The organism is Bacillus pumilus (genome assembly GCF_009937765.1).
In the GTDB taxonomy this organism is placed as follows: Bacteria; Bacillota; Bacilli; order Bacillales; family Bacillaceae; genus Bacillus; species Bacillus pumilus_O.
In genome coordinates, this window is the sequence record NZ_CP047089.1 from 3,341,601 (window position 1) to 3,397,960 (window position 56,360).

Consider the following 56,360-nt stretch of genomic DNA (forward strand, 5'->3'; position numbering starts at 1 on the left):
AGGTGACCTTCGTCGTGAAGTTTCACTTAACATTAAGCGTCTAATTGAAATCGGAAGCTACCGCGGAATCCGTCATCGTAGAGGACTTCCTGTTCGTGGACAAAACACAAAAAACAACGCGCGTACTCGTAAAGGTCCGCGTCGTACTGTAGCTAACAAGAAAAAATAAGTAAAGGAGGTAGTTAAAGAATGGCTGCTGCTCGTAAACAAAATACGCGTAAACGTCGCGTGAAAAAGAATATTGAAGCTGGAATCGCTCATATCCGTTCCACTTTCAACAACACGATTGTAACGATTACTGATGTTCATGGAAACGCAATTTCTTGGTCAAGTGCTGGTGCATTAGGATTCAGAGGTTCTCGTAAATCTACTCCTTTCGCTGCACAAATGGCTGCTGAAACTGCTGCTAAAGGTTCTATCGAACATGGTCTTAAAACACTTGAAGTAACTGTTAAAGGTCCTGGTTCTGGTCGTGAAGCTGCAATTCGTGCACTTCAAGCTGCAGGTCTTGAAGTTACTGCAATCAGAGACGTAACTCCAGTTCCTCATAACGGATGCCGTCCACCAAAACGTCGCCGCGTGTAATTTGTTTGTATAGATTTTGTGTCCCTGTCAATAATGGGTTATGATACAGTTATTTATGAGACGAATACACGACTCGTTGCCTGAGCACATACGGGACTAAACAATGAGGAATTTCGGATGGAATCTCATATGATTCTATTCGAGGTTTCGACGTTTTGAAGGAGGGTTTTATTAGATGATCGAAATTGAAAAACCAAAAATCGAAACGGTTGAAATCAGCGACGATGCCAAGTATGGCAAGTTTGTCGTAGAGCCACTTGAGCGTGGATATGGTACCACTTTAGGGAACTCCCTTCGTCGTATCCTTTTATCCTCACTTCCTGGTGCAGCTGTAACATCGATCCAGATAGATGGTGTCTTACACGAATTCTCAACGATCGAAGGCGTGGTTGAAGATGTTACAACGATTATCTTAAACATTAAAAAGCTTGCACTCAAAATCTACTCTGAAGAAGAGAAGACGCTTGAAATTGATGTACAAGATGAAGGTACTGTAACAGCTGCTGATATTACACACGACAGCGATATTGAAATCTTAAATCCAGATCTTCACATCGCAACTCTTGGCAAGAATGCGAGCTTCCGTGTTCGCTTAACTGCACAAAGAGGTCGCGGGTATAATCCTGCTGATGCAAACAAAAGAGACGATCAGCCAATCGGTGTGATTCCGATCGACTCAATCTATACACCTGTATCTCGTGTGACTTATCAAGTGGAGAACACCCGTGTTGGGCAAATCACTAACTATGATAAATTAACACTAGATGTATGGACTGATGGAAGCACAGGACCGAAAGAAGCGATCGCTCTAGGTTCTAAGATTTTAACTGAACACCTGAACATTTTCGTTGGGTTAACTGACGAAGCTCAGCATGCTGAAATTATGGTTGAGAAAGAAGAAGACCAAAAAGAAAAAGTGCTTGAAATGACAATTGAAGAGCTTGATCTTTCTGTTCGTTCTTACAACTGTTTGAAGCGTGCGGGTATTAATACTGTTCAAGAGCTTGCTAACAAGACAGAAGAGGATATGATGAAAGTTCGTAACCTTGGACGTAAATCTCTTGAAGAAGTGAAAGCGAAACTAGAAGAACTTGGACTGGGTCTTCGTAAAGACGATTGACTAGTTTCATTGTGAACTAGGATTTTCGTGTGTTTTTTATTCATACAGCATTCTCTAACTAAGGAGGGGACATCACATGGCATACAGAAAGCTAGGACGCACTAGTGCACAACGTAAAGCAATGCTTCGTGACCTAACGACTGATTTGATCATCAACGAACGCATCGAAACAACTGAAACACGTGCGAAAGAACTTCGCTCTGTAGTTGAAAAAATGATCACTCTTGGCAAACGCGGAGATCTTCATGCTCGCCGTCAAGCTGCAGCTTACATTCGTAATGAAGTAGCTAACGCTGAAACAAACCAAGATGCACTTCAAAAATTATTCGCTGACGTTGCAACTCGCTACGAAGATCGCCAAGGTGGATACACTCGTATCATGAAGCTTGGACCTCGTCGCGGCGATGGCGCACCAATGGCTGTCATTGAATTAGTTTAATCACATAGCGTGTATCTAAGAAAGGGCGGGACAGTTCATAACTGGATCTATGCCCTTTTTTAGATACTACGGCTTTTTAGCAAGAAGCAAAGAAGAGGTTGAGCTGAGAGGAGGTCCGGTAGAGATGGGGAAGACATTAATTGACGTAAAGGACATTGTATTTCGTTATCACAAGGATGCGGAGAAGCCCGCTTTAGATCAAGTGTCATTGCATGTGAATCAAAATGAATGGCTCGCCATTGTTGGTCATAACGGTTCAGGTAAATCCACACTTGCCCGTGTACTGAATGGGCTCATTTTACCGGATGCTGGAACGGTCAAGGTTGGAGAGATTGAGCTAAAAGAAGAGAGTGTCTGGGATATTCGCAAAAAAGTCGGAATGGTCTTTCAAAACCCAGATAACCAATTCGTTGGCTCAACGGTTCGTGATGATGTGGCTTTTGGTTTAGAAAATAATGGGGTTGAGCGGGAACTGATGATAGAACGTGTAGATTGGGCTGTGAAACAGGTCAATATGCAGGAGTTTCTTGATCAAGAGCCGCACCATCTATCAGGCGGGCAAAAGCAGAGAGTCGCCATTGCAGGTGTACTTGCCGCAAGCCCTGACATCATGATCTTGGATGAAGCAACATCAATGCTTGATCCGATTGGCCGTGAAGAAGTGTTAGAGACTGTTAGACTACTGAAGGAACAAGGAACGGTCACAGTCATTTCCATCACACATGATTTAGACGAAGCCGCCAAGGCAGACCGGGTCATTGTCATGAATGGCGGGAAAAAATTTGCCGAGGGAACCCCAGAGGAAGTTTTTGAATTAGACGAGCAGCTAGTTCAAATTGGACTTGATCTGCCATTCTCCTATCGGTTGAGCAAACAATTGAAGCAGCAAGGCGTACCGCTTGCAAATGCCCATTTGACACAAGAAGGATTGGTGAAAGAGCTATGGACATTACGATCAAAGAATTAGAGCATCGTTATCAAATGAAAACGCCGTTTGAGCGTCTCGCTTTGTATGATGTCAATGCTTCCATCCAAGAGGGCAGCTATGTCGCTGTCATTGGTCATACAGGCTCTGGCAAGTCCACGTTGCTGCAGCATTTAAATGGCTTGCTCAAACCAACGAAGGGGAGCATTGCGCTTGGGGATACCGTCTTACAAGCCAATAAAAAGCAGAAGGATTTAAAGTCCCTTCGGAAAAAAGTAGGCATCGTGTTTCAGTTTCCTGAGCATCAGCTTTTTGAAGAAACGATCCTTAAGGATATCTGCTTTGGTCCGATGAATTTCGGTGTTCCTCAGCAGAAGGCAGAAGCAAAGGCGAAAGAAATGCTGAAACTAGTTGGTCTTCCTGAATCCTTATTATCTCGATCTCCTTTTGAACTAAGTGGCGGTCAAATGAGACGTGTGGCGATTGCAGGTGTTCTAGCGATGGAGCCAGAAGTGCTTGTGCTGGATGAGCCGACTGCAGGGTTAGATCCACGCGGACGGAAGGAAATCATGGACATGTTCTATGAGCTTCATCAAAAGGCTAATCTCACCACGATTCTGGTTACACACAGTATGGAGGATGCCGCTCATTATGCAGATCAAATGATTGTGATGCATAAAGGAACGGTGAAGGCGACAGGCACGCCGAGAGAATTGTTTGCCAATCGTACAGACATGTCTTCATTTGGTCTCGACCTCCCAGAAACGATTAAATTCCAGCAGACTGTAGAAGAAAAACTGGGTATTACGTTTCCGAGGCCGCTTCTGACCATGGATGAAATGGCAGAAGCCTTAACAGCTCTTTATCAGGAGGACACGACATCATGATGGATAGTATGATTATCGGCAAATATGTGCCAGGTACATCCTTTGTCCATCGTCTTGATCCAAGGACAAAGCTGTTATCAATTTTCTTTTTTGTCTTTATTGTCTTTTTTGCTAATAATTACATCACCTACGGACTTTTAGGGATCTTTACCCTTCTTGTGGTGATGGTGTCTCAGGTGCCGCTATACTTTATTCTTAAAGGAATGAAGCCGATCCTATGGATTGTCCTGTTTACCTTCATTCTGCATATTTTTATGACAAAGGATGGCGCCTTGCTATTTCACTTTGGTTTTTTAAATATTTATGAAGAAGGTCTAAAGCAGGGGATTTTCATTTCACTCCGTTTTGTCTATCTCATCATGATGACGACACTTCTGACGTTAACCACAACGCCTATAGAAGTGACAGACGGTATGGAAAAGTTGCTTCACCCATTCCGTAAAATCAAACTGCCCGTTCATGAGCTTGCTCTCATGATGTCCATCTCTCTTCGGTTTATTCCAACCTTACTAGAAGAGACAGACAAAATCATGAAGGCACAAATGGCAAGAGGTGTTGATTTTACAAGCGGACCTCTTAAAGATCGCATGAAAGCCATCGTTCCCTTACTTGTCCCGCTTTTCGTCAGTGCGTTTAAGCGTGCAGAGGAACTAGCGACTGCTATGGAAGCGAGAGGCTATCGCGGAGGAGAAGGACGGACGAAATACCGTCAGCTTGTCTGGGGCATGAAAGACACGTTCACATTGCTCCTGTTCATCCTGTTAACAGCACTCCTTGTGCTTCTGAGAAATTAGGTGATTCCTAGATGAAGGTCAAATGTACCGTATCCTATGATGGGACACATTTTAAAGGCTATCAGGTGCAGCCTGGGCAGCGGACAGTTCAGACGGAGATCGAGTCTGCTCTTGCAAAAATGCACAAACAGGATGAACTGGTTCCGATTGTGGCTTCTGGCCGGACGGACAGCGGCGTCCATGCGAAGGGGCAGGTCATCCATTTCGACACGCCGCTCTCGATTCCGATGGAAAGATGGCCTTTTGCCCTCAATAGTCTCCTGCCGGATGACATCAGAGTTCTAAAGGCTGAGGAAGTGGATGAGTCGTTTCATGCACGTTTTAGTGTCGTTTCGAAGGAGTACCGTTATAAGGTCTCAACGGAAACGCACCAAAATGTGTTCACGAGACAGTATGCCTGCCACTTTCCTTACCGGTTGGATGCAGACAAAATGAGAGAAGCTGCTGGATACCTTATTGGCACACACGATTTCACAAGCTTTTGTGCAGCCAATACAGAGGTTCAGGACAAGGTGAGGGAGATTTACACCCTTGAGTGGAAAAACGTCTCAGACGGGCTTGAAATGCGCGTGAGAGGAAATGGCTTTTTATACAACATGGTGCGAATTATCGCTGGAACGTTACTTGAAGTCGGATCTGGTAAATTCCACCCTGATGAGATAAAAGCCATGCTTGCCGCCCGAAATCGCGAAGCGGCAGGCAAGACTGCGCCTAGTCACGGACTGTATTTATGGGAAGTTTTCTATGACAACTAAACCAGGTGTAACATGTTCTTGACACAGGAAGCAGAAAGTTATAAGATATCATATGGTATGTATTTCAACCCCACAAATAAGCCCCGGAAGACTTATCTTGTGTTTTGAAATAGAACGTAGCATTTGATTCAAGGAAAAATCATTGATTTATTTAGGAGGGAAACTCATGCGTACAACACCAATGGCGAACGCAAGCACAATTGAGCGCAAATGGCTAGTTGTTGATGCGGCAGGCAAGACTCTAGGTCGTCTATCTACTGAAGTAGCATCACTTTTGCGCGGTAAGCACAAACCAACTTATACACCACACGTTGATACAGGTGATCATGTAATCATCATCAATGCTGAGAAAATCGAATTAACAGGTAAGAAATTGACGGACAAAATTTACTACCGTCACACAATGCACCCAGGTGGTTTGAAACAAAGAACTGCTCTTGAGATGCGTACAAACTACCCTGAAAAAATGTTGGAGCTTGCTATCAAAGGTATGCTTCCAAAGGGTCCATTAGGCCGTCAAATGTTCAAAAAATTAAATGTGTACCGTGGTTCTGAGCATCCACATCAAGCACAACAACCTGAAGTTTACGAACTTCGCGGTTAATTATAAGGGAGGTTAACAATTTGGCACAGGTTCAATATTACGGTACAGGTCGTCGTAAAAGTTCTGTAGCGCGCGTTCGCTTAGTTCCAGGTGAAGGCCGTATCGTCGTTAATAATCGTGAAATTACTGAATACATTCCATTCGCTGCTTTAATCGAAGACGTGAAACAACCTTTGAACATCACAGAAACAGCTAACAGCTACGATGTTCTTGTAACTGTTCACGGTGGTGGATTCTCTGGTCAAGCTGGAGCAATTCGTCACGGTATCTCTCGTGCTCTTCTAGAAGTAGATCCTGAGTACCGTACATCACTTAAACGTGCTGGACTTCTTACTCGTGACCCACGTATGAAAGAGCGTAAGAAATACGGTCTTAAAGGCGCACGTCGCGCACCTCAGTTCTCAAAACGTTAATCAATTTTATATTGTATGGACGTTTTACAAAGGTTTGTTACAAACAAACCTTATAAAAAAAGCATCAGCTTCGTGCTGGTGCTTTTTTTTTGTGCCTTTTTATGTAGATAAATCATGACTGGTCTCTTCCTCTTGAATACGTATAAAATATGAGTATAGAAGTTTTCTGTTAAAAAAGATGGAGGTTGTCCTATGAATCTAACGACAGAAAGATGTCTCATTCGACCATTTACAGATGATGATTGGCAGGATGTCTATGCCTATACATCTGATCCGGTCGTGATGAAGTATATTCCGGAAGATGTATTTTCTAAAGAAGATGCGAAGGATTTTGTCAAAAATAATCGTCATGAAGATGCTAAGTATGTCGCTGTCCTATTAAAAGAAGATCAAACATGCATTGGGCATATCTCATTTCATCCTTACTTTGGTGATCACACGTATGAAATTGGCTGGGTCTTCAATCCTGCATATCAAAACAAGGGCTATGCATCTGAAGCGGCTTATGCTGTCCTACATCATGGTTTTCGCACAATGAATTTGCATCGAATCATTGCCACTTGTCAGCCTGAAAATGTGCCATCGTGGAGATTGATGGAGAAAATGGGGATGAGAAGAGAGGGTTATTTTAAAAAGTGTATACCACAGGAAAACGAGTGGTGGGATGAGTTTTACTATGCCATCTTACGAGAGGAATGGAAAGCTTGATAAGTATTCATGATATGAAGTAATTCGTCATTCCAAATTTCCCTCGACTTTCTCTATTGATATAATCAGATCAAATAAGCAGAAGAGGGGCGCGCGCATGAGGATCTTTGATGCACATTTTCATATCATTGATTTTAATTTTCCCATTCAAGAAAACCAAGGGTATATACCGCCTAGTTATGATGTGAATGATTATAAGAGAGAGACGGCTGATCTAGGGATTGTAGGTGGAGCCATCGTCTCTGGATCATTTCAAGGCTTTGATCAAGGCTATTTGTTGAAAGCGCTGGATGAACTGGGTCCAGGTTTTTGCGGGGTGACTCAATTGCCTTTTACAGCAACTGATGATGAAATTGTTCATTTGGATCAACATGGGGTAAAGGCTTTACGTTTTAATGTGAAGCGGGGCGGTTCGGAGGATATTTCGAAGCTCGATTATTTTGCGAGAAGAGTGTATGAGCTGGCTGGGTGGCATAGTGAGCTTTACATAGATGCTAAGCACCTCCCTGAAATATCATCAATGCTTGAAAAACTGCCTGCTATTTCAATTGATCATTTAGGCTTATCGGAAGAAGGCTTGCCGCATTTGCTCAAGCTGGTTGATAAAGGGGTTCGAGTGAAAGCAACAGGTTTTGGACGCGTTGATTTAAACGTTGAACATGCATTGACGTCCATTTATCAAACGAATCCTGATGCATTGATGTTTGGTACAGACCTTCCATCCACAAGAGCAAAGCGTCCATTTGAATACGGTGATGTTGAGTTGGTTCAACAGCTCTTTGATGAAAAAGCAGCTGATCACATCTTATATAAGAACGCACATCAATGGTATTTTGGTCAATAATTCATAGGAGGTGTGTTCAATGGGATTCAGTCAACTGACGTTCAGAGAAGCCAAGCTGGATGATCTCGACAAAATCGTCTTCATGCTCGCGGATGACATGTTAGGTCAAAAAAGAGAGCGTTACACGCAACCTCTATTAGAAAGCTATATCGAAGCCTTTCAATCAATAGATGCTGATCCAAATATTGAACTCATTGTTGCGTGTGATCAGGAAGAAGCTGTCGGTGTTCTCCAATTGACCATGACGCCATTTCTTACACATCAAGGAGGATGGAGAGCTTTAATAGAAGGAGTTCGTACGGCCTTGACTCATAGAGGAAAAGGAATTGGCACGATGTTGATAAAAAGGGCTATTCAACATGCAAGCGACCGCGGCTGTCATATGATTCAGCTAACAACAGACAAACAGAGACCAGATGCACGTCGTTTTTACGAAAAGTTGGGCTTTGAAGCTACGCATGATGGGATGAAGCTGCAACTGCCTCATGAATAAAATCATCAAACGGAGGGGATTCACAAACCCCTTCTTTTTTGTTTCTTTATTTCAAATATTTGTTATATTGAAGATGAGAATCTATAGTGGTTGGGAAAGGAAATATATTTGAATAAAACAAAAGAAGATCTTTTGACATTTGTCATGAAAAACAAAAAGGACATATCAGCGACAATGATTGAAAATGAAGATGTAGTATTAGATTGGAATGGTGATCAAGAAACACCACTTGCAAGTACGGTGAAATTAATGGTTTTGTTTCATTTTGTTAAAACCGTCTCTAGCGGTGACACCAAGCTAGATGAAAAAGTGGCATTGTCTGATATAGAGCGGTTTTATATTGATAGAACAGACGGTGGTGCTCACACATACTGGCTGGAGGTCAATGATTTTTCTGAACATGCAACTTTATTAGATGTTGCCAAAGGGATGATGCAATTCAGTTCGAATGCTTGTACTGATTATTTGATTGACCGGCTGGGCTTAGATAAGATCAATAATCAGATGAAACAAGAAGGTCTTACAGAACATGATGAAGTCATGCCACTGACACCCAAGCTGTTGTGGCCAGCCTATATATCTGATCATGAGCGGGATGCATTCAAGCAAATGAGCGATGTAACTGATGAACAATACAAATCTCTGATAATTGATATTTTTAATATCATGAAAAATGACCCAGAGCATAAAAAGGCGTTAGAAGAAAAATTGATGAAAAAAGACTTGTTAAGCTTGCGGATTCAATCATTACTGACGCAAAAAATGACAAGGTCTACAACGAATCAATATGCACATTTTATGAAACGTCTACAGGATGAGCTGTTAACAACAGAAGAAAAGAGTCTTTTTAGCCAAATTGTGCTGGGAGAAACATTGAAGACGGAAAAAGATCAATATATTTGGTATAAAAGCGGAGCGACGTTGTTTGTTTTCACAGCTGCTTTATATCGAAAAACAGATACATCCTCTATATCCATTTCTCTTTTTATCAATGATCCAAAAGCGAACAATTCTCACTGGATTGAGGAAGTATTCAACGAATTTATGCTTACTGCAGCAGGGGATCAAAACTTTCGACAACGATTGATTCAGGCTTTTACTAAATAACCATCAAAAAACAGAGGGAGACACCCCTCTGTTTTATTATTTCTGCATGGGAAACACTCTATATACATCTTGCCGTTTCTCTTTTGACTTCACAACTCCATCAACCAGTTCCTTCTGCCAAAGTTCTACATTGTCTTGGTATTCTTTAAAGGAGTGAGGGAGCTTTTTTTCTAGTTGCTGTCTATTAAACGTGACAGCTGGTTCATTGTTTGAGCTCATCTTGAGGGTTACCTGCTCAACATTATCGACAAGGATAAAAAATGCGAATGCGTTGTATAAATACGTTTTCTCAATCGTGTTCTTTTGATCAAACCAGTATGCGTCAAATTGTTCTTCTGTGTCATTGGCATTTTCTTTCACGCCATACGTCACTTTTAGCTCTTTTTCATCTACGATTTCATATTCACGAATCACGTTACCTGGAAGATCTGATAAAATAGCGCCAATTGCTCCGTTGTCTCCAATATAAGAACTTTTGTGTTTGGAGAGCTGTTTTAATGATATGTCTTCTATTCCTTTTATGTCGCTTTTCTGCTCGGTCGCTTGACTGCCGCATCCAGATAAGACGACTGTTAGTAGCAATAGGATATATATCCACTTCTTCATGAATTTTGCCCCTTTTCTATTCTTTCTATATATAAATGTTCATTTTATCACAATTTTCCAATCCGTTAGCTCATTGATTTCCATTTACTGAACTGCATGTTTTGTTCAAACCAACGAACAATACAAAGAAAAAAGGAGTTCAGTCTATGGCAGAGGTTCTTTCATTTTATCAATTGAAAACAAAACGAGATGTCACGCTTGAAAAGAAGCTGTTGCGTACATTGTCTCTTCAACAGGTGACGGATGCTTCTGAGAAATTCACGAAGAAGCTGTTCCCTTTTGCAGATGATCCAGCTGGGATTATGAGTGATGGCTGTATTGATTTCGCCATTGAGGCCTTTTTAGCAGGTGGGAGATACGGTGAGTCGAGTAAGTACGGTGAATCATTCGATGATATAAAGAAGCGGTCAGTTCATGAAGAAAATGAGCTGGTTGAGGAGCTAGCGGGGTGTTTGCAATCGTGGGGGAATATGTTCCGAATGGAGCGGAAGATGTCGTGTCTATATCCATTTGCGAAGGATTTTTTAAGCATGTGGTGGCAGGAAGGCTTTCGAGAATCAGAAAAAAGGCATAAGCTTCGGCTGCACTAAGCATATTTCCAGCCCTTGTCCCATATCTATAAAATAATGGTGTATGGGAGGGACAGGGATGAAAAGAAAGCTGAAATGGACAGGTTTTTTAATCGGGTTTATCGTCCTCTTATTCTTATTCAGGTTTCAGTTTCTAAATGATGATTCGTGGAAATCGTGGAACTTGCCTTTGAGCGGCAAGATCATCTATTTAGATCCGGGTCATGGCGGTCCAGATGGCGGGGCTGTTGGAGGAGAGTTGCTTGAAAAAGAGATTGCACTAGATGTATCCATGAAGATACGTGACTATTTACAGGAGCAGGGTGCCCTTGTTCTTATGACCCGCGAAGATGATTCTGATTTATCATCAAAGAACACAAAGGGATATGCTCGGAAGAAAGCGGAGGATTTAAGAAACCGTGTAAAAGCCATCAATGAGTCTGAAGCGGATTTCTATTTAAGTATTCATTTAAATGCGATCCCATCAAACAAATGGAGCGGCGCACAGACGTTTTTTTACGGGAAATATGAAGAGAATGAAAAGGCAGCGAAGTTCATTCAAGATGAATTACGCAATAATCTTGAAAACACAGATCGAAAGGCGAAGCGGATCAATGGCATTTATTTAATGCAAAATGTGACGAAGCCAGGAGCTCTTGTGGAGATTGGATTTCTCTCCAATCCGAAAGAGGCCAGTCAGCTGGCAACACCTAAATATCAAGATCAAATTGCTGCCTCCATTTATAAAGGCATTTTAAGATATTTGACAGAGCAAAAAGAGCCGCCTGAATAAGGGGCTTTTTCCTTTTGAACGAAGGCAAACAGGACAGACATTGTAAGGATATGTATGATATACTTGGATTGTAAACGAATTCAATAAAGGGTGAGGTTCTGCTATGATCGGACAAGATGATGTGAGAAAACTAGTTGGGAAGATGGACGAACCTTTCCTACATATACCGCTTGGTGAGCTGGATGCCATCAAGGAAATCAGCCTAAAGCCTGAAAAAGAACATGTGAGTTTAAAGGTGGCTATTGCTAAAACGGGTACTGCTGAGCAAATGAAACTGCAGCAAGACATCGTACAAGCCTTGAAAGCAGAGGGTGCTAACACAGTAGGACTTCGTTTTGAAGAACTGCCTCAGGAAACTCTTGAAAGGTTTATGCCGTCACAAGATGAGGAAGAAAACCTACTCAATTCTAAAAATCCTCCTGAATTCCTTGCGATTGCGAGTGGAAAGGGAGGCGTTGGGAAATCCACCGTGTCTGTCAACCTTGCTGTAGCACTGGCTCGTCTAGGAAAAAAAGTTGGACTGATTGATGCAGATATTTATGGCTTTAGTGTACCGGATATGATGGGAATCACCGTCAGACCAACGGTTAAAGGGGAAAAAATTATTCCTGTGGAACGCTTTGGTGTCAAAGTGATTTCAATGGGCTTTTTTGTTGAAGAAAATGCACCGGTCATTTGGAGAGGACCGATGCTTGGTAAAATGCTAAATAACTTCTTCCACGAAGTAGAGTGGGGAGAATTAGATTACTTACTATTAGACCTTCCGCCTGGAACTGGAGATGTGGCGCTTGATATTCATACAATGCTTCCAAGCTGTAAAGAAATCATTGTCACAACACCGCATCCTACAGCTGCCTTCGTTGCTGCTAGAGCAGGCGCAATGGCACTTCAAACAGATCACGATGTGCTAGGGGTCGTTGAGAATATGAGCTATTATGAAAGCAAAAAAACAGGTGAAAAAGAATATGTCTTTGGAAAAGGGGGCGGGGACAAGCTAGCGGAAGAACTACGAGTATCGGTCCTTGGTCAAATACCTTTAAGACAGCCTGACTGGAATGAAGATGATTTTGCTCCATCTGTCTATGATGCGAGTCATCCGACCGGAGAAGTGTATCAACACATTGCGAATAAAGTCATTGAACAATTAGCAGTAAAAGCATAATGAAAGCCCGAGTGGATGTAAGTCCACTCGGGTGATGTTTAACTGCCGCTTTCTTTTGATCCAGAATCACTACTTTCAGATGCTGCTTTTTTAAGCTCATCTTCGAATTTCTTCTTATAGAGAGGACTGCTTAATGTTTCCGTAATCACTTTTTCTAAATGCTTTCTGAACTCTTTGCTTTTTACCAGTTCACCGTATTTCTTTTCCATTTCAGGATCCTTGAGAATATCCATCATCAATTGCTGATAGTCAGGGTCTTTCATTAACTGTTTTAACATCTTTTCATGCTGTTGCTGCATGGATTTTGCGAAAGTCTCGGCAAATTTAGAATCCTCAAAGACCTTCTTCCAGAACTCTTTGCCTTTATCAGAAGTCAGTGTTTTCTCTATCGTTTGTTTCACAGTTTGTTCATCCATTACCAAAGCTTCATTCATTGCCTCGTCATTTAATAACTGTTGAATGGCCTTTTTACCGTCATCTGTCTTCAATATATCGACGACCATTTTCTTTGTTTCGTCATAGTCCATATTAGATGAGGATTGGGTTTTGGGAGCACAAGCTGTTAGAGATAAAAGGAGAAAACAGCTCATTATACGCAAGATGCCTTTTGACATACTGTGGCTCCTTTCGTTACATGTCTTACTTTTAATATGAATGTTTCACGTAAATTTATACATAACAAAAATAGGGGTTGGATCAATTCAATGAAAAGTCGGGATTTAGTTCGTTTTTTCTTCTCTGTGCTAGCTGTTGGAGCGGTCATTACAAGCGTGGTAGGCTTTGCGCTGGAGTGGGGGAAATATCAGAAGCTTTTTATATCATTTGAAATACTAGAAATCGCATCTGTGTTGTTTTGGTTCATTGGTGTGGGGATGATTTTTAGTGTCATTAGCCAGATGGGGTTTGTTGTCTTTTTAACGGTGCACCGATTTGCCCTAGAGATATTCCGATCACATTCATTATGGAATACCATTCAGCTGTTTCTGGTGATCTTTGTGCTGTTTGATTTAGCTTACTTGCGATTTTTGTTTTTCGGGGAGAACGAATCATTTCTTCCATACCTATGGCTGCCTGTCTTTATCGGTGTGTTCGCATTGATCGTGTCTTACTTTAAACAGCAGCAGTCCTCTAAGAAAACATTTGTTTCCGCAATGTTTCTCATGGTTGTCATCACCGCGCTAGAATGGTTCCCGGCGCTCAGAGTCAATGAAGAGGACTGGCTGTATCTAATGCTATTCCCGCTATTAGGCTGTAATGCGTTTCAGTTATTAGCTATGCCGCGGTTTTCAAAGGCGAAAGCTACTTAACTTCAGATGATCTAGTTTTGGTATTGGAGATCAGTTCGCCAACCGTCACGTTTTTAAGGTTTTTCTCTTTGATTTGTTTCAAAATAGCTGGTAAGGCTTGAGCGGTTTGGGTTGCTGAATCTGAGGCATGTAGGAGAACAATGTCTCCGTTTTTCATTCGATCATTTACATTTTGAACAATCTGATCGACGCCTGGATTCAGCCAATCCTGTGAATTGACGCTGTAATGGACAACGGTATAACCGTACTGTGTGGCAATTTTTAATGCTTTTTCGTTAAATTGCCCAGTTGGCGGTCTTAATAGTTGAATGTCATCTAGTCCAAGCTTTTGAAATGAATTTTGTGCCCGGACAAGATCTTGCTTGATTTCACTATCTTCAAGCTGGCTATAATTTTTATAAGCATAGCCAAGGCTGCCAATTTGGTGGCCGTCCTCTCTAATTTGTTTGACGATATCCGGATGACGCTCAGCCCAAGAAGCAGACAGAAAAAAAGTAGCGTTCTTTATATCGTACTCTCGAAGGACATTTAAAATAGGCACAGCCTTCTCATCTCCCCAGCCGATATTAAAAGTGAGGGAGACATGTTTTGAGGAAGTCTCGCCTTTATAAATAGCTCGGGGTCCGTGTTCTGTTTTAAATACCGACAGCGGCGGCGCCTTTTGTACATAAAAAAAGGTTGCAGCTGCAAGGGCTGCTACAAGAATAATGACAACTTGCTTCAGCCGTTTAATAGGCAACACATATAATCGACTCAATTCAAACACTCCTGCCTTGTCCGAGATTGTTACTTGATTGTATGCAGGACAAGGGTTTGAGATGCACAATAAAACTATTTCAAAAAAAATTTTGAAAAGGCGTTGACCAATAGAATATTTTCGTGATATATTATTAATCGTCGCTGACACACAGTGGCAAACACAAAAACGCTTCGGGAAATAAACTTGAAAAAAGTTGTTGACATAAGATGAAGCGAAATGTTATATTATTAAAGCCGCTAAGAACGGCGAAGATGATCTTTGAAAACTAAACAAGACAAAACGTACCTGTTAATTCGAGTTTTTATAAAAAATCCTATGATGTTTCATAGGTAGTCAGTCAAACGCTGACGAGGCAGGATGTGATCACATGCTAAGTTCGCTACATCGTGTAGCAACGCATGTGTGATATGCATCCTGCATACCTCGGAGAGTTTGATCCTGGCTCAGGACGAACGCTGGCGGCGTGCCTAATACATGCAAGTCGAGCGAAGAAGGTCCATCAGGTTTGGTGGCGATAGCGAAGAGGTCACACCCGTTCCCATACCGAACACGGAAGTTAAGCTCTTCAGCGCCGATGGTAGTTGGGGGTCTCCCCCTGTGAGAGTAGGACGCCGCCAAGCTTCTATAAGGATCAGTTCCATTTGGAACTGGTCTTTTTTGTTTTTTAAGAAAAGGAACAAACACCCGATCTGACATGGATACATATACTAAACTACCATCTAAAACATTCTTAATTTTGTATACAATTGAAAGCGCTAGGGCATACTGAAGCTATAAGTGGAGGTGTCACAATGGACAAAAAAGAGCGAGAAGCGATTTGTTTGATTTGTGAAGAGAAAAAGACAAAAGGAATTTATTTATATCATCAGTTTTTGTGCCGAGACTGTGAGCGAAAGTTAATATCTACATCGACCTCGGATCCTAGCTATTCCGACTATGTGAGAAAGCTTAAAAATCTTCATACGCCGCCTTTGTATTCATAGACCACTAGATGGTCTTTTTTTATGAGCTATGAAGGATTGGGCCTGTTTTTTTGGAACTTAGTTTGGACATCATCCGTAATTCATAATAAGATAAACAGAGAGCCGTAATTCATAATAAGATAAACAGAGAGCCTGATTATTCATAGGAGTCGATAAACATGAAATCAATCTTTTATACTTTTATATGGTCCATCCTCTCTACTTTTTTTTCGCTTGTGATTTTAACCGTCAGTATAGGGGTCTTCCATCATCATGCTGGATTATCGATACTGTATGCGATGATTGGGTGGGGTGTGTTGTTTGTAGGGAGCAGATGGACTGCTTTCCAATTGTTTTTAAAGAAACACGGACTGTCTCGTAGTGATTATGTATATATCAAACAGCATTTAAAAGAAGCAGGGCAAAAGCTTGTGCGTTTAAAAAAAGCTTTATTTGCTGTGAAAAACGTACAAACGATCAAACATAATTATGAAGTTTTTCGGCTTGCACGACGAATCTATACAATAACAAAAAAAGAGCCAAATCGATTTTATGATGCACAGCGCTTTTATTTTGAAAGTTTGGATTCCGTCGTTGAACTAACTGAGAAATATGCACTGTTGTATAATCAGCCTAATCGTAGCCATGAGCTGGAAATGACATTAAGCCAAACCCGAGTGACATTGACAGAGCTGCAAAAGCAATTGACGAATGATTTGCAACAAGTGTTAGGAAGAGATATAGAAGCTCTTCATATTGAGCTTGAAGTAGCAGATAAAATGATGAAGAAATAGATGAAAGGAGTCAAACACGATGAAATCGGAAGATCGCGCCACAACATCACCTGCCTCCACTACTGATCTCCAGTTTCGGTTGTTTGATACCTTATCTGATGAAGAGAAAAGGGAAGCCGTTCAGCGTGCTAAGCAGATCCCTGACAATCCGCAAAAGCTCCTTTTCTATGGTACACGTGTGCAGGAACGATTATTGGAACAATCACAACAGATGATGAAATATGTTGAGAAAAAAGATATCGATCAAATAGGAGACGTGCTTGAGGCCTTTTTGCAGCAGTTACATGTAGTGGAGCCAGAGGATTTGGTGCCGAAGAAACAGGGCTTTTTTTTGAAATGGTTTCAACGCGATAAGCGATCTACTCAGGAGACCATATCACGTTTTCGACATGCAAAATCACAGATCGAGAGATTGTCAGCAAGGCTTCAATATGCAAGAGGCGTATTAATCTCGGACCATATGTTATTAGAGCGTTTATTTGAAGAAAATCAAACGTATTTCCAAGAGATGACGCTGCAGGTTGCAGCAGTTGAAGAGAAAATAACCATGTTAGAGCAGCAGCCTCTTTCAGAAACGCAAATTTCTGTTGAACGGACGTTAGAGGAGCAATTGATGAGTCAAGAAGTCAATGTAGAAGAGTATATGGAGAGACTAAAGGAACGAAAGTATGATTTGCTGTTAAGCCGGCAGATTGCATTGCAATGTAATGCTCAAATTCGGATGATCCAGCATACGAATCATACATTGGCTAATCACATTCAATCAACAGTTTCAGCCTCTATTCCTCTATGGATCAACCAAATGTCGATTGCATTAACGCATATACAGCAGCGGGCCAATTCAGCTCTAGAGAGCCGAATTCAAAAAACATATGAAAATGTATCAAAGCAGCAGGGGCAGATTCTTGAAGAGGCATCTTTATCCCCTGTAGATACATTGAAACAGGTTCAACGTCAATTAGCTGAAACATTACAGGAAACGTTACAGGTGAAAGAGCATGGAAGCCAAGAACGGGCTCAATTGAAAAACAGTATGTATGAGGCAGAGCAGCAGTTGGCAAATCCAATAAAGGAATGAGAAACCATCTTTCGGTTCACTTATTTGAACGTTATAATAGACATAAGATATCGTTAAAGTGAAAAGGGTCGATTTGTTTGAAAACACCTTTATATACAGCATTAGCACAGCATGCGGAAAAGAAGCCTTATTCTTTTCACGTTCCAGGACATCACAATGGAGATGTCTTTTTTGATGAGGCACGGTCTCACTATGCTTCAATTCTTCAGCTGGATGTGACAGAGCTTGAAGGTCTTGATGATCTTCATCACCCGACTGGGGTCATCCAAGAGGCAGAACATTTATTAACTAAGCTATATGATTCAGATCAAAGCTTCTTCCTTGTGAATGGCACAACAGTCGGAAACTTGGCGATGGTGATGACAGCATGCCGCACGGGAGACGAAATTTTCGTCCAGCGAAATTGCCATAAGTCTGTCTTTCATGCGATCGAACTTGCAGGGGCAACGCCTATTTTGATAGACGCTGAGATAGACCCACACTTGCACGTTCCAACACATGTGGCGGAAGATACAGTGAGAAAAGCCATAGCAAAACATCCTCATTGCAGGGCAATCATTTTGACTTATCCGAACTACTACGGACATGCAGCTGATTTATTAAAGCTGATTCACATGTGTCATGAAGCAGGTATGATTGTGTTGGTTGATGAGGCACATGGTGCGCATTTTGTATTAGGCGGGGGCTTCCCCCCATCGGCTCTTTCCTATGGAGCGGACGTGGTGGTACAATCAGCACATAAAACCCTTCCGGCAATGACAATGGGTTCCTATCTTCATCTTCAAGGGGACCGAATCGATGCGAAGAGATTGAAAATCTTGCTGACGATGCTTCAAAGTAGTTCGCCCTCTTATCCCATTATGGCCTCATTAGATGTAGCAAGAGCTTATGTCGAGGAGATCAAAGAAAAAGGGACATTGGATGTAATCATGAAAGAACTGACAGAGCTGAAAGATCAGTTCAACCGTCTGACTCACCTTGAAGTGGTTGAGCCAGAATCATTGCATTCCGATCCATTAAAATGCGTCATTCGATCAACAAAAGGACTGACAGGTTACGAACTAAAGCAGGTACTTGAATCAGTGGATGTTCATCCAGAGCTTGCGGACGAACATCAGGTTTTACTTGTACTTAGCCTAGAACAGAGGAAGGACGTCCCTTTCAAGCAGATCGATCAGGCTCTTAAGCAAAGTGATTCATTGCTCAAAGGGAAAAAATATATCCGAAATGAAACGGTATCTCTTGAGACTGATATATTAAATCAAGACATAGAGGCTGTCCCATTTGAACAAGCAACAGGCAGGGTGAGTGCAGAATCCATTATTCCCTATCCACCTGGAATTCCTTTGATGATTAAGGGAGAGCGTATTGAAAAAGAACAAATTGAGGCGTTAAGCCGTTTGCTTGGTCACGAGGTTCATATTCAAGCAAGTCAGGTCATTCATCAGAGAAAATTATATGTTTATATAGAAGAGGAGACACTATGAGCGGTATGTTTATTACGTTTGAAGGGCCAGAGGGTGCCGGAAAAACGACAGTGATACGAAAAGTGTACGAAGAAATGGAACGTCAAGGATATGCAGTGATGGCAACACGCGAGCCGGGCGGTATTGACATTGCTGAGCAGATCCGTGAAGTCATTTTAAATGAAAAAAATACAAAAATGGATGCGAAAACAGAGGCATTGTTGTATGCAGCAGCAAGAAGGCAGCATTTGGCTGAAAAAGTAGAACCGGCATTGCAGCGAGGAGAGACTGTCTTATGTGATCGTTTTGTTGATAGCTCTCTTGCTTATCAAGGCTATGCGAGAGGGCTTGGAATTGACCAAGTCAGATCAATAAACGACTTTGCTATTGATGGCACGATGCCGCAAATGACGATTTACTTTTCTATTACACCTGAGGAAGGGCTAAAGCGAATTCACGCCAATCAAGGAAGAGAAAAGAACCGATTAGATATGGAGACACTGAATTTTCACCAGTTGGTTAGAGAAGGCTATGAACTTCTTATTGCGCAATCACCAGAACGATTCCACGTTGTGGATGCTTCTAAGCCGATGCAGGATGTCTATGAAGAAGTACTTCGAGTGATTCAGGACACATTAAAGAAAAATCAAATATGACCTCATTCCCAATCGTTGTTATAATATAGAGGAAGACATCGGCATGTCACCTGTGCCTAAAACAAAGGAGGCCAATCAAATGAAATTAATTGTTGCCGTTGTACAGGACCAAGATAGTAGCAAGTTGTTGAAAATATTGACTGAACATCAATTCGGCGTGACAAAATTAGCTTCAACTGGTGGGTTTTTAAAGTCTGGGAATACGACTTTTATCATTGGTTGTGATGATGTCCGAGTGGATAAAGCGTTGCAGCTTATAAAAGAAAATTGCCGCAAACGTGATCAAATGATTGCACCTGTATCTCCAATGGGTGGTAACGCAGATTCATATGTACCATACCCTGTTGAGGTTGAAGTTGGTGGAGCTACTGTCTTTATTCTGCCAGTTGAACAATTTCATCAATTCTAAGGATGGGTTGCTGTGAAAATTAATCAAGATATGCGGCTGCTTTTAGAAAAGCGTGAACTCCAAGGCATTAAGGGAAGCCAAACATCTGCCTCCTTTAAAGCTTCGATGGAGACGCAAAGTGGTAAAATGCGCTTAGAGCAGCTGACGGTTATGCTGAGTGATATCGAAGTGTTCGGTAAAAAGCTGGCAAAGTCACGAAATTTAAAGGACTTGGCTAGGTTTAAAGGACTTGTGAAGCGCTTTGTGAAAGAGACAGTCGATAATGGATTAAATTTAGAAACATCAAGAAGCTTTGATATTTATGGCAACACACGTACACTCGCTTTAGTCAAAGCATTAGATGAAAAGCTGATCGAATTAACAGAGGATATGATGGATCAAGAGAAACCATCTATCGATTTGCTTGAACGTATTGGAGAAATAAAAGGTTTATTAATTAACCTTTACACATAGAGAGTGATAACATGGCAATTAGCTGGGATGACATGAATGATTTGCAGCCGCGCGTCATGCGGCTGATTTTTAATAGTATTGATAAAGACCGACTTGCGCATGCCTACTTATTTGAAGGAAAAAAAGGGACCGGTAAGCAGGATGCTGCGATGCTACTAGCAAAGAGCTTTTTTTGCTTGGAATCAGGAGTGAAACCGTGTGAATCCTGCCAAAATTGTAAGAGGATTGAGTCAGGAAACCATCCCGATTTACATCTCATGCAGCCTGATGGTCAGTCAATTAAGAAAGCGCAAGTACAGGCATTGCAAGAGGAGTTTACAAAAGCAGGTGTGGAATCTCACCGAAAAATGTATATCATTCTTCATGCGGACAAAATGACGGTCAACGCTGCGAACAGTTTATTGAAGTTCCTAGAGGAGCCTAACCGGGAAACGATGGCAATTTTAATTACTGAGCAATCGCATAAAATGCTGGATACGATTATTTCAAGATGTCAGATGCTTAGCTTTCAGCCACTGCAGCCTCAATCCTTGGAGCAGCAGCTATTACAAGAAGGCGTATCTCAGCATCTTGCAAGGCTTTTGTCGAATTTAACCAACAATTTAGCAGAAGCACTCGAATTAAGTCGAAATGATCAGTTTGCAGAGTCTAGAGCGAAAGTGATAAAATTGTATGAAGTCTTACACCAGCGAAAAGAACATGCATTTTTTTATATACAGGATCAATGGATGCCTTTTTTCAAAGAGAAAGACCTTCAAGAAACAGGTCTGGATATGCTTTTATTTATATATCGTGATGTATTGTCGATTCAAATAGGAAATGAAGATAAAGTCATTTATCAAGACTTATTCCAGACAATGAAGCAGCATGCGCTGCATTCCACACAGCAGATGGTGACGAACCAGATCCTTGCTGTATTAGAAGCGAAAAAGAGACTTCAATCCAACGTGAATGCCCAAGGGCTGATGGAGCAATTGGTGTTGATGTTGCAGGAGGGATAAGCTTGTACAACGTAATTGGTGTTCGCTTTAAAAAAGCGGGCAAAATCTATTATTTCGATCCTAATGGATTTCATATAGAAAATGATAGTTGTGTCATTGTAGAGACGGTCAGAGGAGTTGAGTACGGGCAAGTGGTCATCGCTAATAAAAAAGTAGATGAACACGATGTCGTTCTTCCTCTGCGTAAGGTGATTCGTGTAGCAGATGAAAGAGATCGGCTCATCGTTGAGGAAAACAAAGAAGCAGCGATGACAGCCTTTGATACATGTCTTCAGAAGGTAAGTGAACATGGTCTTGAAATGAAGCTGGTTGATGTTGAATTTACATTTGACCGAAACAAGGTCATCTTCTACTTCACAGCGGATGGCAGAGTGGATTTCCGTGAGCTAGTGAAGGATCTTGCATCGATTTTCAAAACAAGAATTGAACTTCGCCAGATTGGTGTAAGGGACGAGGCAAAAATGCTGGGGGGCATAGGACCTTGCGGGCGAATGCTTTGCTGTTCGACATTCTTAGGAGACTTTGAACCAGTATCCATTAAGATGGCAAAAGATCAAAACCTGTCGCTAAATCCCACAAAAATTTCAGGGCTTTGCGGTCGTTTGATGTGTTGCTTGAAATATGAGAACGATGAGTATGAAACGGCGAAAGAACAATTGCCGGATATCGGTGAAACGATTCAAACATCTAGTGGCTCTGCAAAGGTAGTAGGGCTCAACATTTTAGAACGAATTTTGCAAGTTGAATTAACCGGACAAGAAAAAGTGATAGAATATACTTGGGAAGAATTATTACAAGAAGGCGTTGTATCTGCACAAACAACTGAGTAACGAGGTGTGCCACCTTGGATAAAAAGGAACTATTTGATACGGTAATCAATTTAGAAGAACAAATCGGTTCTCTTTATCGCCAGTTAGGTGATTTGAAAAATCATATCGGTGAAGTGATTGAAGAAAATCATCAGCTGCAGATGGAGAATCAGCACTTGCGTGAACGTCTGGATCAGTCCGATCGGGACAAATCGTCTGAGACAGAGAATGATTCTGCTCAGAAGCCAGGTCATTCTGATATAGGAGAAGGTCATGATAACCTAGCTCGGTTATATCAGGAGGGCTTCCATATTTGCAATGTACATTATGGGAGCATACGTAAAGAGGGAGACTGTTTGTTCTGTCTGTCATTTTTAAATAAAAAATGAGAAAAGGCTTCCGCTGAATCGGAAGCCTTTTTCACAGGAAAAGAAAGGATACATCATGGTTTCGTTAAGAGAAGATGAACGATTAGATTATTTGCTCGCCGAAGATATGAAGATTATTCAAAGTAAAACGGTTTTCGCCTTTTCATTGGACGCAGTCTTATTAGCAAAATTTGCGTATGTGCCCATCCAAAAAGGAGAGATCATTGATCTTTGTACAGGAAATGGCATTGTGCCATTGCTGCTTTCGACTCGATCTAAGGCTTCCATTACGGGAGTTGAAATTCAAGATCGGCTTTTTGATATGGCAAAAAGAAGTGTGGCGTATAATCAACTTGAAAAGCAGATAGAACTGATTCATGGTGATCTGAATGATATGCCAGCACGCTACGGCAATCACAAAGTAGATGTCATCACATGTAATCCGCCATATTTTAAGACACCTTCTAAGGAAGAGATTAATGAGAATGAATACTTGGCCATTGCTCGGCATGAAATCCATTGTACATTAGAAGATGTTATCCGCGTTTCTTCTACGCTTCTGAAGCAAGGAGGGAAACTGGCAATGGTCCATCGGCCGGGACGGCTGCTTGAGATTGTGGAATTAATGAAGAAGTACCGAATTGAGCCAAAACGAATTCAATTTGTTTATCCCAAACAGGGCAAAGAGGCCAATACCATCTTAGTAGAGGGGATAAAAGATGGAAAACCAGATCTGAAAATTCTCCCGCCTCTTTTTGTTTATGGAGATGATCAAGAGTATACAGAGGAAATCAGGACGATACTGTATGGAGAAGCATAATCATTATTTCTATGTATTGAAATGTGCTGACGGCAGCCTATATGCAGGTTATACAAATGATTTACAAAAAAGACTGATGACCCACAATAGTGGGAAGGGAGCAAAGTATACAAGAGCCAGACGGCCAGTTGAGCTGTATTATCATGAATGTTTTGCAACCAAAAGAGAAGCGATGCAGCAAGAATATCGTTTCAAAACGTGGACACGAAAAAAGAAAGATCTTTATATAGAAGAAATGCGTATTGAAAAGGAGGCGACACATGAACACACAAAAAAGCTTTGATGGTCAATCAGATATGGGGATTCTATATCTCGTCCCAACCCCAATTGGCAATTTAGAAGATATGACGTTTCGAGCCATACAAACATTAAAAGATGTAGACTATATTGCCGCAGAGGATACAAGACAAACGAAAAAGCTTTGCCATGTCTATGAAATTGATACGCCATTGACGAGTTATCATGAGCATAACAAAGACAGTAGCGGTCACAAGTTGATCGAATGGTTAAAAGAAGGAAAAAACATCGCACTTGTGAGCGATGCTGGTTTACCGACGATTTCTGATCCAGGTGCTGAAGTGGTCCGAGACTTTACTAATATCGGCGGTTATGTCGTTCCATTACCTGGAGCAAATGCTGCACTTACAGCACTCATTGCATCAGGGATTACGCCGCAGCCATTTTTCTTTTATGGATTTCTCGACCGACAAAAAAAGGAAAAGAAAAAACAGCTCGAAGCTTTGAAGAAGCGTCAAGAAACCATCATTTTCTATGAAGCGCCTCATCGGTTAAAAGAAACGCTGACTTTGATGAAAGAAGTGTGGGGTAACCGGAATATCGCCATTACGAGAGAACTAACGAAAAAATTTGAAGAGTTTATTCGTGGAGATTTAGAGTCTGTGCTGACATGGGCGACAGAAAATCAAATCCGAGGTGAATTCTGTCTTGTCGTACAAGGGAACGATCAAGATGAAGAAGAGCTAAATGAAGAAGTTTGGTGGAAGTCCTTATCAGAAAAAGAACACGTGATCCATTACATAGAAGAAGGATTAACGTCAAAGGAAGCCATTAAGCGTACAGCCGTCGAACGTGGAGTACCAAAACGCACCATATACGATGCTTATCATATTGAACAATAAAGAAAGGTTCTTGCAAACGGTGCAAGAACCTTTTTTATATCAAACTTATTTTTGTGATTGAAGTTGGTTTTGGATTTCGTTAATGATTTGCTCTGCACCTTCACGGCTAAGAACTAATTTACCATTAGCAAGTTTAAGGTTATCGTCTGATACTTCACCTGTAACTTGGCAAGTCATGTTTGGTTTATATTTTTTTAGGATAATTTTTTCATCATCAACATAAATTTCCAAAGCGTCTTTTTCAGCGATTCCTAGAGTACGGCGAAGTTCGATTGGAATCACCACGCGCCCTAATTCGTCAACTTTACGTACAATACCTGTAGATTTCATCTTCATTCTCCTCCCAAAGAGTTCTTATTCTTAATATAATATTATCTTCGTCATTATTCGACAAATTCCTTACATTCATAGCATAACAAGGTTTCCATAAATCGTCAATCATTTTGTTTACTATTGTTTGTAAAATATGACTCTTAAAGTCAAAAGACCTTGAAACTACTGATTTATAAGGATTTTGAGGCTTTTTTCTATGAAAAAATAAGAAATGACGAACTCAGATTAACAAGACTTTTGCCCTAAATTAGACAATTGTAAATCTGGAAATAGATTTCATACGACAATATTCGACAAAATGTCGACAGGTTTGTCGTTTTTTTCGAAAAACTCATCTTTTTCGATCATTTCATCTTGTTCTATGTATATATGCTTGATCTTAAAGGCTAAGATGGTATCATAGAGAAAGCACAAGTGCAAAATTTAATAAATGGATCTAACACATTTTCATGTAATGATAATAACCGCTCTCGTCCATTGGGCGGGAGTTTTTGACATTTACACACACGCAGGAGGTTCCAACATGCCGGAAAAGAAAAAAACGTTCTATCTGACAACACCTATTTACTATCCGAGCGGAAAATTACATATTGGACATGCTTATACGACAGTAGCAGGGGATGCTATGGCTCGTTATAAACGTCTTCAAGGCTATGATGTGATGTATTTAACGGGTACAGATGAGCACGGACAAAAAATTCAGCAAAAAGCTGAAGAACAAAACATCACACCGATCGAGTATTTAGATCCGGTCGTAGCAGACATTCAATCACTATGGAAGAAACTCGACATTTCCAATGATGATTTCATCCGTACAACAGAAAAAAGACATACGATAATCATTGAGCAAGTGTTTCAAAAGCTACTTGATCAAGGTGATATTTATTTAGATCAATATGAAGGCTGGTACAGTATTCCAGATGAGACATTCTATACGGAAACACAGCTTGTGGATGTGGAGCACAATGAAAAAGGAGAAGTCACTGGTGGGAAAAGCCCTGACAGCGGACATCCTGTCGAATTAATTAAAGAGGAATCATATTTCTTCCGTATGAGTAAGTATGCAGATCGTTTACTAGACTATTACGAAAAGAATCCAACGTTCATTCAGCCTGAATCAAGAAAGAATGAAATGATTAATAACTTCATCAAACCAGGTTTAGAGGATTTGGCTGTATCAAGAACAACCTTTGATTGGGGAATTAAAGTTCCAAACAATCCAAAGCACGTTATCTACGTATGGATTGATGCGTTGTTCAACTATTTAACTGCGATTGGTTACGGAACAGATCAGGATGAAAAATATAAAAAATATTGGCCTGCTAACGTGCATCTCGTAGGGAAAGAAATTGTGCGTTTCCATACGATTTATTGGCCAATTATGCTGATGGCACTCGATCTGCCGCTGCCAAAACAAATATTCGCACACGGATGGCTACTGATGAAAGATGGCAAGATGTCTAAATCAAAAGGGAACGTAGTCGATCCGGTCACATTAATAGATCGCTACGGTCTTGATGCCCTTCGTTATTATCTCCTTCGTGAAGTACCTTTTGGTGCGGATGGTGTGTTTACACCAGAAGGATTCGTGGAACGTGTAAACTATGACCTTGCCAATGATTTAGGTAACTTGCTTAACCGTACAGTGGCAATGGTTCAAAAATATTTTGACGGTACATTAAGTAGCTATAAGGGTCCAGTTAATGAGTTTGATGAGGAGCTTAAAGCAGTAGCAGAGCAAACAGTCAAAGCCTATGAAGAAGCGATGGAAAACCTTGAATTCTCGGTGGCTCTTTCAAATGTTTGGACATTAATCAGCAGAACGAATAAATATATTGATCAGACAGCTCCTTGGGTGCTGGCAAAGGACGAATCAAAACGAAAAGAGCTGCATTCTGTCATGTATCATTTAGCAGAATCATTGCGCATCACAGCAGTGCTCTTAACGCCTTTCCTAACGAAAACACCTGAGAAAATCTTCTTCCAGCTTGGCATTGAAGAAGAAAAGCTTAAAAGCTGGGATAGCATTCTATCTTTCGGTGCGATTCAACAAGCGACGGTACAAAAGGGAGAGCCTTTGTTCCCGCGTTTAGAGGTTGAAGAAGAAGTAGCATATATTAAAGAGAAAATGCAGGGAAGTGCACCAAAGGTAGAAGAAGAGAAAATAGAAATAGAAGAAACAGAATTACCTGAGCTGGGAGAAGAAATTGCTTTTGATGATTTCTCAAAAGTTGATCTTCGAGTCGCACAGGTGCTGGAAGCAGCCCCAGTGAAAAAAGCAGATCGTCTCTTAAAGCTGCAGCTTGATTTTGGATTTGAAAAGAGACAAATTGTTTCAGGGATAGCCAAGCATTATCAACCTGAGGAGTTAGTAGGGAAGAAGCTCGTCTGTGTAGCGAATCTCACACCAGTTAAACTCAGAGGGGAAATTTCCCAGGGAATGATTTTAACTGGAGAGACTGGTGGGAAATTGAAAGTTCTTGAAGTGGATCAATCTCTAGCAAATGGAACAAAAATTTTATAAATCAACAAAGGTGTTCCACGTGTAACATTTCGTCGAACACCTTTTGTTTTTTAGAAGAATTGTCGAAAGGAGAAATCAACGATGTTATTTGATACACATGCCCACTTAAATGCAGAACAATATAATGAAGACTTAGAGCAGGTGATTGAAAGAGCGAAGAGTGAAAAAGTCGAAAAAATCGTGGTGGTAGGGTTTGACCGCCCGACAATTACGAGAGCGATGGAATTAATTGAAGCGTATGATTTCATCTATGCAGCCATTGGCTGGCACCCAGTCGACGCCATTGATATGACAGATGAAGATTTGCTATGGATCAAAGAATTATCTCAACATGAAAAAGTCGTTGCGATCGGAGAAATGGGTCTCGATTACTATTGGGACAAGTCGCCAAAAGATGTGCAAAAAGAAGTCTTTAGACGCCAAATTGCTCTTGCGAAGGAAGTGAATCTTCCGATCGTTATTCATAATCGTGACGCAACGGAAGATGTTGTGACGATCTTAAAAGAAGAGGGAGCGGCTGAAGTTGGAGGGATTATGCATTGCTTTACTGGTAGCCTAGAAATCGCAAAAGTGTGTATGGATATGAACTTTTATATTTCATTCGGTGGACCTGTGACATTTAAAAATGCCAAAAAACCGAAAGAAGTGGTCAAGGACATACCAAGTGACCGGCTTTTGATTGAAACAGACTGCCCATACTTAACGCCAACGCCATTTAGAGGAAAACGTAATGAGCCGAGTTATGTGAAATATATTGCAGAACAGATCGCGGAGTTACGAGAAATAAGCTTTGAAGAGCTTGCTGAATTGACCACAAAAAATGCAAAAAAAGTTTTCGGTATAAACTGACAGTATATGATGTCAATCCTTGTTTAAGCTTGTCCATTTGTGAAACATAACGAAAATGTTCTACACGTTTACGCCTCTTCATAGGATAAGTTGTCGATAAGTCTTTCTTCCCTTCCTCCCATTAAACTCCCATAATAGGGGTACAATCGAGCATTTTTGTACAGTGGGTGGAAGGGTTGACAGGTTTTGAGATACTCTATATAATCTCTCCGAGGAGAAGGAGGCGTTTTTCATCGTACAAAAAATGAAAAATCTGTTTTCTGTAAAGCTAGGAAAAGGCAAGGTTTTATTACTAGTTGTTTGCTTGCTTTTAGCTGGAACTGGGACGGCTTACGGTGCGCATGAGCTCACTAAGCAGTCTATTACCATTTCAATCAATGGTAAAGAGAAGACAATTCGTACACATGAAGAGACAGTAGCACAGCTGCTTTCAGACCTTGGAATAAAAACCAAGGCGGAGGATCATATCTCTCCAAGTCTAAATACAAAGATTGAAGACAACATGAACATTGTGTATGATGCGGCTATACCGGTTCATCTAACCCTAGATGGGAAAGAGAAAACGATATGGACAACAGATCAGACGGTTGGAGCATTATTGAAGAATGAGAAGATAGATATTGGGAAGCACGATCAAGTAACTCCAGGAAAAAATGACAAGATTAAAAAAGATATGGATCTTGTGGTTGAGCAGGCCTTCGAGGTCAGCGTAAATGATGGAGGAAAAGAGAAAAAAGTGTGGACCACTTCGACTACGGTCGCTGACTTTTTAAAGCAACAAGAGCTGAAGCTCAAGAAGCACGATAAGATCAAACCTGCGTTACATAGTCATATAACTAAAAAAAGCGCAGATATTCAGATCACTCGGGTGGAAAAAGTCACCGATGTAGTGGAAGAGAAAATTGCTTTTGATACCAAACATAAAAAGGATCGTTCTCTTGAAAAAGGAAAAGAGAAGGTGCTTAAAAAAGGTGAAGAAGGTAAATTGAAGAAGCACTATGCCATTGTGAAAGAAAACGGCAAAGTGGTGTCTAAAGAATTGATTAAAGAAGTGACTGAAAAAGATAGCAAGGATCGTTTAGTGGCCGTTGGTACACAAGAGTCCCAAGAAGAGCCTAAAGCGACACCTGCCGTTTCAAGAAGCAATGAATCGTCAGGAAAAGAATTTTATGTGACGTCGACAGCTTATACAGCGAGCTGTGCTGGATGTACCGGGAGAACGTCAACAGGATATAATTTAAAATCAAATCCAGGTGCAAAGGTCATAGCAGTTGATCCGAGTGTCATTCCGCTAGGCTCTAAAGTGTATGTGGAAGGCTATGGATATGCCGTTGCATCAGACACTGGATCTGCTATAAAAGGGAATAAAATTGATGTGTTCGTCCCAAATAAGTCGGCAGCTTATCAATGGGGAAATAAACGAGTTAAAATTAGAGTGCTCAAATAAACACATCAAATCATTTATATGAACAGAGGGCTTTGCGCACCCTCTGTTTTTTTGGTTATAATAGAAGCACTGTTTTCTAATTAATTAGACGCAAAAACAGCATAAAAGGTTTCGTTTTTTAACCAAAAATTGTTTATTGTTTTTGCAAGCGGAGGAATACATGAAAATCAAAGAAATCATTGTGGTGGAAGGTCGTGACGACACTGCGAGAGTGAAGATGGCAGTTGATGCAGATACGATCGAAACAAACGGATCAGCCATTGGCGATACAGTTATTCAACAAGTGCGTCTTGCTCAGGAGACGAGAGGGGTCATTATTTTAACTGATCCTGATTTCCCTGGGGAGAAGATCCGGAAAACCATCGCAGAAGCGGTTCCTGGCTGTAAGCACGCATTTTTGCCAAAACATCTTGCGAAGGCGAAGCGGGACAAAGGAATTGGTGTCGAGCATGCTTCTTTGGACAGTATTCGGGAATGCCTTGCCCATGTCCATGAGGAAATGGAAGTAACGGAAAGTGATATTACATTAGATGACTTATTTGACGCAGGCCTTATCGGAGGCGAATCATCGAAACGTCGCCGCGAAAGACTAGGTGTGCTTTTAAATATAGGATATACCAATGCGAAGCAGCTGCATAAGCGCCTTCACATGTTCCAAATAACCAAACATGATTTTATTGCGGCCTTAAAGACCGTCATGCAGGAGGAAGCCGATGAATAAAGATATAGCGACACCCATCAGAACGAAGGAAATACTGAAGAAATACGGTTTCTCTTTTAAAAAGAGCTTGGGCCAGAACTTTTTAATTGATACAAATATACTCGATCGTATTGTCGATCACGCAGAGGTGACAGATGAGACTGGCGTAATTGAGATTGGGCCTGGTATCGGTGCATTGACCGAGCAGCTCGCTAAGCGTGCAAAGAAGGTCACCGCTTTTGAAATCGATCAGCGTTTACTGCCTATTTTAAACGATACGCTTTCTCCATATGATAATGTGACGATCATTCATCAAGATGTATTAAAGGCAGATGTGGGAAAAGTCATCGAGGAAAATTTTGCTGATTGTAAAGAAGTGATGGTGGTCGCCAACCTTCCATATTACGTGACGACACCGATTATTATGAAGCTGCTTGAAGAAAACCTTCCATTGAAAGGGATTGTGGTCATGCTGCAAAAAGAAGTAGCAGATCGTATGGCCGCTATTCCTTCATCAAAGGAATACAATTCGCTTTCTATCGCAGTTCAATACTATACAGAAGCGAAAACAGTGATGGTTGTGCCTAAAACGGTTTTCGTTCCACAGCCAAATGTCGATTCGGCTGTGATCAAGTTGACCGTTCGTGAAACGCCTGCCGTATCAGTAGAAAATGATGAATTTTTCTTTCAATTGATTCGTGCGAGCTTTGGTCAGCGCCGGAAAACATTGATGAATAACCTCATGAACAACTTACCTGATGGAAAGCAACATAAAGCGATCATTGAAGAAGCACTTCAAACAGCAGACATTGATGGTAAGCGCCGCGGCGAGTCATTATCCATTGAAGAATTTGCCCGTTTGTCGAATGTTTTACAAAAAGCCCTGTTTTAAGGGCTTTTTTTGTTTTTCACCACTTCGCTTGTTCGGGCATAGGCTAGAAAGAACAGCACATATGAAAGACGAACATATTTAGTGCAAGACGATACCAACAGGATATGAGCCTGATTGTGGAGTGAAAAGCATGCAATTTCAAATAGGAGATATGGTGACAAGGGCATCCTATCAAATGGATATTTTGTTTCGAATCATTCGAATTGATGAGACCGATCAGCACGAAGCCACCGCCATATTGCATGGGAATGAAGTGAGGTTAATTGCTGATGCCAAGTTGTCAGATCTCGTCAAGGTTCAAAAAGAGGAACAGCTGACTAGAGAGAAAAATGACGAACGAAAAATCAATGAATCGCTCGATTTACTAAGACAGGATTATCAGCTGCTGCGGGAAAAACAAGAGTATTATACGTCAGGGCAATATCAGCATCAGGAGCAGTATTTTCACATGCCTGGAAAGGTCCTTCATTTAGATGGAGATGCTTCATACTTAAAGAAATGCTTAGATGTATATGAACGAATTGGTGTACCTGTGTATGGGGTGCATTGCCATGAGAAGAAAATGCCAAGCATGATTGACTCATTAATTGATCAGTATCGACCAGATATATTGGTTATCACAGGACATGATGCGTATTCAAAGCAAAAGGGCGGTGTACATGATATCGGTGCATATCGCCATTCTCGGCATTTCGTTGAAACGGTTCAAAAAGCCAGACGAAAAATCCCTCATTTAGATCAGCTTGTGATCTTTGCCGGTGCCTGTCAATCTCATTTCGAATCATTGATCCAAGCAGGTGCCAATTTTGCGAGCTCGCCTTCCCGTGTGAATATCCATGCGCTCGACCCCGTTTATATCGTTGCGAAGATCAGCTTCACTCCATTTGTAGATCGAATCAACGTGTGGGATGTGCTCCGTAATACATTAACAAGAGAAAAAGGGCTCGGAGGCATCGAGACGAAGGGTGTTCTAAGGGTAGGTATGCCATATAAAAGAGACCATGAATCGACATAACCCGACTGATTTCAGTCTGGTTTTTTTTATGTTCAAAAAGAAATTGCAAAAGGATACATAATTCACCGGAATTTGAGAAAAATAGGGAGAAGAAAAGGTAGAAGTTTGTCAAAATTATTTTGTTGACAATGGCTCGTGTTGGTTGATATAATTTAATTTTTATTTGACAAAAACGGGCCGTTGTTGTATAATTATCTCAGTGAGGTGGATGCAATGGCGAAGACTTTGTCCGACATCAAAAGATCGCTTGATGGTAACTTAGGTAAACGTTTGACGTTAAAGGCTAACGGGGGCCGCCGTAAAACAATTGAGCGTTCGGGCATTTTAGCTGAAACGTACCCTTCTGTATTTGTGATTCAATTAGATCAAGATGAGAATTCGTTTGAAAGAGTTTCTTATAGTTATGCAGATATACTGACTGAGACGGTCGAATTAACGTTCGATGATACCGCTAGCTCAGTCGCCTATTAATGGGCAGTGAACTTTTTGTTTACTGCTTTTTGTTTTGCCTTTTTTTCTGATTGGGAGCCTGTCCATTTTTTGAAAGGGGTAAAAGAAAGGATTCGATACAAAATAAGAAAGCCACCCAAGCGGTGGCACTGATTCGAATTCTCGACTAAAGGGGCTGTTTCGTTTGGGTAGACGCCGAGGGATTATGTCAGATGAGTTCAAATACGAGCTGGCGAAGGATCTTGGATTTTATGATACCGTCAAAAATGGAGGCTGGGGAGAAATTCGAGCGCGTGACGCAGGTAATATGGTCAAACGTGCCATTGAATTAGCTCAACAGCACATGGCTCAGGATGAGAATCAACGATAGAAAAACGGTCAGGGATACCTCAGGTGTCTCTGGCTTTTTTTGATGAAAAAGTCAGTGTGCTCGGCGTAAAAGCCTATATTCATCAGATCCATCAAATGTGATACAATATTGATAATTATGTTTAGATGGAGAAGTAGGTGAAATGTTTGCGTATTTTAGAAAAAGCACCGGCAAAAATTAATCTCTCACTTGATGTTCATGGAAAAAGACCGGATGGATATCACGAAGTGGAGATGGTGATGACAACAATAGACCTTGCAGATCGACTAGAGCTGACGGAGCTGGACAAGGATGAAATCCGTGTATCATCTCATAATCGATTCGTGCCAGATGATCAGCGTAATTTGGCATATCAGGCGGCTAAATTACTCAAAACAAGGTTCGGTATTCAAAAAGGTGTATCCATTGTCATCACAAAAACAATTCCAGTAGCAGCAGGTTTGGCTGGAGGCAGCAGTGATGCAGCAGCAGCACTTCGCGGCTTAAATCGTTTGTGGAAGTTGAACCTCACGTTAGATGAACTAGCTGAGCTTGGGGCGGAGATCGGCTCAGATGTGTCTTTTTGTGTACATGGAGGCACAGCACTAGCGACAGGACGTGGAGAAAAGCTGAAGCATATTGCGACACCGCCACATTGCTGGGTGATTTTAGCGAAGCCGGTGATTGGGGTATCTACAGCAGAAGTCTATAGACAATATGACGCAAGCAAAGTAGAACACCCGAATGTAGAGCGTATGATTGAAGCGATTGAAGCGAAAGATTATAAAGAGATGTGCGGCTCGCTCGGAAACGTTCTTGAGTCTGTGACATTAAAGATGTATCCAGAAGTAGATATGATCAAAAGACAGATGAAGCGTTTCGGTGCTGACGCTGTTTTAATGAGTGGTAGCGGCCCTACAGTATTTGGTTTGATTCAATATGAATCGAAGGTACAAAGAATATATAACGGACTGAGAGGGTTTTGTGATCAAGTATACGCTGTCCGCATGATCGGCGAACAAAATGCCCTTGATTAAATCCGTATATTAAGTTATATTTATCATAAATTATTCGGGTTCTGGGGGTAAGTTCATGAAGTTTCGTCGAAGCGGCAGATTGGTGGACTTAACAAATTACTTGTTAGCCCACCCGCACGTACTAGTACCGTTAACCTTTTTTGCAGAAAGATATCAATCTGCGAAGTCCTCCATTAGTGAAGACTTAACGATTATCAAACAGACCTTCGAACAGCAGGGAATAGGCACATTGCTTACTGTACCTGGTGCTGCTGGCGGAGTGAAATATATTCCGAAGATTCACCTAAAAGAAGCAGACGACGTAGTAAACGATATCGGAGAAGCTCTATCGACTCCTGAACGTGTACTTCCTGGCGGTTATTTATATTTAACCGATGTTTTAGGTAATCCATCAATCCTTGCGAAAATCGGTAAGCTATTTGCGACCATCTTTGCAGACCGTGCGATTGACGTCGTCATGACTGTTGCGACAAAGGGTATTCCAATTGCTTATTCTGTTGCGGGTTATTTAAATGTGCCGGTTGTGATCGTTAGAAAAGATAATAAAGTAACTGAAGGATCAACTGTAAGTATTAACTACGCGTCAGGTTCGTCTAATCGAATTCAAACCATGTCACTTGCAAAGCGGAGCTTAGATAAAGGGTCCAATGTCCTGATCATTGATGACTTTATGAAAGCTGGCGGAACCATTAACGGCATGGTGAATTTACTTGAGGAATTTAATGCAAATGTTGCAGGGATCGGTGTTCTTTTAGAAGACGAAGGCGTAGATGAACGTCTCGTTGATGAATATGTATCGCTTTTAAAGCTTTCAACCATTGATATGAAGCAGAAGATCATTGAGATTAATGAAGGCAATTTCCACGAGTTTTTTCATTCGAAAGCTTAAGAATTGAAAACATGTAGTTGAATGGGAGAGATTGATATGACAAAAGTTGTTCAAACCAAACATGCACCAGCAGCCATTGGACCTTACTCTCAAGGGATTATAGTCAATAACATGTTTTACAGCTCCGGGCAGATTCCATTAACGGCAGCTGGAGACTTTGTAAATGGAGATATTAAAGAACAAACTCATCAAGTGTTCCGTAATCTTAATGCCGTACTTGAAGCGGCAGGTGCTTCCTTTGAGACAGTCGTGAAAGCGACAGTTTTTATCAAAGATATGGAACAATTCGGAGAAGTAAATGAAGTGTACGGTGAGTATTTCCATACACATAAGCCAGCTCGTTCTTGTGTGGAAGTAGCAAGACTTCCTAAGGATGCACTCGTAGAAATTGAAGTGATTGCATTAGTCAAGTAAACAGGCAATCTTAACGAAAGCCGTTTAGTTTCATCATATGCAGGAAAAGACATCATCATGATGTCTTTTTTTCGCGAAGAGAATGTAAGCGCCGTCACCAATATGACAAAAAATGTATAAATATCCCGATATTTCAAAAAAAGTTTAAAAAAAGAGCAGGAGAATCACCACAATCGTTGAATACCTAAGTAATGCTTTTATATTGGGAAAAGGTGGTGAACTACTGTGGAAGTTACTGACGTAAGATTACGCCGCGTGAATACCGATGGTCGCATGAGGGCGATTGCATCCATCACGCTGGACCACGAATTTGTTGTTCATGATATTCGTGTGATTGATGGAAACAATGGCTTGTTTGTTGCAATGCCTAGCAAACGCACGCCTGATGGAGAGTTTCGCGACATTGCACATCCAATTAATTCAAGCACTCGAGGTAAAATTCAAGATGCTGTTTTAAATGAGTATCATCGCTTAGGTGAAGAGGAAGAGACAATTGAATATGAAGAAGCTGGAGCTTCTTAAAGATATGTGAACCTAAAAAGACAGCTTTAAGAGAAAATGAATGTTTTCTTTTAAAATGCTGTCTTTTTTGCGTTTTTTCTCTTGTTCCTTATGTCTCCCATTCATTAGAAAATTAATGCACTTCCTCTTGTATCCTTGAAATCAGTCCTTATTTAGGATATATTTTTCTATGGATAATAGGGATATTGGAGGCCAATCAATGGATAAGCGGTTCGCAGTGATTTTAGCAGCGGGAAAAGGAACGAGAATGAAGTCAAAGCTATACAAAGTACTTCATCCAGTTTGCGGAAAACCAATGGTCGAGCATGTGGCAGACGAAGCGTTAAAGCTTTCTTTAGCCAAGCTAGTGACGATTGTCGGTCATGGAGCAGAGGACGTCAAAGAGCAGCTTGGAGACAGAAGTGAGTATGCACTTCAAGAAGAACAGCTAGGAACAGCACATGCCGTCAAACAAGCAAAGTCGTTCCTTGCGCAGGAAAAGGGAACAACCATTGTCATTTGTGGTGATACGCCATTATTGACAGCGGAAACAATGGAAGCTATGTTGAGCGAGCATCAAAAACATCAAGCGAAAGTCACTATTTTAACAGCACGTGCGGAAGACCCGACAGGTTATGGTCGTATTATTCGTGATGAAACCGGTGCTGTTGTGAAAATTGTGGAGCATAAAGATGCGAATGATGCAGAACGTCAAGTGAATGAAATTAATACAGGGACCTATTGCTTTTCAAATGAAGATCTCTTCCGTGTGATTGAGCAAGTATCGAATGAAAATGCTCAAGGTGAATACTATTTGCCAGACGTCATTGAAATTTTAAAGAATGAAGGGCAAACAGTTGCAGCGTATCAAACTCCGCAATTTGAGGAAACACTTGGAGTCAATGATCGTATCGCTCTATCACAAGCAGAGCAATTCATGAAGCGACGTATTAATCATCAGCATATGAAAAATGGTGTGACCTTGATTGATCCTGAGAACACGTATATTTCACCTGATGCAGTTATTGGTGAAGATACAATGATTTATCCTGGGACGGTCATCAAAGGGAATGTGAAAATCGGTGCAGACGCTATTATTGGGCCAAACACTGAAATTGTTGACAGCATCATCGGAGACCGCACAGTGATTAAGCAATCTGTCGTCTGCGATAGTGAGGTTGGAGTCGATGTGACAATTGGGCCGTTTGCTCATATTCGCCCGTTGTCGAAAATTGGCGATGAAGTGAAAATCGGGAATTTTGTCGAAATCAAGAAAACGGTTTTCGGAGACCGCAGCAAAGCATCTCATCTAAGCTATATTGGAGATGCAGAGGTCGGAACTGATGTAAACCTTGGCTGTGGATCGATTACAGTCAATTATGATGGGAAGAACAAATTCTTAACGAAGATTGAAGATGGCGCATTTATTGGCTGTAATTCAAATCTCGTGGCACCAGTCACTGTCGGAAAAGGGGCATATGTTGCAGCTGGTTCAACGGTTACAGAAGATGTACCGCAGGATGCATTGTCTATTGCTAGAGCAAGACAAGTCAATAAAGAAGATTATGTGAAAAATATTCATAAAAAATAATCCAAATACCCGGAGGTTTACCATGTCTAATCGTTATGCTGATGCGAATTTAAAGATCTTCTCTTTGAATTCAAACCCTGAACTTGCTAAAGAAATTGCCGATCGTATCGGAGTTGATGTAGGAAAGAGCTCTGTTAAACGCTTTAGTGACGGTGAAGTCCAAATCAATATTGAAGAAAGTATCCGCGGGTGTGATTGTTATGTCATTCAATCCACTAGTGCGCCAGTGAATGAGCACATTATGGAGCTGCTTATTATGGTAGATGCACTAAAACGCGCTTCTGCGAAAACGGTCAATATTGTGATCCCTTATTACGGATATGCACGTCAAGATCGTAAGGCAAAACCTCGTGAGCCAATCACTGCGAAGCTATTTGCGAACTTACTTGAAACAGCAGGTGCTACACGTGTCATTGCACTTGATCTTCATGCGCCGCAAATCCAAGGTTTCTTTGATATTCCAATCGATAACTTAATGGCTGTGCCAATCTTAACAAACTATTTCGAACAGAAAAACTTGAATGATATCGTCGTTGTGTCTCCTGACCACGGTGGTGTGACACGTGCGCGTAAAATGGCAGATCGTCTGAAAGCACCAATCGCTATTATCGACAAACGTCGTCCAAAGCCAAACGTTGCTGAAGTCATGAACATCATTGGTAACATTGAAGGCAAAACGGCGATTCTCATCGATGATATTATTGATACAGCTGGTACTATTACACTTGCTGCAAATGCACTTGTGGAAAATGGAGCAGCTGAAGTCTATGCTTGCTGTACTCACCCAGTATTGTCTGGACCAGCAGTAGAACGTATCACAAACTCTAAAATTAAAGAATTAGTTGTGACAAACAGTATTCACTTAACAGATGACAAGAAAGTTGGGAAATTCATTCCGCTTTCAGTTGGGCCTTTGCTTGCAGAAGCCATCATCCGTGTACATGAAGAAGAATCTGTGAGCTACCTTTTTAGCTAATTTTCTGATTGAAAAAGGCCCTAAGCATCCGCTTGGGGTCTTTTTGCTATCATCATTCACGGTAAATAGGTTTAAAATGATTCGGTTATGGGTAATTATGAGAGTAGTGACAAAAAAGAAATAGGATGGTGCTGAATATGGCAACTTTAAAAGCAAATAAAAGAACTGATTTCAAACGTTCCACACTGCAAAAAATCCGTCATTCAGGACACGTTCCTGGTGTCATATACGGAAAAAATACAGACAACCTGGCTGTTTCACTAGACAGCATCGATTTATTAAAGACCTTACGTGATGAAGGGAAGAATACAATCATCACATTGGACGTGAACGGTGAAACAAAATCCGTGATGGTCACAGAATTACAAACAGACCCGCTAAAAAATGAGCTTGTCCATGCAGACTTCCAAGTGGTCGATTTGCAGCGTGAAATTGAAGCGGATGTACCTGTTCAGTTGATTGGCGAATCTAAAGGAGTTAAAGATGGCGGTGTGCTTCAGCAGCCACTATTTGAACTATCCATCACAGCGAAACCAAAAGATATCCCACAGCATATAGAAGCAGATATTACAAACTTAGAAGTGAATGATGTCCTAACAGTCGCTGATTTGCCTGTTCAGTCATCATATCAAGTGAATAACGATCCAGAAGAAGTCGTGGCATCCATTTTACCGCCTCAGCAATCAGAGGTTCCTGAACCAGATAGCGAAGAGGAACCAAAAGAACCTGAGGCTATTAAAGAAAAGGATAACGATGGAGAATAACTGGTCATTTAGAGACGTAACCCTCCCGCGGTTGCGTCTTTTGTGCTAGAATGAAAAGAATTCATACGTTTTACATGAGGCAATCCTATTGGCTCATTTTTTAGGCGTGTGCTTTGGGACAAAGGAGGTTTTTGGTTTCATGATTGCGTTTGTTGGATTAGGTAATCCAGGAAAAGAATATGAAAAAACAAGACATAATGTCGGTTTTATGACAATAGATGAATTATCGAAAAAATGGGATATCCCATTAAATCAATCAAAGTTCCATGGACAATTTGGAACGGGGTTTGTTTCAGGACAAAAGGTTCTACTTGTAAAGCCGCTTACATATATGAACTTATCAGGAGAATGCGTGCGTCCGCTAATGGATTACTATGATATTCCCCTTGAACATTTGAAAGTCATCTATGATGATCTTGATTTGCCAACTGGCCGAATTCGTTTGCGTACAAAAGGAAGTGCAGGCGGGCATAATGGAATCAAATCGTTGATTCAGCATTTAGGGTCACCTGAGTTTGACCGATTCCGTATCGGTATTGGACGTCCTCAAAATGGCATGAAGGTCGTCGATTACGTGCTAGGACGCTTTTCTGAAGAGGAGCAGCCAGATATCGCATCAGCCATTCAGGCGTCTGTCGAAGCTTGTGAGGCGGCTTTAACAAAGCCATTTTTAGAAGTGATGAATGATTTTAACAAAAAGGTATAAGAATGAAAAGCAAAGCACATACTGATCATAAAATCTCAGCATGGGAGGATCACGTATGGCTTTGCATTATTACTGCCGGCACTGTGGTGTAAAGGTTGGCAGTCTAGATGAATCTGCTGTTCAAAGTGAAGCACTCGGATTTCATCACTTAACAAATGAGGAAAGAAACGATATGATTTCTTATAGGGAAAATGGTGATTTACATGTGCAAACCATTTGTGAGGATTGCCAAGAGGCGCTCGAAAGAAATCCTGATTACCATCAGTATCATACCTTTATTCAATAAAAAGCTTTGGTGTAGATAATAGACCAAAGCGTTTTTCTGTTTTAAACAAGCAGGGAGGAGGAGCCAAATGAAAAATATACAATCATTTATCAAACAAAGTGATGATTTTCAGTCCATTTTTAATGGGCTAAAGGAAGGTTTAAAAGAACAACTGCTCGCCGGACTATCAGGCTCCGTCAGATCTTTATTTACAGCCGCTATATCAGACGAACTTAAGCGGCCGATGTTTATTGTGACTCACAACTTGTATCAAGCGCAGAAGGTAACAGATGATCTTGCCAGTGTGATGTCAGATCGCTCGGTCCTTCTTTATCCTGTGAATGAACTTATTGCTTCAGAAATTGCCGTGGCGAGTCCTGAGCTCAGAGCACAGCGTCTAGATGTGCTGAACCGGCTGGCGAATGGAGAGAACCCCATTATCGTCACCCCGGCTGCTGCGGTGCGCAGAATGCTTCCGCCAGTTGAGCTCTGGAAGGAGAGTCAGATCCATTTAAAGCTTGGTGAAGAAATTGATTTGGAGGCGTTTTCAAAACAGCTTGTACAAATCGGTTATGACCGGACGTCGATGGTTGCTGCGCCCGGAGATTTTAGTGTGCGCGGAGGAATCATTGATATTTATTCGTTAACGGAAGATCATCCGATCCGTATTGAGCTGTTTGATACAGAAGTAGACTCAATTCGAACGTTCCATTCGGATACACAGCGCTCATTAGAAACACTTCAAGAAATTAAAATCGGTCCCGCAAAAGAGCTTATTGTCAGAGGCCCTGAACGAGTGAGAGCCATTGAACAGCTTGATCAAGGACTTGCGAATAGCTTAAAGAAATTCAACTCGGACCAGCAAAAAGAATTGCTGCATCAACATATTACTGCTGATCGAGAGAAGCTGCTAGAAGGTATCTTGACACAGGAAATGACGAAGTACCTGTCCTATTTCTATGAAAAACCTGCTAGTTTGCTAGATTACACTTCACAGGATACGATTATTATTTTAGATGAAATAAGCAGAATTCAGGAGATGGAAGAACAACTTGAGCAGGAAGAAGCGGATTGGACCATTAGCCTGCTTGAAGAAGGCAATATCCTTCATGATTTAACCCTTTCTTTCCCGTTCCAACAACTGATCAATCAGCAATCCCGGTCAATTCTGTACTACTCCTTGTTCCTGAGACATGTCCAGCAGACAAATCCGCAAAATATCGTCAATGTCTCTAGTAAGCAAATGCAGAATTTCCACGGGCAGATGAATGTGCTTGCAAGTGAAATAGAACGCTACAAAAAACAACAATACACAGTTGTTTTCTTAGGTGCGGATGAAGAACGGACAGACAAACTGTCTTCTGTCTTACATGATTATGACATTGAAGCCGCTCTTGCTAAGCCGGAAGCAGAGCTTGTAAGCGGACAGGTGTATATTTTACAAGGTGAGCTGCAAACAGGCTTTGAACTACCGTTATCGAAAATTGCCGTGATCACAGAAGGCGAGCTCTTCAAAAAACGTGTGAAGAAGCAGGCACGTAAGCAAAAGCTGACCAATGCAGAGCGAATTAAGAGCTATTCAGAGCTTCAAGTCGGCGACTATGTGGTGCATATTAACCACGGGATTGGTAAGTATTTAGGAATTGAAACGCTTGAAATCGGCGGCATTCATAAAGACTATTTAAATATTCATTATCAAGGAAGCGACAAGCTTTATGTACCGGTTGAACAAATTGATCAGGTGCAAAAGTATGTTGGATCAGAAGGTAAAGAGCCAAAGCTGTACAAACTAGGCGGCAGCGATTGGAAACGTGTGAAGAAAAAAGTGGAGTCCTCTGTACAGGACATCGCAGATGATCTCATTAAGCTGTACGCAGAACGTGAGGCAAGCAAAGGGTATGCCTTCTCGCCTGATCATGAGATGCAACGCCAGTTTGAATCAGCGTTCCCTTACCAGGAAACAGATGATCAGATCCGTTCGATTCATGAAATCAAACAAGATATGGAGCGGGAACGTCCTATGGACCGCCTGCTTTGTGGAGATGTGGGATACGGAAAAACAGAAGTGGCGATTCGAGCCGCCTTCAAAGCAATTGCTGACGGGAAGCAGGTTGCACTGCTTGTGCCGACAACCATCTTAGCGCAGCAGCATTTTGACACGATTATGGACCGATTCCAAGACTATCCTGTTAAAATCGCTCAGCTGAGCCGTTTCCGTACGAGAAAAGAAACAACTGACACGTTAAAAGGGTTGAAAAATGGAACGATAGATATGGTGATCGGTACACATCGTTTGCTTTCGAAAGATATTGTTTATAAAGACTTAGGTCTGTTGATTATTGATGAAGAGCAGCGTTTTGGTGTAACGCATAAAGAGAAAATTAAACAGATGAAAGCCAATATTGATGTTCTGACATTAACGGCTACGCCAATTCCGCGTACGCTGCATATGTCTATGCTTGGCGTACGGGATTTATCGGTTATTGAAACACCGCCTGAAAACCGTTTCCCTGTTCAAACCTATGTGGTCGAGTACAATGGCGCTTTAGTTAGAGAAGCGATTGAGCGAGAACTAGCACGTGGTGGTCAAGTGTACTTCCTGTACAACCGTGTCGAGGATATTGAACGTAAAGCAGATGAAATCTCTATGCTAGTCCCAGATGCGAAAGTCAGCTATGCACACGGGAAAATGAGTGAGAACGAACTGGAATCAGTGATGATCAATTTCCTTGAAGGTGAATCAGATGTATTGGTCAGTACCACCATCATTGAAACGGGAGTCGATATTCCGAATGTGAACACGCTCATCGTCCATGATGCGGATAAAATGGGGCTTTCTCAGCTGTACCAGCTAAGAGGACGAGTAGGACGCTCAAATCGTGTCGCATATGCTTATTTCACGTATCGAAAAGATAAAGTTTTGTCTGAAGTAGCAGAGAAGAGACTTCAAGCCATTAAAGAATTCACAGAGCTCGGATCAGGATTTAAAATTGCGATGCGAGATTTAACAATTCGAGGAGCAGGCAATTTACTTGGTGCACAGCAGCATGGATTCATTGATTCTGTTGGATTCGATCTCTATTCTCAAATGCTGAAAGAAGCCATCGAAGAAAGAAGAGGCGATACGACGGCTCAAGATAAATTTGAACCGGAAATCGATCTGCAAATCGATGCCTATATCCCAGACACTTACATTTCGGATGGAAAGCAAAAGATTGAGATGTATAAACAATTCAGAGCGATTGGATCCATTGAAGAGCGAAAAGAGCTTCAAGATGAAATGATCGATCGATTCGGTGAATATCCGCAAGAAGTGGCGGATTTGTTCACGATTGCGACAATGAAAGTATACGCCGTGCAGGAACGTGTTGAATTAATCAAGATGGAGAAAGGCATTGTCAGACTCACCCTTGAAGAGCAAGCAAGCGGTGAAATCGACGGTCAAAAATTATTTGCGCTCGGCAGTAAATATGGCCGTGATATTGGCTTGGGAATGGAAGGCAGCAAGCTAATTATTTCTGTCCAGACGAAAGGCAAGAAGACGGAGGAATGGCTTGAAATCGTTCTGAATATGCTTCGAGGCCTTCAAGATGTGAAAAAAGAAACCATTCCATCTTCATAAAAATTTGTTTGTCTCTCGTGTATATTACGTTTGATGTGACGGATACTAATCTCAGGGTCAAGTGGTGAATGTTGCATAAAGTGGACGCTTTTGCTCCATTCACCCAACACATCATCAAACGAAAGAGAGGCAGCAGTGAATGAAAGCAACTGGAATTGTACGCCGCATCGATGATCTAGGTAGAGTGGTTATTCCGAAGGAGATTCGCAGAACATTGCGCATCCGGGAAGGAGATCCGCTTGAGATTTTCGTCGACCGCGATGGAGAAGTAATTTTGAAGAAGTATTCGCCGATTAGTGAGCTAGGAGACTTTGCAAAGGAATATGCTGATGCATTATTCGACAGTTTGGGTCATTCCATCCTGATTTGTGATCGAGATACGTATATTGCTGTATCCGGCAGTTCGAAAAAAGAGTACTTAAATAAATCCATCAGTGATTTACTTGAACGAACAATAGACCAGCGTAATTCTGTATTAGAAGAAAGCAAAAAAGAAATTCAACTTGTCGATGGTATTGATGATGACGTATCTGCTTATACCATTGCACCTATTGTTGCAAACGGAGATCCGATTGGCGCCGTCGTCTTATTTTCTAAAGAGCGTTCAATGGGGGAAGTGGAGCATAAAGCAGCAGAAACAGCAGCTGGCTTCTTAGCCCGTCAAATGGAACACTAGGTCTAATAATTCTATATCATTTTGATAAAACGAGAGAATGCCGATGAAATCATTTGATTTTGTCGGCGTTTTTTATATGGGATGAAACACAACGGGGAATGTGTCGTCTACTCCTTAGAAAGAAACGGCTTTTCATTCACGTATGATATAATGAGTGCGTTTAACTGTAGATCTATTTTTAAAGGAGTCATCCATGAAAAATACTGTGAATCAGCCGCATTGGCTTTTCCAGGGTGCGGTGATTTTGACCATCGCAGGCTTGTTATCAAAGGTACTAAGTGCCGTTTATCGTGTTCCGTTCCAGAACATCGTAGGAGACACTGGGTTTTATATTTATCAGCAAGTGTACCCTTTCCTTGGTATTGCGATCATGCTTGGCACCACAGGGTTTCCTGTCATGGTGTCCAAGCTTTTGAGTGAGTATGGGGAAGAGGATCGACGGATCATTTCAAGGGTATCCTTGGTCTATATCACTTTACTGAGCCTTGTCTTATTTCTTTGTCTTTACATAGGAGCAGGCAGAATTGCGAGCCTTATGGCGGACAGTCAATTAATTTTGCTCATCCAGATGAGTGCTTTTGTGTTTCTATTTCTGCCGCTCACTGTGATGCTGAGGGGCGTTTTTCAGAGTGACGGTATGATGCTTCCAACGGCTGTTTCTCAATTAGTGGAGCAGCTCATCAGGGTAGGCGTTCTGCTTGTTTTATCCTTTTATTTCGTGAGACACGGCTATTCGCTTTATGAAACAGGGGCGGGTGCGGTCTTCTCCTCCATAGCCGGAAGTGCGGCCTCGCTTATCCTGCTTCTTTTTCTTTGGCTCACTTACCGAAAACAGTCTTCTGCACCTATGACAGTCAAGCAGACTACACTTCGGAAAAAGGATGTTTTGAAGAGTTTGATACTGTATACATTCACGATTTGTGTCAGCGGACTACTCATTTTATGGATGCAAATGATTGATGCCTTTCATCTGTATGCGCTGCTACGCAGTGAGGGTCTGAGTGAAGCCGCGGCAAAGGCGGCAAAAGGTGTATATGACCGAGGGCAGCCGTTTTTACAGCTAGGGACGGTGTTTGCCATTAGCATTGGAACCTCTCTTGTGCCATTTTTATCTGCTGCCATGAGGAATGGAGAGCATGAAGCGATCAGGCAAAAAGTACGGACATCGTTTAAGACTACATCGGTTTTAGGGATTGGTTCAGCAGTTGGGCTGATGTGTATTCTTTCGTCAGTCAACATCATGCTTTTTCGTAATGATTTAGGTACCGATGCGCTGCAAATTTTCTGTATTTCCATCGCATTTACTTCGATTGCGATTACGCAAGCAGCTTTACTTCAAGGTCTCGGGCATACTGTGTATCCGGCTGTTGTGGTGCTTCTCAGTGTACTGGTGAAATGGATACTCACACTTGTACTTGTGCCGCTATTAGGCATCTACGGTGCGGCATGGTCAACTGTGTGTGGTTTCCTCGCTGCCGCTCTGCTCAATGCCTTTTATTTGAGGCACAAAGGATGGATTTCGTTGAGAGAGCTGTTCCCAGTGAGAATTCTTTTATCGGCCGCTTTCATGGCCATCGTCTTAATAGGGTATCAGGCACTGTTTTCTTGGGTCATTCCCTTTGAAAAACGTCCTTTTTCCGTTTTAGAGAGCCTGACGTCAGTTTTTATTGGTGGTTTCGCCTTTTTATATAGTATTCTTAAGCTAGAAGTATTTACGGACGAGGAATGGAGACTCATTCCATTAGGAGAAAAGATTTTATATTTTAAACAGATGAGAGGGAATCAAAATGGCAGGTAAGATTACCGTCGTCGGTCTTGGGGCAGGCGACATGGATCAGCTGACGCTCGGTGCATACAAGCAGCTGAAGCAGGCGAAAGAAGTATTTATGAGAACGCAGGACCACCCGCTTACCGCAGAGTTGATGCAGGAGGTCCCGTCACTGACCTTTTTTGATGAGATTTATGAAAAGCACGATCAGTTTGATGCGGTCTATCAGGAAATCACAGAAATTTTATTTAAAGAGGCAGCGGAAAAGGAGATTGTGTACGCAGTACCAGGTCATCCATTTGTCGCAGAAAAGACTGTTCAGCTATTAGTTTCTCAGCAGCAAGAGCGTGGGATTGAGGTGTCTGTTGCTGGTGGACAAAGCTTTTTGGATGCGACGTTTAATTCCTTGCAGATCGACCCAATCGAGGGATTGCAATTCGTTGATGCAGGAGATATGAGAGCGGACGATCTCAAATTGACCCAGCATGTCCTCATTTGTCAGGTATATGATCAGATCACTGCTTCGAATGTGAAACTCACGCTGATGGAAAAGCTTCCTGATGATTATGAAGTCTATATAGTAACTGCGGCTGGAAGCAGCCTGGAACAGATTACTGCCGTTCCTTTATTTGAACTTGATCGAGATGTGTCGATAAATAACTTAACGAGTGTTTATGTACCTCCGATTCAAGATGAAAAGCTGCTTTACAAACAATTTGACACCTTCCGTGACGTCATCCGTACATTAAGAGGTCCGGGCGGCTGTCCATGGGATCAAAAACAAACCAATGAGTCACTTAAACCCTATTTAATTGAAGAATGCTATGAACTGCTTGAAGCGATAGATGAAGATGATCCAGACCATATGGTGGAGGAGCTCGGAGATGTGATGCTACAGGTGTTACTTCATGCTCAAATCGGTGAAGATGATGGCTTTTTCTCCATTGATGATGTCATCCAGCATGTCACAGAGAAAATGATTCGTAGACATCCCCATGTGTTTGGTGACACAAATGTGTCTGAAGCAGAAGACGTGGTCGTCAACTGGGAAAAAATCAAGCAGTTGGAGAAGCCGGAGCGGGCAGCCTCTATGTTGCAATCCATCCCTGCGACGCTTCCAGCATTAACGAAGGCATATAAGCTTCAAAAAAAAGCCGCCAAAGTAGGCTTTGATTGGACAGACGTGAACGATATTTGGAACAAATACGAAGAAGAAAAGCAGGAATTTCTCGTTGAAGTGGCAGAGAAGCCGGACGAAAGTGCAACGAAGCAGATGACAGATGAATTTGGAGATCTTTTGTTTGTTCTCGTCAACATTGGAAGGTTCTATCAGCTAGAGCCTGAAACGGCGCTCGCTTCCGCCAACACAAAATTCATGCGACGCTTTCAGCATATTGAACAAAAAGCAAAGGACATGGGACGTTCATTAGAAGAATTAACAATAGAGGAAATGGACGATCTATGGAACGATGCCAAACGTATAGAAAGAGGTGATCATACATGAGATTAGATAAATTTTTAAAAGTGTCCCGTTTAATTAAAAGAAGAACATTGGCAAAAGAAGTCGCTGATCAAGGCAGAATTTCTATTAACGGCACACAGGCGAAAGCCAGCTCTGACGTGAAAGAAGGAGACGAGCTTAAAATCCGTTTTGGTCAAAAGCTCGTGACGGTGCAAGTCAACGAGTTAAAGGACACAACGAAAAAAGAAGAAGCTGCTGGCATGTATACTGTGCTAAAAGAAGAAAAAACAGCAGAATAGGGCTTGTTCTAAATGATCCTCCTGTCACATACAATGCAGTAACAATGCAAGTATGAGATATGGGGGATGTATAAATGAATCAATATTATAATCAACCTCAAGGCACGAAGCTGTCATCAGAAGCAGAACACAATATCACAATGCGAAACAGAAAGCATTTAGATATTACCGGTGTCAAACAGGTGGAAAGCTTCGATAATGAAGAATTTCTGCTTGAGACGGTCATGGGGATTCTCGCGATTCGTGGAGAAAATCTGCAAATGAAAAACCTAGATGTCGAAAAAGGCGTTGTGTCGATTAAAGGACGTGTCTTTGACTTAATTTATGTAGATGAGCAGCACGGGGAGAAAGCTAAAGGATTTTTTAGCAAGCTGTTTAAATGACGCTGACAGTCCAGTTTTATACGATGCTTTCGATGGTAGCGATGGGCATCTGGCTGGGCGCATCGCTTGATACGTACAAGCTGTTTGTGAATCGGGAAAAGACAGCAAAATGGCTTTTGATCATACACGATCTCCTTTTTTGGCTCGTACAGGGTCTCTTATTCTTTTATGTTCTGCTGCTGACAAATGAAGGAGAATTCAGGGTTTATATCTTTCTAGCCGTTGCACTAGGTTTCTCGATGTATCAGGCATTGATGAAACAGCTGTATATGAACATTCTCAAGTTTCTGGTGATGTGTGTGTATCAGGCCGTTCTCATTCTGAAACGGCTGGTCATGTCCATCGTCTTCCAGCCAATTCGCTGGCTGATTTCCTTCATCATAAGTGCTATTATGTTCTTGCTCCACTTGCTCTTACGTCTTGTTCATTTTACGTTTCGGCTCGTGTGGAAGGTGCTGTCCATTGTCTGTTATCCGCTCATCTGGTTACTCAATGTGACCATTATTCATCGGATTCCCGAAAAATGGCGAACATCAATGAGATTGTTTTTCTCTAAAGGAGCAGGAATTTTACAAGGGACCAAGAAATTATCTGGTACCATCAAAACGAAATGGAAACAATTCTGGACAAAGTAAGAGAGGAGGCCTTCAACCTTGAACAAGAGAAAAAGAAATATCGCACAAATTCAAAATGATTACCAAAAACAAATGGAACAGCAAGCACAGCGCTTAAAACGCAAACGCCGTGGACTCCTTAGAAGGCTTACCGTGTTTGGTGTGATTGCGCTCATGTTTGTTGTCTTGGTGATAAGTGCCCTCTGGTCGCAATCGTCCTCATTAAAGGAAAAAGAAGAGAAGAAGGTTGCGCTTGAAAAAGAATTGAAGCAATTACAAACAAAGCAGGAAGATATTTCTGATGAAATTAAAAAGCTGAAAAGCAAAGAATACGTACTCGAACTGGCACGACGGGACTATTATATGTCCAAAAAAGGCGAAAAAATCTTTGATGTGGGCAATAAGAGCGATTAGCCTTGTTGACACTTAAAATTCAGTTTATGTATAATTGAACAAATGAGATTTTTTTATAAGTCTAAGGAGGAGCACTTTTTTTATGTCGATTGAAGTTGGCAGCAAGTTACAAGGGAAAGTTACGGGCATTACAAATTTTGGAGCTTTTGTGGAGTTGCCAGGCGGTTCAACTGGTCTCGTTCATATCAGTGAGGTAGCCGATAACTATGTAAAAGATATTAATGAGCATTTAAAAGTCGGTGAACAAGTTGAAGTGAAAGTGATTAACGTTGAAAAAGACGGTAAAATCGGCTTGTCCATTAAAAAAGCAAAAGATCGTCCTCAACAACAACAATCAAGACCAAGCAGAAATGATTTCCGTCCGAAGGAATCGTTTGAGCAAAAAATGAACAAATTCTTAAAAGATAGTGAAGACCGCTTAACATCTTTAAAACGTAACACGGAATCAAAACGTGGGGGACGCGGAGCAAGAAGAGGTTAACTTGTTGCTGCTTTCTATATATCTTTCACAACAAAGCACCTGCTGTCCGCAGGTGTTTTTTTCTTAATTCATCCGACATTTTTTGAGATTTCGCCATTTAATTTAAAACTTCCTATTGACGGACAAGCGATTCCTTTGTATTATATATCTTGTGCTTCTTAGCGCATTTTTATTATGGCGGTGTAGCTCAGCTGGCTAGAGCGTACGGTTCATACCCGTGAGGTCGGGGGTTCGATCCCCTCCGCCGCTATCCTTTTGTTTAGAACATAAAAGCAAGGCCCGTTGGTCAAGCGGTTAAGACACCGCCCTTTCACGGCGGTAACACGGGTTCGAATCCCGTACGGGTCATCGTCGAAAACAGCTTTCTTTAGGAAAGCTGTTTTTTTGTGTCTTCGTAAAATTCTGATGAAAGACATCGACTTTCATGAAAGTATGCCTCTTTGACGAATAAAGCGTCGAACGTTTTATGGAAACGACAACTTCTTTTGACAAAATTTCTTTTTCACCTTCGCTATAATGACAAGCAACGAATATCAGGTGGGGGATGAAAAGATGGAAAAACTAGAAAGAAGAACTGATTTAACAGGAGCGGGGTTTGAAAGAATCAGTGCAGGGTTAAAGAAGATGAAAAACCTGTTTCTTCATCATACGCATTCTCTTTTTTTCTATAAAGGGTTTATTTATGTCGTTCTAGGCTTTTTATTAGGACGAGCCTTTATATTATCTGAAATCATGCCATTTGCTCTGCCTTTCTTTGGGTCCATGCTGCTTATCAAAAGAGACAAGGCCCTGCTTGCTTGTCTCGCTTTACTTGCTGGAGCCATGACGATATCACCTCAAAATGCATTGTTTGTGTTTGCATCGCTGATCGTCTTCCTCCTTATGTCCAAGGTGGTTTCTTTCATCATCAAAGATCCAGTGAAAACATTGCCGGTTGTCATTGTACTGTCAATGCTGATCACCAGAGGAGCATTTGTTTACCTAGAGCAAGGTGCTGTGCAAAGCTACGATTACGTTATGGCGGGTGTCGAGGCAGGACTTGCCTTCATTTTGACACTGATTTTCCTTCAAAGCCTGCCGATTTTTACAGTCAGGAAAATCAAACACTCCTTAAAGGTTGAAGAAATTATTTGTTTTATGATTTTGATTGCCTCAGTTTTAACAGGTCTGGCGGGGATCACATTTCAAGGAATGCAGGCAGAACATATTTTGTCACGATATGTAGTATTGAGCTTTGCCTTTATTGGAGGAGCAAGTATTGGTTGTACAGTTGGTGTCGTGACTGGATTAATTCTCGGTCTCGCTAACATCGGAAACCTTTATCAAATGAGTCTTCTTGCCTTTTCAGGTTTATTAGGGGGATTGCTGAAAGAGGGGAAGAAAGCAGGCGCAGCCATTGGCTTAATTGTGGGCTCCTTACTGATTTCATTGTACGGAGAAGGATCAGCAGGACTCATGACGACGCTATATGAATCGCTGATTGCGGTTGTGCTCTTCTTGCTCACGCCACAATCCGTAACCTCTAAGGTAGCGAAATATATTCCTGGTACGGTAGAGCATGTACAGGAGCAGCAGCAATACGCCCGGAAAGTACGAGATGTGACAGCAAAAAAGGTAGACCAATTTTCTAATGTATTTCATGCGCTGTCTGAGAGTTTTGCGACATTTTACGAATCCATTCCTGAAGAAAAGAAACAGGAAGAGGATGTAGATCTTTTTTTAAGTACGATCACAGAACGATCCTGTCAAACGTGCTATAAGAAAAATAAATGCTGGGTGCAGAACTTTGATACAACCTATGAACTCATGAAACAAGTTATGCATGAATCTGATGAAAAAACCTACGAGCAAAACCGGAAATTGAAGAAGAAATTTAGCCAGCACTGCTCAAAATCAAAACATGTCGAGGAATTGATTGAAGAGGAGATCGCTTACTATAAAGCCAACCAGACCTTGAAGAAAAAGGTTCAAGACAGCAGACGACTTGTAGCTGAACAGCTGATGGGCGTCTCACAAGTGATGGAGGATTTTTCCCGGGAAATAAAACGGGAAAGAGAACAGCATTTTATTCAAGAAGAGCAGATGATAGAAGCACTTCAGCACTTTGGAATTGAAATTCAACAAGTAGAAATTTATAGCTTGGAGCAGGGGAATGTCGATATTGAAATGAGAATCCCCTATTGCCAAGGGCATGGGGAATGTGAGAAAATCATCGCCCCCATGCTCTCAGATATTTTAGAAGAGCAGATTTTAGTCAAGGCAGAGCAGTGTGCAGAGCACCCAACAGGCTATTGTCACGTTGTATTTGGCTCTGCAAAGTCATATCGAGTAGCTACAGGCGTAGCGCATGCAGCGAAAGGCGGAGGGTTAGTGTCTGGAGACAGCTACAGCATGATGGAGCTGGGTGCGGGCAAATATGCCGCAGCTATTAGTGATGGGATGGGTAATGGAGCAAGGGCTCACTTTGAAAGCAATGAAACGATTAAGCTGTTAGAAAAAATATTAGCTTCAGGTATCAATGAAAAAGTAGCGATTAAAACCATTAATAGTATTTTATCTTTACGAACGACAGATGAAATCTATTCAACATTAGATTTATCCATTATTGATTTACAGGATGCGAGCTGTAAATTCCTTAAGATCGGTTCAACACCCAGCTTTATTAAACGGGGTGATCAGGTGATGAAGGTACAAGCGAGTAATTTACCGATTGGGATTATTGATGAATTTGAAGTGGAGGTTGTGAGTGAACAGATGAAGGCAGGAGATCTGCTGATTATGATGAGCGATGGCATCTTTGAAGGACCAAAGCATATTGAAAATCATGATCTCTGGGTGAAGCGCAAAATGAAAAGCTTTAAAACAGAAGATCCGCAAGAGATTGCTGATTTATTAATGGAAGAGGTCATTCGAACAAGATCGGGTCAAATCGATGACGATATGACGGTTGTTGTCATCAGGCTTGATCACAATACGCCTAAATGGGCATCCATTCCGACAGGTACATTCTATCTTGAGAAACAAGAGATTTCTTGAAATATCGTATAATATGAATTTCTTCTGGCGATGATGGGGATATAAAGCATTCAGTACGATCCCAGGAGGAATGAAGATGCGAAAAGGTCACGTAAACCAAATCTTATTGATTACAGATGGCTGCTCAAATCACGGGGAAGATCCACTTGCGATTGCCTCATTGGCAAAGGAACAAGGGATTACAGTCAATGTTATTGGCATTATGGAGGAAAACAGACACGATCATGAAGCAATGAAAGAAGTTGAAGGAATTGCTCTCGCAGGTGGAGGCATTCATCAAGTGGTCTACGTCCAACAGTTATCTCAAACGGTACAAATGGTTACAAAAAAAGCGATGACACAAACCTTGCAAGGTGTTGTGAATAAAGAATTGCAGCAAATACTTGGCAAGGACACTGAAATTGAAGAGCTTCCGCCTGATAAACGCGGGGAAGTGATGGAAGTAGTTGATGAGTTAGGAGAGACGGTTCATCTTCAAGTGCTTGTGCTTGTTGATACAAGTGCAAGTATGAAACCGAAGCTTCCGACCGTTAAAGAAGCACTCATTGATCTATCCATTAGTTTAAATTCAAGAATTGGTGAAAATCAGTTTGGAATGTGTATATTTCCCGGGAAAAACTCAGATGCTGAAATTGTGTTGAATTGGACGCCTCGATTCGATTCACTATCATCTATTTTCCCGAAACTGACCACGGGGGGAATCACCCCAACTGGACCAGCGCTTCGAGAAGCACTCCAGCATTTCAAATCAGTTCGTTCGCGTAAAGGGCTGCTTGAAGCAAAGGAAGAGCATGATGAATTCGGTTTCTAACATTCCGTTAGGCACGGTGATTCATGGGAAATGGCATCACCATCATTACCGCATTGTAAAAGAGCTGGGAAAAGGGGCGAACGGTATTGTCTATCTAGCCGAATCGCCAAATGGTCAAGTAGCCCTTAAAGTGAGTGATGACAGTATGCTCATTGCATCTGAAGTCAATGTATTAAAATCCTTTTCTAAGGCTCCTGTGAAAACCATGGGGCCTTCTTTTTATGATATGGATGATGCGATTTATCCCGGCATGCTTCAAAAGCGTTCCTTTTATGTAATGGAGTATGTCAGAGGCCCATTACTGCTTGATTTTGTCAAACAAAAAGGTGATGAATGGATCGTCGTTTTAATGGTTCAGCTTTTATCTAACCTAGCTCATTTACATCAAGAAGGGTGGATCTTTGGTGACTTGAAGCCAGACAATCTTATTGTGTCAGGTCCCCCAGCCACGATCCGGTGCATTGATGTAGGGGGAACGACAAAAGCAGGCAGAGCAATCAAGGAATATACAGAGTTTTTTGATCGAGGCTATTGGGGATTCGGTACAAGAAAGGCAGAGCCATCCTATGATCTATTTGCCTTAAGCATGGTGATGGTGAATTGTGCGTATAAGAAAGAATTCAAAAAAGGAGTAGAACCGGAAAAGCAGCTTTACAGAGCCATTGAAGGACATCCTTTGTTAAAGCGATATGAAAGGGTGTTAAAGGCTGCTCTACAAGGTAAATATCAATCAGCGGCGGCAATGAAGAGTGCGATGCTGAAAGAAGGCCAGCTGATCGCTTCAAGAAAAGCGAGTCAAAAGAAGCAACAGCAAAAAAATGGGCAAAGGCCAGCTGATCAACAAAACCAACAGGTGACTTCACGATCGAGAGTTGCAGCAGCAAAAAGAACACAAGTACGCAAAAAATCAGGTGGGCTTTTTGAAACGATTCTTATCGTGTGCAGTGTACTTGCTCTTTACTGTGCATATGTCGTTTTGTTCCTGCTATAGACCTGTAAAAAAGCAGGCTTCATCTTTGCTTGGAGCTACTGAAAGTGATAGGATATGTATATCTTTAAATTACCTGCTCTTTGTGAGGAGGAAGTTGTGAATAGAATTGAATCATTTTTGAAAAAACATGATGTTTACCTTGAAAATACGACAGTCATTGTCGGGGTTTCTGGCGGACCAGATTCCATGCTTTTGCTGCATGAACTAAACAAACGTCGAAAAGGTTCCTTTCAGCTGATTGCAGCCCATGTAGATCACATGTTCAGAGGAGAAGAATCCTTTGCTGATTTGGCATTTGTTGAGGCATACTGCAAGGAGCAAGGAATTCCTTTTGAATCGGCTCGCATACAAGTTACCCAATATGCAAAAGAAAACCACTTAAACAAACAGGCAGCTGCAAGAGAGTGCAGATATGCTTTCTTTCGTCAATTGATGGAGCGATACAAAGCTCAATTTATAGCGCTTGCACATCATGGGGACGACCAAGTAGAAACAATGATGATGCGGCTTGCGAGAGGGACTGTTGGAATAGGACTTGCCGGTATCCAAGCAAAACGTCCTTATCAAGATGGATGGCTGATTCGGCCGCTCATTGGATATTCCAAGGATGACGTGCTGACCGCTTGTGAACAAGCACATATTCCCTATGTCATTGATCAAAGTAATCACACAGATGACTACTTGAGAAACCGGATAAGAAGACACATTCTTCCCGTGTTAAAAGAAGAGGCACCTCATGTACATGAAAGCTTTCAGTTTGTAAGTGACATGCTGACTGAAGATGAGCAATACTTGCAGGCATTAACAAAGGAACAAATGAACCAAGTGATAACGAATCAATCGCCTAAGCAAATTAAGATTAAAACGAAGCCTTTGCTTGACCTGCCTTTGCCTTTACAAAGAAGAGGCATTCAACTAATATTAAACTATCTTTATGAAAACACTCAATCAGCGTTTTCAAACCAGCATATTCTAGGGACTTTGGACTGGTTATCTCATACTGAACAACCGTCTGGATCATTAGATTTGCCAAAAGGTTTACAAGCTGTCAAATCTTATGATTACTGTATGTTTACCTTTGAACGATCGCTTGTACTAGACCAGTCTTATGCTCTTCACTTAAAGGGTGAGGTTGGAGAGGAGCTTTTCCTTCCAAATGGGCAGTCTATCGTGGTATCAAATCATGTTCCGAAGGATGCACGGAACGGAAACCATTTTTTCTTGCTTCAAAAAGATCGTGTTCGTTTCCCTTTGATCATTCGCTCACGAAAAAAT

64 protein-coding genes, 2 tRNA genes, 1 rRNA gene and 1 pseudogene (2 of these 68 cut by a window edge) are annotated in these 56,360 nt (G+C 41.5%); 64 read left to right on the plus strand and 4 right to left on the minus strand.

The window, feature by feature from the left end; translation table 11 throughout:
* The 14 genes from rpsM to GPS65_RS16805 all read left to right on the plus strand — a co-directional run.
* Positions 1-169 carry the 3' end of a 30S ribosomal protein S13 gene (gene rpsM / locus GPS65_RS16740; RefSeq protein WP_003217023.1) on the plus strand. It extends 197 nt beyond the left edge of the window, so only the last 169 of its 366 coding nucleotides appear in the window; its start codon lies off the left edge, out of view; the stop codon is at positions 167-169.
* A 20-nt stretch (positions 170-189) separates the two neighbouring features.
* Positions 190-585: a 30S ribosomal protein S11 gene (gene rpsK, locus GPS65_RS16745; protein ID WP_003217231.1), complete on the plus strand. Its 396-nt coding sequence runs from the start codon at positions 190-192 to the stop codon at positions 583-585.
* A 175-nt stretch (positions 586-760) separates the two neighbouring features.
* Positions 761-1,705 (plus strand): DNA-directed RNA polymerase subunit alpha, encoded by a 945-nt coding sequence (locus GPS65_RS16750; protein ID WP_003217009.1) that lies wholly within the window; start codon positions 761-763, stop codon positions 1,703-1,705.
* 76 nt (positions 1,706-1,781) lie between these two features.
* On the plus strand, positions 1,782-2,144 hold the full coding sequence (gene rplQ, locus GPS65_RS16755; RefSeq protein WP_003216944.1) for a 50S ribosomal protein L17: 363 nt from the start codon (positions 1,782-1,784) through the stop codon (positions 2,142-2,144).
* Between the two features lie 124 nt (positions 2,145-2,268).
* Positions 2,269-3,111 carry an energy-coupling factor ABC transporter ATP-binding protein gene (locus tag GPS65_RS16760; protein ID WP_012008713.1) on the plus strand — a complete coding sequence of 281 codons (843 nt, stop codon included), beginning with the start codon at positions 2,269-2,271 and terminating at the stop codon, positions 3,109-3,111.
* On the plus strand, positions 3,087-3,956 hold the full coding sequence (locus GPS65_RS16765) for an energy-coupling factor ABC transporter ATP-binding protein (RefSeq protein WP_119124328.1): 870 nt from the start codon (positions 3,087-3,089) through the stop codon (positions 3,954-3,956). Before GPS65_RS16760 ends, GPS65_RS16765 begins: the two co-directional genes overlap by 25 nt.
* Positions 3,953-4,750 carry an energy-coupling factor transporter transmembrane component T family protein gene (locus tag GPS65_RS16770; RefSeq protein ID WP_012008715.1) on the plus strand — a complete coding sequence of 266 codons (798 nt, stop codon included), beginning with the start codon at positions 3,953-3,955 and terminating at the stop codon, positions 4,748-4,750. Before GPS65_RS16765 ends, GPS65_RS16770 begins: the two co-directional genes overlap by 4 nt.
* Positions 4,751-4,761: 11 nt before the next feature.
* Positions 4,762-5,505: a tRNA pseudouridine(38-40) synthase TruA gene (gene truA, locus GPS65_RS16775; protein ID WP_012008716.1), complete on the plus strand. Its 744-nt coding sequence runs from the start codon at positions 4,762-4,764 to the stop codon at positions 5,503-5,505.
* Between the two features lie 166 nt (positions 5,506-5,671).
* Positions 5,672-6,109, plus strand: coding sequence for a 50S ribosomal protein L13 (rplM, locus tag GPS65_RS16780; RefSeq protein WP_003217042.1), 438 nt, complete (start codon positions 5,672-5,674; stop codon positions 6,107-6,109).
* A 20-nt stretch (positions 6,110-6,129) separates the two neighbouring features.
* Positions 6,130-6,522: a 30S ribosomal protein S9 gene (gene rpsI / locus GPS65_RS16785; RefSeq protein ID WP_003217273.1), complete on the plus strand. Its 393-nt coding sequence runs from the start codon at positions 6,130-6,132 to the stop codon at positions 6,520-6,522.
* A 192-nt stretch (positions 6,523-6,714) separates the two neighbouring features.
* Positions 6,715-7,230, plus strand: a complete 516-nt coding sequence (locus GPS65_RS16790; protein ID WP_012008717.1) for a GNAT family N-acetyltransferase — start codon at positions 6,715-6,717, stop codon at positions 7,228-7,230.
* 97 nt (positions 7,231-7,327) lie between these two features.
* Entirely contained in the window at positions 7,328-8,074 is a 747-nt protein-coding gene (locus GPS65_RS16795; protein WP_012008718.1) for an amidohydrolase family protein, read from the plus strand.
* Between the two features lie 19 nt (positions 8,075-8,093).
* Complete coding sequence (locus GPS65_RS16800; RefSeq protein ID WP_012008719.1) at positions 8,094-8,567, plus strand: GNAT family N-acetyltransferase; 474 nt, start codon at positions 8,094-8,096, stop codon at positions 8,565-8,567.
* Positions 8,568-8,675: 108 nt separating this feature from the next.
* Positions 8,676-9,674, plus strand: a complete 999-nt coding sequence (locus tag GPS65_RS16805) for a serine hydrolase (protein WP_119124329.1) — start codon at positions 8,676-8,678, stop codon at positions 9,672-9,674.
* Between the two features lie 36 nt (positions 9,675-9,710).
* On the opposite strand, the gene GPS65_RS16810 is transcribed toward GPS65_RS16805, so the two are convergent.
* The gene (locus GPS65_RS16810; protein WP_012008721.1) at positions 9,711-10,280 is read right to left on the minus strand and encodes a DUF4825 domain-containing protein; all 570 of its coding nucleotides are present in this window, start codon (positions 10,278-10,280) and stop codon (positions 9,711-9,713) included.
* 146 nt (positions 10,281-10,426) lie between these two features.
* Between GPS65_RS16810 and GPS65_RS16815 the strand changes: the two genes are divergently transcribed.
* From GPS65_RS16815 to GPS65_RS16825, 3 genes are all read left to right on the plus strand, one after another.
* On the plus strand, positions 10,427-10,870 hold the full coding sequence (locus GPS65_RS16815; RefSeq protein ID WP_012008722.1) for a YbaK family protein: 444 nt from the start codon (positions 10,427-10,429) through the stop codon (positions 10,868-10,870).
* Positions 10,871-10,928: 58 nt separating this feature from the next.
* Positions 10,929-11,642: an N-acetylmuramoyl-L-alanine amidase CwlD gene (gene cwlD / locus GPS65_RS16820; protein ID WP_012008723.1), complete on the plus strand. Its 714-nt coding sequence runs from the start codon at positions 10,929-10,931 to the stop codon at positions 11,640-11,642.
* Between the two features lie 103 nt (positions 11,643-11,745).
* Entirely contained in the window at positions 11,746-12,804 is a 1,059-nt protein-coding gene (locus GPS65_RS16825; RefSeq protein ID WP_012008724.1) for an Mrp/NBP35 family ATP-binding protein, read from the plus strand.
* A gap of 38 nt (positions 12,805-12,842) precedes the next feature.
* On the opposite strand, the gene gerD is transcribed toward GPS65_RS16825, so the two are convergent.
* Positions 12,843-13,418, minus strand: coding sequence for a spore germination lipoprotein GerD (gerD, locus tag GPS65_RS16830; RefSeq protein WP_012008725.1), 576 nt, complete (start codon positions 13,416-13,418; stop codon positions 12,843-12,845).
* Positions 13,419-13,508: 90 nt separating this feature from the next.
* On the opposite strand from gerD, the gene kbaA reads away from it, so the two are divergent.
* The gene (kbaA, locus tag GPS65_RS16835) at positions 13,509-14,111 is read left to right on the plus strand and encodes a KinB-signaling pathway activation protein (protein ID WP_012008726.1); all 603 of its coding nucleotides are present in this window, start codon (positions 13,509-13,511) and stop codon (positions 14,109-14,111) included.
* On the opposite strand, the gene pdaB is transcribed toward kbaA, so the two are convergent.
* Positions 14,104-14,868 carry a polysaccharide deacetylase family sporulation protein PdaB gene (pdaB, locus tag GPS65_RS16840; protein ID WP_012008727.1) on the minus strand — a complete coding sequence of 255 codons (765 nt, stop codon included), beginning with the start codon at positions 14,866-14,868 and terminating at the stop codon, positions 14,104-14,106. The two genes, kbaA and pdaB, sit on opposite strands and share 8 nt — an antisense overlap.
* A gap of 507 nt (positions 14,869-15,375) precedes the next feature.
* On the opposite strand from pdaB, the gene rrf reads away from it, so the two are divergent.
* From rrf to rsmI, 14 genes are all read left to right on the plus strand, one after another.
* A 5S ribosomal RNA gene (gene rrf / locus GPS65_RS16845) occupies positions 15,376-15,491 on the plus strand.
* A gap of 171 nt (positions 15,492-15,662) precedes the next feature.
* On the plus strand, positions 15,663-15,854 hold the full coding sequence (locus GPS65_RS16850) for a sigma factor G inhibitor Gin (RefSeq protein ID WP_012008635.1): 192 nt from the start codon (positions 15,663-15,665) through the stop codon (positions 15,852-15,854).
* Positions 15,855-16,012: 158 nt separating this feature from the next.
* Positions 16,013-16,627, plus strand: coding sequence for a 5-bromo-4-chloroindolyl phosphate hydrolysis family protein (locus tag GPS65_RS16855; protein ID WP_012008636.1), 615 nt, complete (start codon positions 16,013-16,015; stop codon positions 16,625-16,627).
* A gap of 19 nt (positions 16,628-16,646) precedes the next feature.
* Positions 16,647-17,705, plus strand: coding sequence for a toxic anion resistance protein (locus tag GPS65_RS16860; protein ID WP_041815084.1), 1,059 nt, complete (start codon positions 16,647-16,649; stop codon positions 17,703-17,705).
* A 77-nt stretch (positions 17,706-17,782) separates the two neighbouring features.
* The gene (locus GPS65_RS16865; RefSeq protein WP_012008638.1) at positions 17,783-19,192 is read left to right on the plus strand and encodes an aminotransferase class I/II-fold pyridoxal phosphate-dependent enzyme; all 1,410 of its coding nucleotides are present in this window, start codon (positions 17,783-17,785) and stop codon (positions 19,190-19,192) included.
* Positions 19,189-19,827, plus strand: coding sequence for a dTMP kinase (gene tmk / locus GPS65_RS16870; protein WP_119124312.1), 639 nt, complete (start codon positions 19,189-19,191; stop codon positions 19,825-19,827). Before GPS65_RS16865 ends, tmk begins: the two co-directional genes overlap by 4 nt.
* A 79-nt stretch (positions 19,828-19,906) precedes the next feature.
* Entirely contained in the window at positions 19,907-20,236 is a 330-nt protein-coding gene (locus GPS65_RS16875; RefSeq protein WP_012008640.1) for a cyclic di-AMP receptor DarA, read from the plus strand.
* 12 nt (positions 20,237-20,248) lie between these two features.
* Positions 20,249-20,689 (plus strand): YaaR family protein, encoded by a 441-nt coding sequence (locus GPS65_RS16880; protein WP_012008641.1) that lies wholly within the window; start codon positions 20,249-20,251, stop codon positions 20,687-20,689.
* Between the two features lie 11 nt (positions 20,690-20,700).
* Positions 20,701-21,690, plus strand: a complete 990-nt coding sequence (gene holB, locus GPS65_RS16885; RefSeq protein WP_012008642.1) for a DNA polymerase III subunit delta' — start codon at positions 20,701-20,703, stop codon at positions 21,688-21,690.
* A 2-nt stretch (positions 21,691-21,692) separates the two neighbouring features.
* On the plus strand, positions 21,693-22,520 hold the full coding sequence (ricT, locus tag GPS65_RS16890) for a competence/sporulation regulator complex protein RicT (protein ID WP_012008643.1): 828 nt from the start codon (positions 21,693-21,695) through the stop codon (positions 22,518-22,520).
* A 14-nt stretch (positions 22,521-22,534) separates the two neighbouring features.
* The gene (gene yabA, locus GPS65_RS16895; RefSeq protein WP_003217957.1) at positions 22,535-22,888 is read left to right on the plus strand and encodes a DNA replication initiation control protein YabA; all 354 of its coding nucleotides are present in this window, start codon (positions 22,535-22,537) and stop codon (positions 22,886-22,888) included.
* 55 nt (positions 22,889-22,943) lie between these two features.
* Entirely contained in the window at positions 22,944-23,687 is a 744-nt protein-coding gene (locus GPS65_RS16900) for a tRNA1(Val) (adenine(37)-N6)-methyltransferase (protein WP_012008644.1), read from the plus strand.
* Positions 23,674-23,970 carry a GIY-YIG nuclease family protein gene (locus GPS65_RS16905; protein WP_012008645.1) on the plus strand — a complete coding sequence of 99 codons (297 nt, stop codon included), beginning with the start codon at positions 23,674-23,676 and terminating at the stop codon, positions 23,968-23,970. The genes GPS65_RS16900 and GPS65_RS16905 overlap by 14 nt, the downstream gene beginning before the upstream one ends.
* Positions 23,948-24,826 (plus strand): 16S rRNA (cytidine(1402)-2'-O)-methyltransferase, encoded by an 879-nt coding sequence (gene rsmI, locus GPS65_RS16910; RefSeq protein ID WP_012008646.1) that lies wholly within the window; start codon positions 23,948-23,950, stop codon positions 24,824-24,826. Before GPS65_RS16905 ends, rsmI begins: the two co-directional genes overlap by 23 nt.
* Before the next feature lie 45 nt (positions 24,827-24,871).
* Here rsmI and GPS65_RS16915 read toward each other — a convergent pair whose 3' ends face one another.
* On the minus strand, positions 24,872-25,162 hold the full coding sequence (locus GPS65_RS16915) for a transition state genes transcriptional regulator AbrB (RefSeq protein ID WP_087975202.1): 291 nt from the start codon (positions 25,160-25,162) through the stop codon (positions 24,872-24,874).
* Positions 25,163-25,682: 520 nt separating this feature from the next.
* Here GPS65_RS16915 and metG point away from each other — a divergent pair.
* From metG to tilS, 32 genes and pseudogenes are all read left to right on the plus strand, one after another.
* Complete coding sequence (gene metG, locus GPS65_RS16920; protein ID WP_119124313.1) at positions 25,683-27,683, plus strand: methionine--tRNA ligase; 2,001 nt, start codon at positions 25,683-25,685, stop codon at positions 27,681-27,683.
* An 81-nt stretch (positions 27,684-27,764) separates the two neighbouring features.
* Complete coding sequence (locus tag GPS65_RS16925; protein ID WP_012008648.1) at positions 27,765-28,532, plus strand: TatD family hydrolase; 768 nt, start codon at positions 27,765-27,767, stop codon at positions 28,530-28,532.
* 244 nt (positions 28,533-28,776) lie between these two features.
* Positions 28,777-29,979, plus strand: a complete 1,203-nt coding sequence (locus tag GPS65_RS16930) for a G5 and 3D domain-containing protein (protein WP_012008649.1) — start codon at positions 28,777-28,779, stop codon at positions 29,977-29,979.
* Between the two features lie 160 nt (positions 29,980-30,139).
* On the plus strand, positions 30,140-30,700 hold the full coding sequence (gene rnmV, locus GPS65_RS16935) for a ribonuclease M5 (protein ID WP_012008650.1): 561 nt from the start codon (positions 30,140-30,142) through the stop codon (positions 30,698-30,700).
* The gene (gene rsmA, locus GPS65_RS16940) at positions 30,693-31,571 is read left to right on the plus strand and encodes a 16S rRNA (adenine(1518)-N(6)/adenine(1519)-N(6))-dimethyltransferase RsmA (protein ID WP_012008651.1); all 879 of its coding nucleotides are present in this window, start codon (positions 30,693-30,695) and stop codon (positions 31,569-31,571) included. Before rnmV ends, rsmA begins: the two co-directional genes overlap by 8 nt.
* 130 nt (positions 31,572-31,701) lie before the next feature.
* Positions 31,702-32,586, plus strand: coding sequence for a sporulation peptidase YabG (yabG, locus tag GPS65_RS16945; protein WP_012008652.1), 885 nt, complete (start codon positions 31,702-31,704; stop codon positions 32,584-32,586).
* A gap of 213 nt (positions 32,587-32,799) precedes the next feature.
* Positions 32,800-33,057: a biofilm formation stimulator Veg gene (gene veg, locus GPS65_RS16950; protein WP_003217979.1), complete on the plus strand. Its 258-nt coding sequence runs from the start codon at positions 32,800-32,802 to the stop codon at positions 33,055-33,057.
* A 163-nt stretch (positions 33,058-33,220) separates the two neighbouring features.
* Positions 33,221-33,406, plus strand: coding sequence for a small, acid-soluble spore protein, alpha/beta type (locus tag GPS65_RS16955; protein ID WP_012008653.1), 186 nt, complete (start codon positions 33,221-33,223; stop codon positions 33,404-33,406).
* 146 nt (positions 33,407-33,552) lie between these two features.
* A complete protein-coding gene (gene ispE / locus GPS65_RS16960; RefSeq protein WP_012008654.1) occupies positions 33,553-34,422 on the plus strand; it encodes a 4-(cytidine 5'-diphospho)-2-C-methyl-D-erythritol kinase in 870 nt (289 codons plus the stop codon).
* 55 nt (positions 34,423-34,477) lie between these two features.
* Positions 34,478-35,311, plus strand: a complete 834-nt coding sequence (purR, locus tag GPS65_RS16965; RefSeq protein ID WP_003217919.1) for a pur operon repressor — start codon at positions 34,478-34,480, stop codon at positions 35,309-35,311.
* Between the two features lie 36 nt (positions 35,312-35,347).
* Positions 35,348-35,725 carry a 2-iminobutanoate/2-iminopropanoate deaminase gene (gene ridA / locus GPS65_RS16970; RefSeq protein WP_012008655.1) on the plus strand — a complete coding sequence of 126 codons (378 nt, stop codon included), beginning with the start codon at positions 35,348-35,350 and terminating at the stop codon, positions 35,723-35,725.
* Between the two features lie 225 nt (positions 35,726-35,950).
* Positions 35,951-36,247 (plus strand): septation regulator SpoVG, encoded by a 297-nt coding sequence (spoVG, locus tag GPS65_RS16975; protein ID WP_008357439.1) that lies wholly within the window; start codon positions 35,951-35,953, stop codon positions 36,245-36,247.
* 199 nt (positions 36,248-36,446) lie between these two features.
* Positions 36,447-37,817: a bifunctional UDP-N-acetylglucosamine diphosphorylase/glucosamine-1-phosphate N-acetyltransferase GlmU gene (gene glmU, locus GPS65_RS16980; RefSeq protein WP_119124314.1), complete on the plus strand. Its 1,371-nt coding sequence runs from the start codon at positions 36,447-36,449 to the stop codon at positions 37,815-37,817.
* Positions 37,818-37,839: 22 nt separating this feature from the next.
* Positions 37,840-38,793: a ribose-phosphate diphosphokinase gene (locus GPS65_RS16985; protein ID WP_003217907.1), complete on the plus strand. Its 954-nt coding sequence runs from the start codon at positions 37,840-37,842 to the stop codon at positions 38,791-38,793.
* Between the two features lie 137 nt (positions 38,794-38,930).
* On the plus strand, positions 38,931-39,557 hold the full coding sequence (locus GPS65_RS16990) for a 50S ribosomal protein L25/general stress protein Ctc (protein ID WP_012008657.1): 627 nt from the start codon (positions 38,931-38,933) through the stop codon (positions 39,555-39,557).
* A 139-nt stretch (positions 39,558-39,696) separates the two neighbouring features.
* Positions 39,697-40,263 (plus strand): aminoacyl-tRNA hydrolase, encoded by a 567-nt coding sequence (pth, locus tag GPS65_RS16995; protein WP_012008658.1) that lies wholly within the window; start codon positions 39,697-39,699, stop codon positions 40,261-40,263.
* Between the two features lie 55 nt (positions 40,264-40,318).
* Entirely contained in the window at positions 40,319-40,549 is a 231-nt protein-coding gene (locus GPS65_RS17000) for an anti-sigma-F factor Fin (protein ID WP_003217967.1), read from the plus strand.
* A 67-nt stretch (positions 40,550-40,616) separates the two neighbouring features.
* Entirely contained in the window at positions 40,617-44,150 is a 3,534-nt protein-coding gene (mfd, locus tag GPS65_RS17005) for a transcription-repair coupling factor (protein WP_119124315.1), read from the plus strand.
* A 139-nt stretch (positions 44,151-44,289) separates the two neighbouring features.
* The gene (spoVT, locus tag GPS65_RS17010; RefSeq protein WP_119124316.1) at positions 44,290-44,826 is read left to right on the plus strand and encodes a stage V sporulation protein T; all 537 of its coding nucleotides are present in this window, start codon (positions 44,290-44,292) and stop codon (positions 44,824-44,826) included.
* 193 nt (positions 44,827-45,019) lie between these two features.
* A complete protein-coding gene (locus GPS65_RS17015) occupies positions 45,020-46,624 on the plus strand; it encodes a putative polysaccharide biosynthesis protein (RefSeq protein ID WP_119124317.1) in 1,605 nt (534 codons plus the stop codon).
* Complete coding sequence (yabN, locus tag GPS65_RS17020) at positions 46,614-48,098, plus strand: bifunctional methyltransferase/pyrophosphohydrolase YabN (protein ID WP_119124318.1); 1,485 nt, start codon at positions 46,614-46,616, stop codon at positions 48,096-48,098. Before GPS65_RS17015 ends, yabN begins: the two co-directional genes overlap by 11 nt.
* Positions 48,095-48,355, plus strand: coding sequence for an RNA-binding S4 domain-containing protein (locus GPS65_RS17025; RefSeq protein WP_003217975.1), 261 nt, complete (start codon positions 48,095-48,097; stop codon positions 48,353-48,355). Before yabN ends, GPS65_RS17025 begins: the two co-directional genes overlap by 4 nt.
* 74 nt (positions 48,356-48,429) lie before the next feature.
* Positions 48,430-48,738 carry a sporulation protein YabP gene (gene yabP / locus GPS65_RS17030; RefSeq protein WP_003217974.1) on the plus strand — a complete coding sequence of 103 codons (309 nt, stop codon included), beginning with the start codon at positions 48,430-48,432 and terminating at the stop codon, positions 48,736-48,738.
* Positions 48,735-49,373 carry a spore cortex biosynthesis protein YabQ gene (gene yabQ / locus GPS65_RS17035; RefSeq protein ID WP_119124319.1) on the plus strand — a complete coding sequence of 213 codons (639 nt, stop codon included), beginning with the start codon at positions 48,735-48,737 and terminating at the stop codon, positions 49,371-49,373. Before yabP ends, yabQ begins: the two co-directional genes overlap by 4 nt.
* Before the next feature lie 18 nt (positions 49,374-49,391).
* Positions 49,392-49,766, plus strand: coding sequence for an FtsB family cell division protein (locus GPS65_RS17040; RefSeq protein WP_012008663.1), 375 nt, complete (start codon positions 49,392-49,394; stop codon positions 49,764-49,766).
* Positions 49,767-49,848: 82 nt separating this feature from the next.
* Positions 49,849-50,247, plus strand: coding sequence for a S1 domain-containing RNA-binding protein (locus GPS65_RS17045; protein ID WP_003217901.1), 399 nt, complete (start codon positions 49,849-49,851; stop codon positions 50,245-50,247).
* 176 nt (positions 50,248-50,423) lie between these two features.
* Positions 50,424-50,497, plus strand: a tRNA-Met gene (locus GPS65_RS17050).
* A gap of 26 nt (positions 50,498-50,523) precedes the next feature.
* Positions 50,524-50,595: transfer RNA gene (locus tag GPS65_RS17055), tRNA-Glu, on the plus strand.
* Positions 50,596-50,799: 204 nt separating this feature from the next.
* Positions 50,800-53,283, plus strand: a complete 2,484-nt coding sequence (spoIIE, locus tag GPS65_RS17060; RefSeq protein ID WP_119124320.1) for a stage II sporulation protein E — start codon at positions 50,800-50,802, stop codon at positions 53,281-53,283.
* Between the two features lie 76 nt (positions 53,284-53,359).
* Positions 53,360-54,094: a vWA domain-containing protein gene (locus GPS65_RS17065; protein WP_003217969.1), complete on the plus strand. Its 735-nt coding sequence runs from the start codon at positions 53,360-53,362 to the stop codon at positions 54,092-54,094.
* The gene (locus GPS65_RS17070; RefSeq protein ID WP_119124321.1) at positions 54,078-55,085 is read left to right on the plus strand and encodes a protein kinase domain-containing protein; all 1,008 of its coding nucleotides are present in this window, start codon (positions 54,078-54,080) and stop codon (positions 55,083-55,085) included. Before GPS65_RS17065 ends, GPS65_RS17070 begins: the two co-directional genes overlap by 17 nt.
* A gap of 96 nt (positions 55,086-55,181) precedes the next feature.
* Positions 55,182-56,360 (plus strand): annotated as a pseudogene (gene tilS / locus GPS65_RS17075) (tRNA lysidine(34) synthetase TilS); it runs 244 nt beyond the window's last position.

What these genes read in the sequence shown, in the direction of transcription:
- rpsK (WP_003217231.1), top strand. Translation starts at nt 190, where the DNA reads ATGGCTGCTGCTCGTAAACAAAATACGCGTAAACGTCGCGTGAAAAAG.
- GPS65_RS16750 (WP_003217009.1), top strand. Translation starts at nt 761, where the DNA reads ATGATCGAAATTGAAAAACCAAAAATCGAAACGGTTGAAATCAGCGAC.
- rplQ (WP_003216944.1), top strand. Translation starts at nt 1,782, where the DNA reads ATGGCATACAGAAAGCTAGGACGCACTAGTGCACAACGTAAAGCAATG.
- GPS65_RS16760 (WP_012008713.1), top strand. Translation starts at nt 2,269, where the DNA reads ATGGGGAAGACATTAATTGACGTAAAGGACATTGTATTTCGTTATCAC.
- GPS65_RS16765 (WP_119124328.1), top strand. Translation starts at nt 3,087, where the DNA reads ATGGACATTACGATCAAAGAATTAGAGCATCGTTATCAAATGAAAACG.
- GPS65_RS16770 (WP_012008715.1), top strand. Translation starts at nt 3,953, where the DNA reads ATGATGGATAGTATGATTATCGGCAAATATGTGCCAGGTACATCCTTT.
- truA (WP_012008716.1), top strand. Translation starts at nt 4,762, where the DNA reads ATGAAGGTCAAATGTACCGTATCCTATGATGGGACACATTTTAAAGGC.
- rplM (WP_003217042.1), top strand. Translation starts at nt 5,672, where the DNA reads ATGCGTACAACACCAATGGCGAACGCAAGCACAATTGAGCGCAAATGG.
- GPS65_RS16790 (WP_012008717.1), top strand. Translation starts at nt 6,715, where the DNA reads ATGAATCTAACGACAGAAAGATGTCTCATTCGACCATTTACAGATGAT.
- GPS65_RS16795 (WP_012008718.1), top strand. Translation starts at nt 7,328, where the DNA reads ATGAGGATCTTTGATGCACATTTTCATATCATTGATTTTAATTTTCCC.
- GPS65_RS16800 (WP_012008719.1), top strand. Translation starts at nt 8,094, where the DNA reads ATGGGATTCAGTCAACTGACGTTCAGAGAAGCCAAGCTGGATGATCTC.
- GPS65_RS16810 (WP_012008721.1), bottom strand. Translation starts at nt 10,280, where the DNA reads ATGAAGAAGTGGATATATATCCTATTGCTACTAACAGTCGTCTTATCT.
- GPS65_RS16815 (WP_012008722.1), top strand. Translation starts at nt 10,427, where the DNA reads ATGGCAGAGGTTCTTTCATTTTATCAATTGAAAACAAAACGAGATGTC.
- cwlD (WP_012008723.1), top strand. Translation starts at nt 10,929, where the DNA reads ATGAAAAGAAAGCTGAAATGGACAGGTTTTTTAATCGGGTTTATCGTC.
- GPS65_RS16825 (WP_012008724.1), top strand. Translation starts at nt 11,746, where the DNA reads ATGATCGGACAAGATGATGTGAGAAAACTAGTTGGGAAGATGGACGAA.
- gerD (WP_012008725.1), bottom strand. Translation starts at nt 13,418, where the DNA reads ATGTCAAAAGGCATCTTGCGTATAATGAGCTGTTTTCTCCTTTTATCT.
- kbaA (WP_012008726.1), top strand. Translation starts at nt 13,509, where the DNA reads ATGAAAAGTCGGGATTTAGTTCGTTTTTTCTTCTCTGTGCTAGCTGTT.
- GPS65_RS16850 (WP_012008635.1), top strand. Translation starts at nt 15,663, where the DNA reads ATGGACAAAAAAGAGCGAGAAGCGATTTGTTTGATTTGTGAAGAGAAA.
- GPS65_RS16855 (WP_012008636.1), top strand. Translation starts at nt 16,013, where the DNA reads ATGAAATCAATCTTTTATACTTTTATATGGTCCATCCTCTCTACTTTT.
- GPS65_RS16860 (WP_041815084.1), top strand. Translation starts at nt 16,647, where the DNA reads ATGAAATCGGAAGATCGCGCCACAACATCACCTGCCTCCACTACTGAT.
- tmk (WP_119124312.1), top strand. Translation starts at nt 19,189, where the DNA reads ATGAGCGGTATGTTTATTACGTTTGAAGGGCCAGAGGGTGCCGGAAAA.
- GPS65_RS16875 (WP_012008640.1), top strand. Translation starts at nt 19,907, where the DNA reads ATGAAATTAATTGTTGCCGTTGTACAGGACCAAGATAGTAGCAAGTTG.
- holB (WP_012008642.1), top strand. Translation starts at nt 20,701, where the DNA reads ATGGCAATTAGCTGGGATGACATGAATGATTTGCAGCCGCGCGTCATG.
- GPS65_RS16900 (WP_012008644.1), top strand. Translation starts at nt 22,944, where the DNA reads ATGGTTTCGTTAAGAGAAGATGAACGATTAGATTATTTGCTCGCCGAA.
- GPS65_RS16905 (WP_012008645.1), top strand. Translation starts at nt 23,674, where the DNA reads ATGGAGAAGCATAATCATTATTTCTATGTATTGAAATGTGCTGACGGC.
- rsmI (WP_012008646.1), top strand. Translation starts at nt 23,948, where the DNA reads ATGAACACACAAAAAAGCTTTGATGGTCAATCAGATATGGGGATTCTA.
- GPS65_RS16915 (WP_087975202.1), bottom strand. Translation starts at nt 25,162, where the DNA reads ATGAAGATGAAATCTACAGGTATTGTACGTAAAGTTGACGAATTAGGG.
- metG (WP_119124313.1), top strand. Translation starts at nt 25,683, where the DNA reads ATGCCGGAAAAGAAAAAAACGTTCTATCTGACAACACCTATTTACTAT.
- GPS65_RS16925 (WP_012008648.1), top strand. Translation starts at nt 27,765, where the DNA reads ATGTTATTTGATACACATGCCCACTTAAATGCAGAACAATATAATGAA.
- GPS65_RS16930 (WP_012008649.1), top strand. Translation starts at nt 28,777, where the DNA reads ATGAAAAATCTGTTTTCTGTAAAGCTAGGAAAAGGCAAGGTTTTATTA.
- rnmV (WP_012008650.1), top strand. Translation starts at nt 30,140, where the DNA reads ATGAAAATCAAAGAAATCATTGTGGTGGAAGGTCGTGACGACACTGCG.
- rsmA (WP_012008651.1), top strand. Translation starts at nt 30,693, where the DNA reads ATGAATAAAGATATAGCGACACCCATCAGAACGAAGGAAATACTGAAG.
- yabG (WP_012008652.1), top strand. Translation starts at nt 31,702, where the DNA reads ATGCAATTTCAAATAGGAGATATGGTGACAAGGGCATCCTATCAAATG.
- veg (WP_003217979.1), top strand. Translation starts at nt 32,800, where the DNA reads ATGGCGAAGACTTTGTCCGACATCAAAAGATCGCTTGATGGTAACTTA.
- purR (WP_003217919.1), top strand. Translation starts at nt 34,478, where the DNA reads ATGAAGTTTCGTCGAAGCGGCAGATTGGTGGACTTAACAAATTACTTG.
- ridA (WP_012008655.1), top strand. Translation starts at nt 35,348, where the DNA reads ATGACAAAAGTTGTTCAAACCAAACATGCACCAGCAGCCATTGGACCT.
- glmU (WP_119124314.1), top strand. Translation starts at nt 36,447, where the DNA reads ATGGATAAGCGGTTCGCAGTGATTTTAGCAGCGGGAAAAGGAACGAGA.
- GPS65_RS16985 (WP_003217907.1), top strand. Translation starts at nt 37,840, where the DNA reads ATGTCTAATCGTTATGCTGATGCGAATTTAAAGATCTTCTCTTTGAAT.
- GPS65_RS16990 (WP_012008657.1), top strand. Translation starts at nt 38,931, where the DNA reads ATGGCAACTTTAAAAGCAAATAAAAGAACTGATTTCAAACGTTCCACA.
- pth (WP_012008658.1), top strand. Translation starts at nt 39,697, where the DNA reads ATGATTGCGTTTGTTGGATTAGGTAATCCAGGAAAAGAATATGAAAAA.
- GPS65_RS17000 (WP_003217967.1), top strand. Translation starts at nt 40,319, where the DNA reads ATGGCTTTGCATTATTACTGCCGGCACTGTGGTGTAAAGGTTGGCAGT.
- mfd (WP_119124315.1), top strand. Translation starts at nt 40,617, where the DNA reads ATGAAAAATATACAATCATTTATCAAACAAAGTGATGATTTTCAGTCC.
- spoVT (WP_119124316.1), top strand. Translation starts at nt 44,290, where the DNA reads ATGAAAGCAACTGGAATTGTACGCCGCATCGATGATCTAGGTAGAGTG.
- GPS65_RS17015 (WP_119124317.1), top strand. Translation starts at nt 45,020, where the DNA reads ATGAAAAATACTGTGAATCAGCCGCATTGGCTTTTCCAGGGTGCGGTG.
- yabN (WP_119124318.1), top strand. Translation starts at nt 46,614, where the DNA reads ATGGCAGGTAAGATTACCGTCGTCGGTCTTGGGGCAGGCGACATGGAT.
- GPS65_RS17025 (WP_003217975.1), top strand. Translation starts at nt 48,095, where the DNA reads ATGAGATTAGATAAATTTTTAAAAGTGTCCCGTTTAATTAAAAGAAGA.
- yabP (WP_003217974.1), top strand. Translation starts at nt 48,430, where the DNA reads ATGAATCAATATTATAATCAACCTCAAGGCACGAAGCTGTCATCAGAA.
- yabQ (WP_119124319.1), top strand. Translation starts at nt 48,735, where the DNA reads ATGACGCTGACAGTCCAGTTTTATACGATGCTTTCGATGGTAGCGATG.
- GPS65_RS17045 (WP_003217901.1), top strand. Translation starts at nt 49,849, where the DNA reads ATGTCGATTGAAGTTGGCAGCAAGTTACAAGGGAAAGTTACGGGCATT.
- spoIIE (WP_119124320.1), top strand. Translation starts at nt 50,800, where the DNA reads ATGGAAAAACTAGAAAGAAGAACTGATTTAACAGGAGCGGGGTTTGAA.
- GPS65_RS17065 (WP_003217969.1), top strand. Translation starts at nt 53,360, where the DNA reads ATGCGAAAAGGTCACGTAAACCAAATCTTATTGATTACAGATGGCTGC.
- GPS65_RS17070 (WP_119124321.1), top strand. Translation starts at nt 54,078, where the DNA reads ATGAATTCGGTTTCTAACATTCCGTTAGGCACGGTGATTCATGGGAAA.